The 41980-nt window shown below is 50.6% G+C and carries 40 protein-coding genes and 1 pseudogene; 21 read left to right on the top strand and 20 right to left on the bottom strand.

Features of this window, described 5'->3' with window-relative positions; genetic code table 11:
* A partial coding sequence (locus E3J62_09360; GenBank protein ID TET44852.1) for a tetratricopeptide repeat protein occupies positions 1-2659 on the top strand: 2659 nt, incomplete at its 5' end.
* Here the strand turns inward: E3J62_09360 and E3J62_09355 are convergent.
* The 12 genes from E3J62_09355 to E3J62_09300 form a co-directional block, all read right to left on the bottom strand.
* The gene (locus E3J62_09355; protein ID TET44851.1) at positions 2637-2882 is read right to left on the bottom strand and encodes a hypothetical protein; all 246 of its coding nucleotides are present in this window, start codon (positions 2880-2882) and stop codon (positions 2637-2639) included. The genes E3J62_09360 and E3J62_09355 overlap by 23 nt on opposite strands.
* A 26-nt stretch (positions 2883-2908) precedes the next feature.
* Positions 2909-3253: a hypothetical protein gene (locus tag E3J62_09350; GenBank protein ID TET44850.1), complete on the bottom strand. Its 345-nt coding sequence runs from the start codon at positions 3251-3253 to the stop codon at positions 2909-2911.
* Positions 3254-3561: 308 nt separating this feature from the next.
* On the bottom strand, positions 3562-4158 hold the full coding sequence (locus E3J62_09345; protein TET44854.1) for a V-type ATP synthase subunit D: 597 nt from the start codon (positions 4156-4158) through the stop codon (positions 3562-3564).
* Positions 4159-4174: 16 nt separating this feature from the next.
* Positions 4175-5581 carry a V-type ATP synthase subunit B gene (locus tag E3J62_09340; GenBank protein ID TET44849.1) on the bottom strand — a complete coding sequence of 469 codons (1407 nt, stop codon included), beginning with the start codon at positions 5579-5581 and terminating at the stop codon, positions 4175-4177.
* Positions 5582-5592: 11 nt separating this feature from the next.
* Positions 5593-7356, bottom strand: coding sequence for a V-type ATP synthase subunit A (locus tag E3J62_09335; protein ID TET44848.1), 1764 nt, complete (start codon positions 7354-7356; stop codon positions 5593-5595).
* A gap of 17 nt (positions 7357-7373) precedes the next feature.
* Positions 7374-7709, bottom strand: coding sequence for a V-type ATP synthase subunit F (locus E3J62_09330; protein ID TET44847.1), 336 nt, complete (start codon positions 7707-7709; stop codon positions 7374-7376).
* A gap of 17 nt (positions 7710-7726) precedes the next feature.
* Positions 7727-8752 (bottom strand): V-type ATP synthase subunit C, encoded by a 1026-nt coding sequence (locus tag E3J62_09325; GenBank protein ID TET44846.1) that lies wholly within the window; start codon positions 8750-8752, stop codon positions 7727-7729.
* A 6-nt stretch (positions 8753-8758) separates the two neighbouring features.
* On the bottom strand, positions 8759-9346 hold the full coding sequence (locus E3J62_09320; GenBank protein TET44845.1) for a V-type ATP synthase subunit E: 588 nt from the start codon (positions 9344-9346) through the stop codon (positions 8759-8761).
* A gap of 8 nt (positions 9347-9354) precedes the next feature.
* Positions 9355-9837, bottom strand: coding sequence for a V-type ATP synthase subunit K (locus E3J62_09315; GenBank protein ID TET44844.1), 483 nt, complete (start codon positions 9835-9837; stop codon positions 9355-9357).
* Positions 9837-11861, bottom strand: coding sequence for a V-type ATP synthase subunit I (locus E3J62_09310; GenBank protein ID TET44843.1), 2025 nt, complete (start codon positions 11859-11861; stop codon positions 9837-9839). The genes E3J62_09315 and E3J62_09310 overlap by 1 nt, the downstream gene beginning before the upstream one ends.
* Entirely contained in the window at positions 11848-12171 is a 324-nt protein-coding gene (locus E3J62_09305; GenBank protein TET44842.1) for a hypothetical protein, read from the bottom strand. The genes E3J62_09310 and E3J62_09305 overlap by 14 nt, the downstream gene beginning before the upstream one ends.
* 655 nt (positions 12172-12826) lie before the next feature.
* Positions 12827-14086, bottom strand: coding sequence for a T9SS type A sorting domain-containing protein (locus E3J62_09300; protein ID TET44841.1), 1260 nt, complete (start codon positions 14084-14086; stop codon positions 12827-12829).
* Between the two features lie 515 nt (positions 14087-14601).
* Here E3J62_09300 and E3J62_09295 point away from each other — a divergent pair.
* From E3J62_09295 to E3J62_09275, 5 genes are all read left to right on the top strand, one after another.
* Positions 14602-17457, top strand: a complete 2856-nt coding sequence (locus E3J62_09295) for a T9SS type A sorting domain-containing protein (protein TET44840.1) — start codon at positions 14602-14604, stop codon at positions 17455-17457.
* Between the two features lie 56 nt (positions 17458-17513).
* A complete protein-coding gene (locus E3J62_09290; protein ID TET44839.1) occupies positions 17514-19556 on the top strand; it encodes a T9SS type A sorting domain-containing protein in 2043 nt (680 codons plus the stop codon).
* Between the two features lie 280 nt (positions 19557-19836).
* On the top strand, positions 19837-20394 hold the full coding sequence (locus E3J62_09285) for a manganese efflux pump (GenBank protein ID TET44838.1): 558 nt from the start codon (positions 19837-19839) through the stop codon (positions 20392-20394).
* An 81-nt stretch (positions 20395-20475) separates the two neighbouring features.
* Positions 20476-20835, top strand: a complete 360-nt coding sequence (locus E3J62_09280) for an MGMT family protein (GenBank protein TET44837.1) — start codon at positions 20476-20478, stop codon at positions 20833-20835.
* A gap of 501 nt (positions 20836-21336) precedes the next feature.
* Positions 21337-22044, top strand: a complete 708-nt coding sequence (locus E3J62_09275; GenBank protein ID TET44836.1) for a TetR/AcrR family transcriptional regulator — start codon at positions 21337-21339, stop codon at positions 22042-22044.
* A 696-nt stretch (positions 22045-22740) separates the two neighbouring features.
* Here the strand turns inward: E3J62_09275 and E3J62_09270 are convergent.
* The 8 genes from E3J62_09270 to E3J62_09235 form a co-directional block, all read right to left on the bottom strand.
* Complete coding sequence (locus E3J62_09270; protein ID TET44835.1) at positions 22741-23319, bottom strand: class I SAM-dependent methyltransferase; 579 nt, start codon at positions 23317-23319, stop codon at positions 22741-22743.
* Positions 23320-23335: 16 nt separating this feature from the next.
* Positions 23336-23989: a class I SAM-dependent methyltransferase gene (locus E3J62_09265; GenBank protein TET44834.1), complete on the bottom strand. Its 654-nt coding sequence runs from the start codon at positions 23987-23989 to the stop codon at positions 23336-23338.
* Positions 23990-24139: 150 nt separating this feature from the next.
* On the bottom strand, positions 24140-24358 hold the full coding sequence (locus tag E3J62_09260; protein ID TET44833.1) for a type II toxin-antitoxin system HicA family toxin: 219 nt from the start codon (positions 24356-24358) through the stop codon (positions 24140-24142).
* Positions 24355-24561 carry a type II toxin-antitoxin system HicB family antitoxin gene (locus E3J62_09255; protein TET44832.1) on the bottom strand — a complete coding sequence of 69 codons (207 nt, stop codon included), beginning with the start codon at positions 24559-24561 and terminating at the stop codon, positions 24355-24357. The genes E3J62_09260 and E3J62_09255 overlap by 4 nt, the downstream gene beginning before the upstream one ends.
* 375 nt (positions 24562-24936) lie before the next feature.
* Positions 24937-26604: a T9SS type A sorting domain-containing protein gene (locus tag E3J62_09250; GenBank protein TET44831.1), complete on the bottom strand. Its 1668-nt coding sequence runs from the start codon at positions 26602-26604 to the stop codon at positions 24937-24939.
* 392 nt (positions 26605-26996) lie between these two features.
* Positions 26997-27869 (bottom strand): hypothetical protein, encoded by an 873-nt coding sequence (locus E3J62_09245; GenBank protein ID TET44830.1) that lies wholly within the window; start codon positions 27867-27869, stop codon positions 26997-26999.
* A gap of 557 nt (positions 27870-28426) precedes the next feature.
* Positions 28427-29533: an addiction module antidote protein, HigA family gene (higA, locus tag E3J62_09240; protein TET44829.1), complete on the bottom strand. Its 1107-nt coding sequence runs from the start codon at positions 29531-29533 to the stop codon at positions 28427-28429.
* Entirely contained in the window at positions 29533-29868 is a 336-nt protein-coding gene (locus tag E3J62_09235; protein ID TET44828.1) for a killer suppression protein, read from the bottom strand. Before E3J62_09235 ends, higA begins: the two co-directional genes overlap by 1 nt.
* Before the next feature lie 542 nt (positions 29869-30410).
* On the opposite strand from E3J62_09235, the gene E3J62_09230 reads away from it, so the two are divergent.
* The 15 genes and pseudogenes from E3J62_09230 (at position 30411) to E3J62_09160 (ending at position 41879) form a co-directional block, all read left to right on the top strand.
* Positions 30411-31235 carry a hypothetical protein gene (locus E3J62_09230; GenBank protein ID TET44827.1) on the top strand — a complete coding sequence of 275 codons (825 nt, stop codon included), beginning with the start codon at positions 30411-30413 and terminating at the stop codon, positions 31233-31235.
* 49 nt (positions 31236-31284) lie between these two features.
* Positions 31285-31470 (top strand): annotated as a pseudogene (locus tag E3J62_09225) (hypothetical protein).
* A 32-nt stretch (positions 31471-31502) separates the two neighbouring features.
* Positions 31503-32492: a hypothetical protein gene (locus E3J62_09220; protein TET44826.1), complete on the top strand. Its 990-nt coding sequence runs from the start codon at positions 31503-31505 to the stop codon at positions 32490-32492.
* A 406-nt stretch (positions 32493-32898) separates the two neighbouring features.
* Positions 32899-33408 carry a hypothetical protein gene (locus E3J62_09215; protein TET44825.1) on the top strand — a complete coding sequence of 170 codons (510 nt, stop codon included), beginning with the start codon at positions 32899-32901 and terminating at the stop codon, positions 33406-33408.
* A gap of 53 nt (positions 33409-33461) precedes the next feature.
* Positions 33462-33941, top strand: coding sequence for a ParA family protein (locus tag E3J62_09210; protein TET44824.1), 480 nt, complete (start codon positions 33462-33464; stop codon positions 33939-33941).
* Positions 33942-33959: 18 nt separating this feature from the next.
* Positions 33960-34205 (top strand): hypothetical protein, encoded by a 246-nt coding sequence (locus E3J62_09205; GenBank protein ID TET44823.1) that lies wholly within the window; start codon positions 33960-33962, stop codon positions 34203-34205.
* A gap of 5 nt (positions 34206-34210) precedes the next feature.
* Complete coding sequence (yidD, locus tag E3J62_09200; protein ID TET44822.1) at positions 34211-34429, top strand: membrane protein insertion efficiency factor YidD; 219 nt, start codon at positions 34211-34213, stop codon at positions 34427-34429.
* Positions 34430-35020: 591 nt separating this feature from the next.
* On the top strand, positions 35021-35371 hold the full coding sequence (locus E3J62_09195; GenBank protein TET44853.1) for a site-specific integrase: 351 nt from the start codon (positions 35021-35023) through the stop codon (positions 35369-35371).
* Positions 35372-35614: 243 nt separating this feature from the next.
* A complete protein-coding gene (locus E3J62_09190) occupies positions 35615-36313 on the top strand; it encodes a TIGR02391 family protein (protein ID TET44821.1) in 699 nt (232 codons plus the stop codon).
* A 119-nt stretch (positions 36314-36432) separates the two neighbouring features.
* Complete coding sequence (locus tag E3J62_09185) at positions 36433-37068, top strand: hypothetical protein (GenBank protein ID TET44820.1); 636 nt, start codon at positions 36433-36435, stop codon at positions 37066-37068.
* Positions 37069-37419: 351 nt separating this feature from the next.
* Entirely contained in the window at positions 37420-38925 is a 1506-nt protein-coding gene (locus E3J62_09180; protein ID TET44819.1) for a T9SS type A sorting domain-containing protein, read from the top strand.
* A 127-nt stretch (positions 38926-39052) separates the two neighbouring features.
* Positions 39053-39676 carry a hypothetical protein gene (locus tag E3J62_09175; protein ID TET44818.1) on the top strand — a complete coding sequence of 208 codons (624 nt, stop codon included), beginning with the start codon at positions 39053-39055 and terminating at the stop codon, positions 39674-39676.
* Positions 39677-39867: 191 nt separating this feature from the next.
* Positions 39868-40086 carry a hypothetical protein gene (locus tag E3J62_09170; protein ID TET44817.1) on the top strand — a complete coding sequence of 73 codons (219 nt, stop codon included), beginning with the start codon at positions 39868-39870 and terminating at the stop codon, positions 40084-40086.
* 157 nt (positions 40087-40243) lie between these two features.
* Positions 40244-41497 carry a trypsin-like serine protease gene (locus E3J62_09165; protein ID TET44816.1) on the top strand — a complete coding sequence of 418 codons (1254 nt, stop codon included), beginning with the start codon at positions 40244-40246 and terminating at the stop codon, positions 41495-41497.
* Between the two features lie 61 nt (positions 41498-41558).
* Positions 41559-41879 carry a hypothetical protein gene (locus E3J62_09160; protein TET44815.1) on the top strand — a complete coding sequence of 107 codons (321 nt, stop codon included), beginning with the start codon at positions 41559-41561 and terminating at the stop codon, positions 41877-41879.
* Positions 41880-41980: the final 101 nt, after the last annotated feature.

Below are 41980 nucleotides of genomic sequence, written 5' to 3'. Positions count from 1 at the left end.
CCATCTCCGGTTCAATATGGTTCAACCCGTCCAGGTACCAAAAACATGCTTGCCCTCCGTAGCCACGACGGGCGAAGGAGGGTCATTGCGAGCGCCCGAAGGGGGCGAAGCAATCTCAGTGTGGAGAGCATTTCCAATTTCGCAATTTCGAAGGTTGGGCAGGGATGAGGTGGGAATTTCGAATGTGAGTGGAAGGGTTGTGTGGAATTTCGAAGGTGAGGGGAAGGGGGGAAGGGAATTTCGGGGGTGCGGTGTGGTGCTGGGGCGGGGGAGGCAGTGTGTTTTAGGTTTGACAAAGACGCACCGGTTGTCTATATTGTGCTTCGTGCAGCGGTTGGTGATGATAGGATGGGCCACAGCCATTATGTTCCTACCTGTGACAGGGAGCGGCCAGAACATGGTTGGTCCCTTTTTCTCCCCCATAAGCTCTGATTCACTAACCGAAGGCGACTATGTTCTAGCCTTTCGCGACTACCAGAAAGCCTCGGAGTTGAATCCAGCAGATGTTGACGCCAGGATAGATCTGGCCAGGCTCTATATCGTAATGAGAGAATATGGAAAGGCCATTACAGAACTCGAGGCTGCGCGCGGCCTCGTGGGTGATGAGAAGGCCTTGTCTGAACTGGAGCTGTTCATGGGCGAGCTCTACCTCAAACTCGGCGCGTATGATAAGGCTCTAGAGCACCTGACCGGAAACGGAGGGAACGACTTCCTGATGGGTTACTGTCATGAAAAACTGGACGACTGGGAGTCGGCCCTCGAGTATTTCAACATACTCCATTCAACTGGTGATGAATTCGATGAGTATTCATCATATCACAGAGCCAAGTGTCTCTATCAGCTCGAAAGATACGAAGAAGCACTGACCGGATTTAGGAGCTTCATCGACGACTTCCCTTTATCTATCTACGTTGCTTTTGCTAAAGATATGATTCCTTCGTGTTATGAGGGTCTGGGAAAATACAACAAGGCCATACACCTTCGAAATGACATGATGAGAAGAAATCCCCGCCTGACCGCTGCTATGATGTACTCCATAGGTCGAGACTACGAAAGACTGAAGGACCGGGTGAAGGCAAGAGAACAATACATGAAGGTTATGACCAAGCATTCCAGGAGCCGTTACGCCCTTCTTTCGCTCAATGCCCTCAAAGGCATTTCCAAGATAAAGGGAAGAACACTATATCACGCCGGCAGAATATGCTACTATCAGGGTGACTATCAACGAGCAGTGAGATACCTCAGTTCCTACACCAAAACCTATCCCAGAGGTAAGTATGTTAAGGAAGGCCGATACATGCTTGGGAAATGCTATCTGAGACTTCGCATGCATTCGGCAGCGGAACTGAGTTTCAAAAAGCTCGCAAGGAGTGTCGCTTCCGAAAAGGAACGTGCTCGCTACCTCTTTGGACTGGCCAAGGCCCAGGACAGGTTGGGAGAAGATAAAAAAGCAAAGAGCACTTTCGAGAAAGTGGCAAAGATCAGGGTCTCCTCTTTGTGGGACGATGCCATCTACAGAAGGGGGCTCATCCAGGAGGAAAGTGACAGTCTGGAGCAGGCTGTGAAAACCTATATGCAGGTTAGTCATGGGGATTATGCGGACAACGCCCTTTACCGCGCCGGTATGGCAGCGATCGCACTTGGCAGGCCCGACGTTGCCAATCAGGCTCTGCACAAACTTGTTTATCTTTATCCTTATTCTGGATTTAGATCCGCAGCTAGATACTGGCTTGCCAGGGTCCTCGAGCAGGCTGACAGCCTTGAACTCTCTCTGACGCATTGGGGTTCGGTAGCCAAGTCCAGTCCTTTTAGCTATTATGGATTCCTTTCACGGAGCAAGCTGAGGGATAATGGTGCGGAGGGTCATGTGTTGCTGCTCACGAACTCAAAAGTAGAAACGTGGATCTCCTCCTGGGCTGGCGAGTGTTCACCTCTCTCCGAGTACGAAAGATTGAGACTTGAACGCGGTCTCAAGCTCCTTGACGCAGGTTTGAATGATGTGGGAGAGGGAGAACTGGGAAAGATCGACACGCACAATCCGCTCAAGACCTATGTTGTGGCAAGGGCTTATGCTGGCTCAGGGCTCGACCACAAGGCAATTCCTCTGGCAAAGAGAATACTAACCATGGCCAGAGATGCTGGTGCGGGGGAAGTACCTGATGAGCTGGTTCGCATAGCATATCCTTTGAGCTTTCTTCCCTCTGCGCTTCAAGCCCTGGGTACAGAAGACGTGGATCCACTTTTCATTCTTGCCATGATCAGAGAGGAGAGTACATTCTTGCCTGAGGCAGTCTCTCCTGTTGGCGCCATGGGCCTCATGCAGATAATGCCCACTACGGGCAAAGTGATAGCAAGACATTCGGGCAGAAATAACTTCCAGGTTGATGATCTGTTCGAGCCCGGTACGTCGGTTTCTTTTGGCTGTCACTACATTCTCCAACAGACAAAACAATTTGGCAGTCCTGAACTGGCTTTGGCTGCGTATAACGCAGGTCCTGATGTCGTGAGGCAGTGGATGAAAAGGAGGGATACCTCGCCCATGGATCAGTTCATTGAATCGATACCCTATCCCGAGACGAGGGTATATGTCAAGAACGTCCTGGCCAGCTGGTGGGTCTACGAGAGAATATGGGGTTCTACTGCGTCTCTTGGGCCTTGAGTTTCTCTTCCAGCTCCTTCACCTTCTTAGAAAGAGCCTCTTTCTCTCCCTCCTTGTGAAGTATCACAATCCTGGAGAGGAGTCCTAGAGCCACAAGCAAAAGAAGGATGTCCCATATCACTTGTACACGGATGTCGTACGTGAAACCGGTCAACCAACCCACTATGTGCATGACGAATGAGACTGTAGCGATGACACATATTACAAAGACCCATCCTAACATGTGAGGATGTCTCCTTTCCTAAGCCATCAGAACATATCTATGAGAACTGCAAGTATGGTCAAGATTCCTACAGGAACCTGGAATAAGGCAAGGATATTAGAGATTTTGTCCACGGACCCCTCAGCCGTAGGTACCAGTTTAAGCAGGTTGAAGAGGAGAAACACGCCGGCTACCAATCCCATCAGGCCGGCGAAAAGGAATCTTTCTCCATATGGCCCGTGCCCAGCCAGAAGAGACAATCCGACGATGAAGACGACTATACCTATGGGAATCTGCAGGCCCGCAAGCGCCTTATTGGCTTGCTTCATCGCCTTGACTTTGTTGAGAAGCGACATTATGAGGATCATTCCTCCGAGCAGTAGGAACTCCATGGACAGCCTCCTTTTTTTCGACGTGCCCGATCCATATTTTAGTGGGAAAGCTTGCAGTAGTCAAGTATTAAGCATGGAGCCTGAATACAAATACGAAATCCTACTATCTAGATTGGTCAATTTGTAAGACGTAGGACATAAGACTGGTAACAGGTAACAAGTGTAGGGGCGGGGTCTCCCCGCCCTACTTGGTCTGATTCAAATCCAAGATCCTAATATCGAAATCCAAAACAGATTCCGTTTTGAGTTTGGGATTCGGGTCATTGGACGTTGTCTAAAGATTAAGATTTCGGATTTAGGATTCGGGTTTAGGATTTTTGTCTTAGGATTTCCTTGACTCGCATGAGACGGACCAGATCACCGCGTTCCATTTCTGATAGCTTCATTGTAATGTGTCTTATAGTCTCATCGAGGTTGGGTATCAGGATGTATTCTAAGGCATTCACCCTTCTGCGGGTCTTATTAACCTCTGTGGCCAGCATGAAGAGGGTTTTCTCTTTTTCGGCCAGGCTGAGCAGCTCGGCAATGACCTTGTCAAGAGAGACGAGGGAAGCGTCCAACTCGCCTGATGTGGCCGCGAATCCATAACAGTGTATCTTGCCAGACACAGTCTCTTCGAATACGGGCACCCTCACGCCCATCAGATTTCTTTTCTTGACCGCGACAGAAAGCTTCTTGCTCGGGACGAGCATCGCCTGCTCAACAGATTCGGGGTCCATGGTGGCTCTGGCCAGAAGGAACCTCTGGGAGGTCTCTTGCAGCAGTTTTTCCACGGTCTTTCTCAAGTCTGTCACCAACTTCACCAGGTCCATGAGCTGGCGGAGAAGCTCATCCTGCTTGTCTTTCAGGAGCTTGTGGCCCCTTCGGGCGAGCACCACCCTCTTGCGGAGCCTCAAAAGCTCCATCCTGGTGGAGTTCACATCAAGCTTCAACCTTCAGCTCCTCGCTCTTTTTCCTGAACTTCGGCATATACTTCTCCAGGAACTCTTCTCTTATTCTCTTCAACTCGGCATCGGGGAAGATTGATAGGAGTTTCCATCCCAGATCGAGAGTCTCCTCTATGCTTCTGTTGTCATAGTTCCCCTGCGATATGTACTCCTCTTCAAAGCTTCTGGAGAAGACGAGGTACAGCTTGTCCATGTCGGATAGAGCAGCTTCTCCGAGGATTACTGTCAGCTCCTCTGCTTCTTTGCCTCTGGCGTACGATCCAAGCAGCTGGTTGAACAGGTCGGAATGGTCTTCTCGGGTCTTGCCAGCTCCTATCCCCTTGTCCTTCAGCCTGGAGAGAGACTGCATTATGTCAACGGGTGGACCAACTTTCTTCTTATAGAGAGGCCTGGACAAAATTATCTGCCCCTCGGTAATGTATCCTGTGAGGTCTGGTATTGGATGGGTCTTATCATCCTCAGGCATGGTGAGTATAGGTATGAGCGTGATGGAACCTGGTTTGTCCTTAACCCTTCCTGCTCGCTCATAGATGGTAGCCAAGTCGGTGTAAAGATAGCCTGGATACCCTCTTCTTCCCGGTATCTCTTTTCTGGCAGCAGATATCTCTCTCAGAGCTTCACAGTAATTGGTCATGTCAGTGAGGATAACCAGGACGTGGGCGCCAAGGGTGAAGGCATAGTACTCGGCAGCAGTGAAGACGACGCGTGGAGTTGCTATCCTTTCTATTGCCGGGTTGTCTGCCAGGTTGAGAAAAAGGATTGCCCTCTCCATCGCCCCTGTCTCTTTCAGGTCTTTGATGAAGAACTGGGCCTCTTCAAAAGTGATGCCCATTGCACCGAAGACGACTGCAAATGACTCTTCTTTGCCGAGGACCTTCGCCTGGCGCGCTATTTGTGCGGCCATCGTGTTGTGAGGGAGGCCGGAGCCTGAGAATATAGGGAGCTTCTGCCCTCTGACCAGAGTGTTAAGACCGTCAATTGATGAAATGCCTGTCTGAATGAACTCATTCGGATAGTTTCTTGCATATGGATTGAGTGGTGCGCCGGCAATGTCTCTCCTTTCTTCCGGGATTATCTTTGGTCCTCCATCGATGGGTCTTCCCAGGCCGTCGAAGACCCTGCCCAGCATGTCCTTGGACAGAGAGAGCTCTATGCCTCTGGCTAGAAACCTTATCTTTGACCCGGGGACGTCTATTCCTCTTGTCCCTTCGAATATCTGGACCAAGGCCCTATCCCTGTCTACTTCAAGAACTCTCCCCCTCCTCGTCTCACCTGAGGCGAGCTCAACCTCGACCAGTTCCTCGTATTTGACACCTTCGACCCCCTCCACAAGGATGAGTGGGCCGGATACCTCCGTTATTGTCTTGTACTCCTTGAGCATTATGAATCCCCCTAAGCTACTGACTTGGTAATGAGACCGTCGATCTGCTTGTCTATTTCTTCGCCCAGCTTTGTGATATCTTCCACGTTATCTTCAGAAAGATATTTCGCTCTCGCCACCCTTTCCATGACCGGTATTGAGGATATGTCCTCGATAGATATTCCTTTCTTCACTGCTTCCTTCGCCTTTTGATGGTAGCGCAGGATGGTGTGCAGGATGGCCCTCTGCTTTTCCATGGATGTGTATGTGTCAATCTCGTGAAAAGCATTTTGATGGAGAAAATCTTCTCTGATGGAGCGTGCAACTTCTAAAACAAGCCTGTCGTCAGCCGAAAGGGCATCAATACCCACAAGCCGGACTATCTCTTCAAGTTCAGATTCCTGTTCTAAGAGTTTCATCGCTTCTGCTTGTAAGTCAGGCAAATCTTCAGCAAGCTCTTTCTTGATGTAGTCCTTGAGGCTTTCCGTGTAGAGAGAATAACTGTTCAGCCACGAGATGGCAGGGAAGTGCCTTCTGTAAGCCAGTTTGTCTTCGAGGCTCCAGAAGACCTTCACGACTCTCAGTGTGGCCTGAACCACAGGGTCAGATAGGTCGCCGCCCGGCGGCGAGACTGCTCCTATTGCAGAAAGAGCTCCTTTTCTCTCTCCGCTGCCCAGGCAGATCACGGTTCCGGCCCTCTCATAGAATGCAGCTATCCTGGCAGACAGGTAAGCGGGATATCCTTCTTCGCCAGGCATCTCTTCAAGTCGCCCGGAGATTTCTCTCATCGCCTCGGCCCACCTCGATGTTGAGTCTGCCATAAGGGCGACAGAGTATCCCATGTCCCTGTAATATTCGGCGATGGTCATCCCCGTATATACAGATGCTTCACGCGCAGCGACCGGCATGTTTGAAGTGTTTGCAATAAGGACCGTCCGCTTCATCAAGGGCTCTCCGGTGCGAGGATCTTTCAATTCGGGGAACTCAATCAGCACATCGGTCATCTCGTTACCCCGCTCTCCGCACCCAACGAAGAGGATTATGTCTGCGTCCACCCATTTCGCAAGCTGATGCTGGATCACAGTCTTGCCAGAGCCGAACGGACCAGGGCAGCACGCCGTGCCTCCCTTGCCGATGGGGAAGAACATGTCTATGACTCGCTGCCCGGTAGAAAGCATCTCCTGGGGAGCCATTTTCTCCTTGTATGGCCTTGGTATCCTCACAGGCCACCGCTGCAACATGGACAGCTCTTTTCTCTTGCCGTCCTTCTTCAGGATCGCGACCGTTTCTTCGACAGTAAAATCGCCCTCTTTTATCGCCACGACCTCGCCTTCGACATTCGGGGGAACCATCACGAAATGGTCTACAAGGATTGTCTCTTTTACCTTACCAAGAAAGTCTCCTGCTTGAACTTTCTGCCCCTTGGTGGCAACAGGCTCAAAGTGCCATTTCTTCTTCCTGTCCAAACCAGGTACGTCTAATCCCCTTGTGATGTTCTCGCCCACCATGTCTCTTATGATATCCAGTGGACGCTGGACCCCATCATAGATCGATTCCACAAGTCCTGGTCCGAGTTCAACCGATAGAGGTTTCCCGGTCGAATATACCGGTTCACCGGGGCCGATGCCGCCAGTTTCCTCATAGACCTGGATGGAAGCGAGATCGCCCTTTAGTTCAATTATTTCACCGACAAGCTTTTTTTCGCTCACTCTTACAACGTCGTACATTCGTGCGCCGCTCATCCCTTCCGCAACCACCAGAGGTCCAGAAACCTTTATGATTTTTCCTTCCTGCATATTGAGTCTCCTGTTGTTTATTTCTTCTCAGCTAGAATGTCTGTTCCTACCGCCTTCTTTATGGCGTTCCTCAATCTGCTCATGGCAAAACCTGCTGAACCAGCAATTGAGGGTATGGGTAGAATGGTCGGCACAGGCTGACCCTGGTACGCTATCATAACCTCGTGCATCTCAGCTGCAAGGTCTTCAGTGACCATGATTATGCTATAATCCTCCTTCGCCAGTTTCCGTGCGATAGAACTTGCCTCTTGCGGACTACCAGTGGGAAAGATGTCTACACCCACAGCCTTTAGAGGCAGAATCAGATCTCTCTCGCCGATTGCAGCTATCTTGCCTTCTATTCTTGGTTCCATCTTCTACATTACCTATGTTAGAACATAATGGGCAGTCTCTCTCTTATCATCTGCCCGGGGATTCCATATAGTTTTCCTACCATCACCATACGTATCGATTTTACCTCGTTCTCTTTCACGAGCAAGTATGTATAGAGAGGCTCGATGCCGAATGTGACCATCTTCGTGAGCCTCAGATATCCCATCAAATAATCGTCGGCGGCCTTCTCCAGCTTGGAGAAAGAGCCGTTAGCGACGACGTCTGAGCCGCCAGCCTCAATTATCTCTATGTAGGGGGTGACTGCGAACCTGGCAGGCATTCCTTCCCAGGGTTCCTGGAAGGCGTGCCTCAGTCTCTCTTTTTCCAAAAATCCGCCCGAGAGAGTTGCAGTCTCGAAAAGTCTGAAATCTTCACCAAGCCACTTTGTCCTGTACAATGTCAAGATGTTATGGATGTCGGCCTTGAGCCTTAGGAGGCCTATGAGAAAATCGTTTGACAACTGATAGGCCAGATTCAGCCTGTACTCATGCTCTAAATCGTCCACCGCGATATCCAGAAGTCTGGGGCTGTCTGATGACTGGAAGGCTTCCATTCCTTGTAGAGCTGCCTCGCCCAGATGCTGGGGGAGTTTCTCAAAACTCTCCTCGCTGAAGATATCCATCATCTCTGAGTGGTCGAATTCACCTTGTGATGAGAGGAGGCCGCTGAAATCCTGCTCCGTCGCTCTCGCTTTCAACAGGACTTTTATGTTGTGGAAGTCAAATCTGGAGAAATACATCGAGCGTGCAGGTTTATCCAGGCAAAGCTTTTCGAATAGGTCGAACGCAACTCTCCGCTCAGCAGCAAGGACTCTCTCATATTCTGAGGCACCTTTGAGCTCACCCATGTGGACTCCATAATCTGTATCCTGAAGCACATGCAAGGCCTCATCCGCAGACTGAGCGTCCAGCATCCTGTCAAACCGCTGTCTATCCAGCAGTTTCGTTTCAAGCGCTCTTATTCGGCCGACTGCATAAGCGTATCGTGCGTCTTCGGCAGCGAATCCAGGATACTTCGTGTACATCGTCTCCTACTCTTCAAAAAGTATCTTTGCCACTTCGGTCTCAAGACCTTCTCTGGCCAGCTCTATCAGTCCATCAAAAGAGAGGTTCGTATCGATCTTGCCTCTTCTTAGAATGAAGCCACCCGCCATTGAACCAAAAGTCTTTGAGAGGGTCAGGTTTCCTTTTCTCCCCAGTTTCTTGTTCACCGCAGATATCACCTTCGAGTCGATGATATCCTTGTCAGCAGTGCCCACTATCACGTCCTCTGTTCCTGTCTCCACTGATTTTAGAAGAAGTTCCTTTATGAGGTCGACATATTCTTTCTTGTTCTTCTGTCTCAGCCGGGTTATTGCCTTCTGGAAGGCCTCATCCATCAGTTCCTGCTTCTTCTCGAGCATAGCCTTCCGAATGTCCAGATTTGCTGAAGACAGAACTCTCTGTTTCTCCTCACTGGCTCTTTTCGCCGAGGCTTCCTTCGCCTGTTGAGCGATTCTGGCAGACTCATGAGAGGCCTGCTTGGCAATTCTCTCAGCCTGTGTTCTCGCGGAGGCTACTAGTTCCTTTGCCTTCGCATCCGCCTCGTTGATTATTTTCGAAACGACCTTTTCAGCCATGTCAAACCTCAACCGAACTTGATGCCCATGAGAAGCAGAATGGTGATTAGAAGGCCAAGAACCGCGTATGTCTCGACCATGACGCCATAGATGACGCCTTTCATCGCCTGATCACCTCTTTTGGCAGTAAGGTTCACACCAGCCGAGCAGACCAGACCCTGATGTATGGCAGAGACGAGACCTGCAAAGCCCACGGGCGCGCAGGCCAGCATTACCTGCAACCCCTGCAACGTCGTGATGGCGGGGATGTCACCTGAGATGACGCCGAGCCTCATCATTACGAGAAATGCGCCCAGAAATCCATAGAACCCCTGGGTTCCGGGCAGCACAACTAGGATCAAGAGCGAGCCGAATTTCTCAGGCTGTTCGGCCAGGACTCCGCACGCTGTACGACCGACTGTACCAATACCTTTGGCAGACCCTACGCCTCCTAAAACGACCGCGAGAGCTGCACCGGCTATTGCCAGTGTCAGTCCAAGGGGATCAAACATCAATCACCTCCAGTTTGTGGTACCTGTTTTACGAGCGTATTCTTGAAGTTCTTGGCGAAGGGTCTAAATGGCTCCCCGCCTCCTGTGTAGAACTTCTGGAAAAACTCAACGTACTGCAGTCTGAGAGTATGGACATATCCTCCCAGAACATTTATGAAGACGCCCAGCATGAGAGTCATGGGGATCCAGATCAGCACACCAAGAAACTTGGGGATAGGGAGCGCCTTCAGGCATATTGCGTTTATCGCCATCGCGATGCCACCAGTGGTCATGCCCAAGGCCATGAGCCTTAGATACGAGAGAAAATCGCCTAGAAATGAGAAGATTCCCCCAAGAACTGTCAGGCGCATGACACCCATGAGCCCCTTCATGATGAAGGTCTCCTCTTTCCTTCCTGCCAGAAGCATGATCAGCACAGACGCTACACCAGTTGCTATCATTCCAGGCCGGGCCATCCACGCAGGAAGCAGTACACGGTTAGAGAGGGCAAGCTTCACTACCTGGTCGGTTGAGAAAAGTAACATGATAACACCAATCCACCAGACCAACCAGAGGAATTGGTCGGCGAAAGCGTCCAGATAGGCCCGGTGTTTTATGTCCTGGTATATCCTTATACCGAGGCCAAAAAAGACGTGGATGACGCCTAATCCAAGAGCAAGTCTGAAGAAGACTATGGGGCTCTCCATGGGATCAAAGAGCTGCACGGCATGACGGAACTTCAGAAGAGCAGGGACATTGGTGTAATCGGCGAGGTCGCCGAACCAGGAACCTGTTAGGGCGCCAACGAGTATAGTAGTGACGCCTGCTGTGAACAGTAGCCAGAGTATTCTTTTGTTTCCCTGGACTCTGGGCATCATGATGAGGGCAATGGCTGCCAGAATCAGTCCGTACCCAGCGTCTGTCAGGCACAGCGCGAAAAAGAGAGCAAACCAGATAGCAAGCAAGGGAGTCGGATCAAGTTCGAAGTGCCTGGGCATCGAATAGAGCTCGGTAACGGTTTCGAAGGGCCTGAAGGCCCTTGAGTTGATAAGTTCTACCGGTGGATCTTCTCCTTTGTCCGGCTCTGCTTCGCTTAGGGACACAGACTCGAAGCTGTCCGCGATAGAATTGAGTTTCTTCTTATCCGTGCGTCTTATCCATCCTGTCAAGGCAAAGGCGTTCTTGGTGTCAAGCGAGAATCTTTCGGCCTGCTTCGTCTCCATGAGGCTGTTGTAGTGATCGTATAGAAGCAGCAGCTTCTTTCTCTCGGCTTCAAGTTCTTTTGAGTCATCTGCCAGGTCCTGCTTCCTCTTGTAGACAGAGAGGAATTCCTTGTGTGCGTCGTCGATGATCCGTTTTGGCGTCCCCTTCAGGCCGGTCAGATCGACTGTCTCAGAGTCGAATCCTTTGAGGAAATCTCTTGACTCAATCTCGTCATCCTTAGCGTAGGCGAGTATGCAATTCACTTTTCCGGTTTCAGCATGTACGATTTCCATGTCAACCGGTGATGAACTGAACTCAACCTCCAGTTCTTCACGAGTCAGTTTTGTGTGGATAGTTGTTGGCATTATTGCCACTCTCTTAGTGCTTCTTACATCCTCGAGGTCAACATCCAGCCCAGTCCAGTTGGATAGGAGGCCTATGTGCGCGTTGAGTGAATTTTCTTTTGTATTCAAGGCTTCTCTTTCCTTCAACATCTTATTGCACTTGGAGATGGTTTCCGACGCGTCGTAGGATTCTATTATCTCGTTGCTCTCTTCCTGGCTGAACTCAAGTTTGCTGGGAATGATCCCTTCCATGAGGCTTGCCGGCTTTGCATAGATGGAAAGGTAGTTGATGGAACCGTTCAGGTCGCTCACCAGAGATTCGAGTTCTTTTCCCGGAATGGCTTCACCGGGCACAAGGTCCGGTATCTCCTTCGCGAGTTCTTCTTCGTTGAGGCTTGAGAGGTGGAGTATACCTGCTTCCTGGAGTGTTCTAAGCAACTGTTCCTTCTCCGACTTATGGCCGAGAAGGAGGACTTTCTGCATCTTAACCAGACTCACGGCCCACTATCTCCATTGCGACCCTCTCAGCCGCCTTATCCAGGTTCTTCCTTGCTTTCTTTTCAAGCTGCTGTATGTCTTTTTTCGCCTTTTCCCAGAGAGACTTAGCTTCTTTTTCCCCTTCTGCCCTGGCTGCTGCGACTGCCTTTTCTATAGTCTCCTTCGCAGTCTTGTGCGCAACATCCACCGTCTCCTGGCTCTTTTTTTCAGCTTCGGCGACGATTTTCGCACCCTCTTCTTTGGCCTGTTTGATTCTCTCATCAGCTTTTGCTTCAGCTTCTTTTATCTTTTTTATCAGTTGTACGGGCATTTTTCTGCTCCTGTTTGTGGCATATTATGCTAAGCCTCACGGTGATGTCAAGCAGTTTGTGAGTCTTTTCACAAAGTCAGAAACCCCGTATGAGGACAGGCATAAACTTATGGCTCTTCTCCGAAAAAGTTGATGACAGGGAGGAGTTGGGGAACATACGGAGAACCCTTGCTTGTGGCGCCGAGCCCCGTCGGACAGGGCAGGCAAGCTCCCTCCGGCTACGCGAAGGACAGGCGGCTACTCCTGAATGTATGGAGTAGCGCCGCTTGCGGCGCGCTAGGTTAGCGCCCATTTCCAGGAAAACGGCGCAGGTATCACATGGAGGAAGAGAAAAGTCAGACGCAACATCAGAACAGATGCAGAAAAGAGTGCGGTAGACCAATCCCAATGGCAAACAAAAACATAGCACCCCATTGCCAAGCACTACCGCCAACTAAATTGGAGAAGAGCCAAACTTATAAACTTTTGGTCTCTGGGAATTACGTGATTTCGAAGGTGCATGGAGGTTTGGGTCTGTTTTCGGGGGTTGGGGGAAGGGTTGAGGGGAATTTCGAGGGCGGGGAGCGAGTGATGGGAATTTCGAAGGTTATGGTCGTGAGTGGGGAGAGGCGTGCTACTGACATGCCTCTCTTGAGGCAGATTCTTTGAATCTGTACTATCTTACTACAAGCATCTTCCTGGTCAGGGAGTGTCCGCTCCAGCCGAGTCTGTAGAAGTAAATTCCTGAAGCGTCACTTTCGCCATCCCAAGTGGCGGAACTCGGGCCTACCTCTATTTCTTCATCGAGAAGAGTCGTGATGAGCCGTCCGCATATGTCGTAGATGCTTAGCGTTGCGTGACCTGACACAGGGAGATTGAAGGATATAGTGGTGGTTTGCGCAAAAGGATTCGGTCTGTTCTGAGAAAGCAGAAAGGCGACAGGTCTCTCGTCCTTATGCACATCGGCAACCCCGGTCTCGGGGGGCTGGAGGACAACAACATGGTCAGGATTGCCCTGGTCCAGGTATAGGATGGCTGGCTTCCCCGTTCCCTCCCAATCATCGGTGAAATCGATTCCGCCGGCGATTCCGGGGAGAGACTGGTAACCTGCCACCGTGCCATTCCTTCTCCTGGCTTCCAGACGGTTCCCTCCCGGCCCAGTCTGATACGAGATCCAGAGAACCCAGGGCTCCCCGGTAGTTCCTGACTGATCAATGGCGATTCCATACCTAACACCGCGATCCATGTTGCTCATTAGAGTGCCCAGGTGTTCGAATGTGCAGGATGGGCGACTGACAGCGTAGCCAACGAAGTCGGTTGCCCAGTAGTGGGACCACACAGTGTCGGGACCGCCGTCGACTTCATGATGGGCAGTTCCGTAGTGATTGGGTAGCTGGGGGAGATTGACATCGCACTTGTCACGGCAGTTGTCCAGGAATATCTGGCGCCTATAAACTTGATGTCCCCCGCCGTGGAACTCGTCTCTGCTCTCGTCGTACGCCAGGTCCCTCAACCCCCAGCCAGCGGAGTTCTGCTGGTCGCAGGTGCGGGTTTGTTCTCCATCTTTGTCGTAGAACCGGAACATGGGTCGCGGGTCAATCCCGGTCGACACTATGTAGCGCAGGTCTTCATCGGCGTTTTTGTTGTAAGCCACGCCCACGGCGTAGAGGCTTTGAATAATGGGGAACCTGAAGACCTCAACCCATGGCTCATATTGGGGGGCAAAGAGAGGCTTTTCCTCTCCTGGCTCCGGGTAAAGGAAATCTTCCACCGTTGCGCCCGGGAAAACATTAGCGGTCTCAAATGCCTTCTCGAGATATGCCCTCCTGCTGGCGGTGTCATCCTCGGATGCGATGGCAGAGTCAAGCGTCGCGAGAAAACCTATCACCGCAATGCTTGCCACTGTCAGCAGCAAAAAGAGAACTGGCTTTCTCATTTCACACCTCGCAATGTCCGCCTCTTCAGAGAGGACGGATTGCTTTTTTGCTTCTTCTTCCAACCCAAACCAGGAGAAAAACGCAAACGCTACTCGGATTCATCTCGTTAATTATAGGGAGTTTCAGCCCGATTCACCACCTCCTTGCGCCAGGAGGCTGAATTGATTCTCGCAAAAGCTTGTGTAGTAACCTTGCGCTTGAATTATTGCTTTTATCCGCACCCCTGTCAACCCAAGAATTGACTGCTTGAAGACAAACTGCAAACTGTGAATTGCCGAGGCGTGGGGAGTTTGCCAATTTCGTGTGTGTGGTCCGGGGGATGGGTGCAAGAAATACCCATTTTGCCCTTGACAGTACCCTATCTTCATCCCTATGATAAAGGTCCAAAAACGGCGCAGACGGGCGAACGATGACTTCTTCCGATACCTGAAATCGCATAGCTAAGACATTTCTAGAAGGTCCCCGATACTGCTGTGTTCTGACATGGGGTATATGACAAAAAAGGAGGAATCTGATGAAGGCCAAATGGGTCAGATTGATACTTGGCGCAGCCATGGTCTTTGCCATCTGCGTGTCTCCGGCGTCATCTTCGGCTCGTGCCGGCAGGGTGAATCCAGGCAGACAAATCCTGATTTACGACCTCCAATATCAGGAGACCAACAGAATATCAATTCCCCTGACCAACTTCGGTCAATTCGGTCAGAACATGGCGGGCAGTGCAGGTGATGACTGGCCGAAGGGGTCCGGTAACCCGTACACTTTCGGCGCCGGCATATGGGTTGCTGCAATTCTTGACGGCGACACCATTGTAATCAATGGCTACAACACCGTTGGTTCAGGCCAGGAGTTTATGCCAGGGCCTCATTATGATCCGAATCGACCAGAGGACAAGGTCTACTTGAGTTGGGATCCTGACGACCTTGCAAACTGGCCGGATAGGGATTCACTGGGTGAACCCATAATCATGGGAGATGAGGACACTTGGGCCGAATTCAACGGCCACGACCCTAGTGTACAGGGACCCGGAGAAGAACCTCTCCCCATAACTGTGACCAGGCACAGTGTCGCCTGGCGTGAGTCTCTCCGAGCGGATATGATCTTCTTTGTGTATACCCTCAAGAACGACACCACTTTTCCTATCACAAACATGTATGTGGGGATTGGTTCTGACCTGGATGTGGGAGATGCAGACAATGACCTGGTGGGCCTTGACCGGAGACGGAGCCTGGGTTACACATTTACACCTGTTCAGGAGGTGGGCTGGGACGCTCCACCTCCTTATTATGTTGCCCACGTGTTCCTTGGGGGACCCAAGGCTTCCGACACCGTGTATGTAGGTCAGGACCCGGCCAACCCGGATACAATAATCTACCCCGGTGAACATCTGGTTCTTACTGCGTTCAAGGAATTCAACAGGAATGTTGATGCAAACAATGACATCCAGAGATTTCTTGTTATGGCCGGCTACGACTTCAACTATGTCTATGGGCCGTTCTCAGACAGCATTGACACTGAGCCTGAAGATGAGAGAATGGTCGTCTCTGCTGGTCCGTTTGTCCTCGAGCCCGGTGAGGTGGACACCTTTGCAGTGGCTGTCATGTACTCCAACGGGAATACAGGAGGGCTCTGGTATCTGCAAAATGAAGCGGATCGTGCCAAGATCATCTGGGACAACGGCCTGAACCTCCACGGGGTGAAGGTCATCTCTCCAAACGGGGGAGAGGTCTGGTCGGGTGTTCATGATGTTCAATGGTGCACATCTCGCTCCTCAGGCAATCCTCTTGTCATTGACATTGTAGTGAGCCCGGATGGCGGGCTCTCCCTGGACACTATTGCTGTTGGGGAGGTCGATGACAGCAGTTACACCTGGAACACAAGCACTGTGCCAGATGGTTTCTACTTCTTGCAGGTCGCTGCTTGCAATGAAGTGGGATGTGGATACGACTGGTCGAACGGCGAGTTCCTGATAGACAACCCGGGCAATGGCCCTCCATATGTTGGTTTGACATCTCCAAATGGTGGCGAGGTGTGGAATGGAGTACAGCAGATCACCTGGTGGGCGAGAGATCCTGATGGTGACACTTTATACATCGACCTTCACTGCAGTAACGATAATGGGCTTACCTGGATGGAAATCGCTTCCGGTGAACCGAATGACAGTGTCTATGAATGGGATACTTCAAGATTTCCAAACGGTTTGAACAGTTGTCTGGTGAAGGTTATTGCCTCTGACATGACATTGACAGATATCGACATTTCAGCAGGGTCTTTCACAGTCAACAACTCACATTCACCAGGTGGGCAGGTCGATCACACTGCTGGCTCCTGTAATACCATTACCATAACGCCAAGAGTGGTTCGTCCTGAGGATGTTACTGGACATCTCTATGAAGTTCGGTTCGGGACCATCTATCCCGACTCAACAGATCCTGGTAGTGCAATTTACACATACGATGTCTGGAACCTTACAACCAGTAGTCAGCTTCTCGATGACTACCCATTACCGGTTCCCCTTGATTCGACTCCAGTGGTGAGGTACTCCCCTTACTTTGATGGGGTCTGCCTCGAGATTGATGCCGTTATCAATTCCGCGAGCTTCACTGCTGACAGCATCACGGTCACCGTTGATCCCGGCGTTCCTTATCCCGAGGGTAATCTCTCAGTTGAGGGGATAGTCCCTGAAAAGATATGGGCCTTCCACGGGGCGACGTCTTTTGAGATAAGATGGGAATACTACAACGGAAGCCCGGATACTCTGACAGCTCAGTTCCATGATATGGGGAATGATTCGGGAGTATCCTACGATAGCCTGTGGGGGGATTCCTGGTCGTTTGGCCCCCGCTCTCTGGTGCCTCCTCTTGTGTATGAGGGATACATGACAGCAGACATGGGGATTCCTCGGACCATGATTTATGTGTGCGGGGTGAGGTATTATACAAATAACGGCTTCCCTATGAACTGGTCGGTCAGGCCTGAGCCTGGAGAGGTATGGACAGTGTATGAGAGTGGAGACTGTCCTCCTTGTCGGGGTAACATATACCAGTTCATCACCACTGGAATTAGCGAGCATTCAAATGCACCACGTCTGTCTATCTTCCATCTTTCCCAAAATCATCCTAATCCTTTCTCTGCTGCCACGACCATCCGCTACTCCGTAGTTTCGGCTGAAACAAAGGTCAGCCTCAAGGTTTATGACGTCGCCGGTAGATTGGTGAGTACCGTTGTTGATAGAAAACAGAAGCCGGGCTACTACACTCTGACCTGGGATGGAAGAGATGAGAAAGGTCAGTCAGTATCGAGTGGCATCTACTTCTACAGGCTGAGCAGCGGAGGGCAGGTCGCTACAAGGAAGATGGTGCTGATGAAGTAAACATATCCTGCAATGACTTTACTTTTGGATTCAAGATCAACAACAGGAGGGAAAAGATGAGCAAAAGGCTGTTCATAGTGCTATCACTCAGTCTTGCAGCAATCCTGGCGGCCGGGATCACCTTGGGAGCATCTAACAAGGTTTTCCTGTCCCCAAAGCCCTTGGCAGGCCCGAGCGATGCTATCCCGATTAAAGGCGGTGAATCCCATTTCCCCAATACACTCGGCGCTGACTACTGGATTTACTACGACACCGGTGCCGAGGCCAATTATCTGGGAGGGTTGCATTTAGGAGACACCATGCTGGTTTGGTTTGAGTCTCCGGCAAGGTGTACTTTGCTGGAGGTTCACTTCTTAATGCACACCGCCGGTGACTTCGATATGTTTGCGGCAGATGCTCCGGACACAATCGACTTTCTCAATGATTACGAGGAGTACCATGGTGGATCCAACCCAGGTCCGAGACCCATTGATGTGCTCTTCGAGGACTCTGTGGGCCTGTACAATGACGGTCACAATTGGCAGGTCCTTGAAATGGGCTCACCACCCGACGTGGGCACGGACATATTTGTGGGCGGCTATGTACTGTTGAGTGATGGAGCTCCTCTACCAATCATTGATGCAGGTATTGATCCGCCCTACCATACTCTCATGGAAAGACCTGTGGGTGGGGGGCCGCGAGGTTGGTATTCAAGCTGGCATCACGTCTACATCAGAGCTCTCGTGAGCATTTATGAGAATGCCTACCCAACAATTGAATCTCATACGAAACTTCCTGATACATATTCTCTGAATGCGAGATATGTGACCGCCCATATCACAGATATCGGAGTCCCTGCTGAGTCGGTCGGGGTAGATGAGGCCAGAATACTGTATGGCGTTAACGGTGGCCCCGAAGACACCCTCTCCATGTTCCTTGTTAGCGGCACAATCGAAGATGGCACTTGGGCAGGATTTCTGCCGTCAGCGACAGCAAATGATACCGTAGAGTATTCCATCAGTGCTGTTGACCTTCAGGGCGCAGAGAGTGTGACCGCTCCCTGGACTTATGTGATACGCGTGGGCCGGTCCACAGCCGAACTCCTCTTCGTAAACGACGATTATTACGGTTTCAATGGCCACGATCCTGTAGATGCTGTTGTTCCAGATTCAGTGTATGATTTCTGGGAAGCTGACCAGTACGGCCTTCCTGACTCCTCTGTTATTCATTTCGGATATAAGGCAATATTGTGGAACACCTGGGATGGCTCAGGCGATTACAGTTTTGTGGCTGATACGCTGCGCGTTGCCGAGTTTCTGAACGATGGAGGGTATTTGTGGGTCAGCTCACAGGATTTGCCAGCCGGCGGTTTCGGGTACAGTTGGGGCAGTTATGCTACACAGCCCGGTGAGTTCTGTCACGATTATCTCCACCTGATGGGCGGGGTGGATGACTATGCAGTGGATACAATCTCAACGTATTACGGGGTGCCCGGAGACCCCATAAGTGGTGCTTTTGCCGGTTGGCCCATAATCAGCTATCCATACAGTTGGGTCGGTCCCGGTTACAATTACGCAGGCTCTTGTGAGATTGACTCGACCGACCTGAATGCCAGTGGTATATTCTACGATCTGTCCAGTGAAATGTCGGGATACAAATATAGCCTGCCAGGGGGCCACAAGATAGTCTTTCTATACTGGCCTTTCAATGACCTGGTGAATCTCGATGGAACAGTAGATACGACCTCGCAGGACGTGCTGGTAGCCAGGATTTTGGCCTGGTTCGGCATTGGCAGTGTGGGCGTGGAAGAGAGGCTGAAGGAGCGGTTGTCTTCAGAGTCAAAGATGTATTTGTTGTGGCAGAACTGGCCGAATCCTGCTAGGGGCCAAACAGCGATTTCGTTCAATGTTCCTGAGCCTACGCACGCAACTGTGTCAATATATGATGTAGCCGGAAGAATGGTCAGCACACTTCTGGACGATCATGTCAGTGCTGGCAGGCACAGCGTTAACTGGGACGGTCGCGACCAATCTGGAAAAGAAGTTCCTTCGGGAATCTACATCTACAGACTCACTGCCGGCAACCACAACCTGGCAAGAAAACTGGTTTTGGTACGGTAATACACCTGTCCTCTGAACCACCCATCAACCGGATCCCCTGAGACAGCGCAGGCAGACTTGGACCTTCGGCCATTCTGCCTTTGGTCGAGCAATGAGGAATTTGTAGGGGCGTATTGCAATACGCCCCTACCGGGCATGTAAGCACACCACCCTTCGGTAAACTCCAAAACAAAAGCTCTCCCCTGTTGACACCAGAATGAGATAAAGGAAAAGATGGCACGAGTCCTTGCTTGATGCTATGCTTCATCAAGGGTATAGGACATTACCGGGATAGCTGCATATGGACCTTGTTAGCATCATATTTATAGCATTTGGGTTGGCGATGGATGCCTTTGCGGTGGCCGTGGCAAGTGGCGCGGCAATAAGAGAGCTCAGGGTAAAGCATGCTTTTCGAATAGCGCTGTCCTTCGGAGTATTCCAGGCAATCATGCCGGTGGTGGGGTGGTTATCAGGGCTGACTGTAAGGGGATTCATTGCCGGAATAGATCATTGGATTGCATTTTCACTTCTCAGTCTTATAGGCGTCAAGATGATATATGAATCGACCAAGATGAAGCCAGATGACAGCAAGAATGAATATTTGAGTATTCGTGTTCTTTTGATGCTCTCGGTTGCCACAAGTATTGATGCACTTGCAGTGGGTTTTGGATTTGCCCTGCTGGATGTGTCAATTGTTGCACCCGTATTGATAATTGGAATGGTCACATTCCTACTGTCCTTTACGGGAGCTTATCTTGGCCGCAGATTGGGACATATCTTCGAGAACAAGATCGAAATCGTTGGTGGGTTGATTCTTATTGGAATCGGGATTAAGATATTGATCGAACACCTGACCTGAGAATGGAGAGCGTACGGAAGATGTTGTAGGGGCGTGGTTTCCACGCCCACGGCCAGCTGATTTCGGCTTGGCAGACAGCTGATGGTTTGTTCAGGATGTCTGGTCTGCCAGGGAGGCAATGTGAAAGAGTCTTTCTATGATAGAACGGTGAATCTGATAAGAAGCATTCCGGAGGGGAAAGTGGCGACCTACGGGCAGATTGCGGGCTATGCCGGCAATCGCCGGGCGGCTCGCCAGGTAGCCTACGTACTGCATTCATCTTCGGAGAAGCATGACCTTCCCTGGCACCGGGTAGTAAACAGCAAAGGTGGCATATCTCTGAAACCGGGGCACGGGCGTGAGCTTCAGAAGAAGCTCCTGGCAGAAGAAGGAATAGTCTTCAAGGAAGATGACAGCGTCGACCTGAAACGCCACCTCTGGAAACCCACCCTCACGTTCTGACTGCCCCTGCGGGGCAAACGGCCAGGGATGACGAAATTCCCAGCCCCCTTTCTCCGCCCCTTCGAAATTACGAAATTCCTTTCATCCCTCAACCCAACCTTCGAAATTGGAAAACCCAAGCAACCGCAAACTGGCGAAGCCCGTCGCGAAGTCCCACGTAGCTCGGCAGAGCGAAGTGGGGAAGCTCAACCAGGTTGAGCGTAGACGGGTCATTGCGATGCTCGCGAAGCGGGCAGAAGCAATCTCGATGTAGATGGCATTTCCGCTTTCGTACTCCAGGGGGCCCCGGATCACAGCGTGTTCAAAACGCAACAATGCGGTGCCTGCTCCCATGCAAGTGCGAGTACCGCTTATACTTAGCTCGGAGCTCTCACCTTTTTGTTCCTAAAGACATTTTTCTTGGTGTTGCCCCTTGACAAATCCAGGATCTGGGACTATATTATTGAACGAACGATTGATTGAAACAAACGTTTGATTGAGAACTGAATAAACGAGGAAAAGATGGCAAAGAAAGAGAAGAGAGAAGCAAAGGAGAGAATCTTTGAAGCTGCTACTTCACTCTTTGCCAGAAAGGGCTACGCGGCTGTGGGTACCAGGGAGATTGCGAAGGAAGCCGATGTGAATGTTTCTATGATCAATTACTACTACGAGGGAAAGCTGGGGATACTGAAGGAGATCATCAATGAGTGCTATGACAAATACTTCCGGGCGATCAGAGACGCCGATAACAAGGATGCACCTCCGGAGGGGCGAGTGCGACTAATAGCCAGAGGCCTTGTTGACTTCTTCAAGGGGAACACGGAGCTGGCGATGGCTGGGTTCAGTGTGTTCCCCATTGACGAGCCTGAAATCGTGGATTTGAAGGTGAAGTGGGCGACGGACAACCGGAAGGTGACCGCGGGGCTCTTTGAACAACTTGGCGTGGACATGGAGGACACGGTGCAGTCAAACGTCGTCCGTGGCTTGCTGACCGGAATAATCCAGTCACATTTCCGGTTCAAGTATGCTTGGAAGCACATGGTGGAGGCCGCCGCCAGGTCAGGACAGACCTGGGAACGGATTACGGAAGAACCTTCAGAGGAATTGGACGATGCTTTCTACGAGAAATACTCAGACATGCTTGCTGATTTGTATTTGCATGGGCTGAACAGCATCACTTCAAGAAAACAGCTAGCAAAGGGAGATAATAATGGAACGAAGAATCTTTAAGGGTTCGACTACAATTAGCCTAGAAATACACCTGGATTCGTTGTCGATGCTATTGGAAATCAACAGAAACAAGTAGAAATCACAAAAAACAAGCAAATATGACCAAGATGGAGGTGTGGCATGGTCAGGATAAGAAGAGACGATGAAACGGCGAGCAGCACAGGGAGCGAGATTCTGGACACACTCAAGAGTCTTCTTCAGACCACTATATACAGATAGGAGAGAATCACCTTTTGGCAATGACTGGCAATACGTTTCGATCTCCTCCCTTGATGAGGGGAGAGCCTGCCCGGGTCGTTCCACGACCTCCCGAGCGAAGTCGAGGGAGATTAAGGAGAGGGTGACTGACTGAAGGAATGGGGACAGGCGTAGATTTTTTTGACTTTTGAAGCTCGATGTGTCGGCAGAAACGCACATATTGAAGTTTGACCACGGTCTCCTACTTTCTTCATTTGACCGTCAGTAAATCGGGGGGCTGTCCCCGGATTCACAGCCTTTCAACATCTTTCAGTTTCATGGGTGCGTCCGTTCAGGGTCTAAGTTTCTCAGCTACAAGGACTATCTTTTCTGATGAGTCAGGATCGAAGTGCGAGCCAGTTAGATCGCCATAAGTATCTCTGACCACAAGACCAGAATTTCCAGCCAACTCTGACAGTTCTTCAACGGAATACAGTCTTTGATATCTCTCATACGTCATTACACTCTCTCCGTCCTGAAGCGTAGCACTTCTCTCATGCCCGGAGGTCGGGACAGAAGTTCCCGATTGATTTCGATGCTCAGACTTCCTCTTTTTTCTCTATCGACAGTGCGAAAGCTGTTGATAATTCGCTGCCCATTGACAACAACGAGCACCAGCCGCGCGTCAGGTTTCAAGGCTTTCGAGATTTGCCCAATGACTTCCTGGTTCTCGGAATCATCTTCGAAAAAGCCGAATGCATCTACAAGTGTAGCGCCGTCGAAGTCGTTCTCAAAAGGGATTCTTCTCACGTCCCCAACAATCCACTCTACAGATAGCGCCATCTCATGTGCAAGACGGCTCGCTTCTGAAAGAAGCACGTCAGACGCGTCCAAGGCGGTAACCCTTATGCCGCTTTTTGCGAAGGCGAGACTATAGCGGCCCCGTCCACAGCCAACATCAAGCAGAGTGTCCCCTTCCCCAATCCTGAGTTCTTGGAGCAGAAACCTGGCGTTTTTGAGGATTGCTTCATCAGGTTGACCAAGAGGCCACCTTCTCAAATAGGCTTCGTCATAGTATCTCTTAGTCCATCCATTCATTTATATCTTTCCCTTTTCACAAGGTCTCCTCACCAACTAGAGGTTTCTGTGGTTTTCGAGCAAGCATACAGGCACGGCCGGTGCGGTCTTGGTGCAGATCGACTATGTCAAATTGTGAAAACTCGCTAAGCAACTCTTCTTTGTCAAAATAATGATGAGGCACACCCTTCTCGCGTCCGGAGAGCAAGACATAGGTATTGGGCTCCACTTCAACACCGTTTCTGAAAGGACCTGAAGGCCTGGACGTGCTGACAGTCAAGAAGAGCCATCCTCCAGGCCGTAGAGCGCGGAAGACTTCTTTAATTGCGCTCCGAATTCCCTCAACACGATGATGGTTGATGACCTTCACACAGATTACCGCATCGAAGAAATCTTCGGCCCAGTGTATCTTGGTCATGTCACCGCAAACTAGATCGGCGGATAGCCCTTCCTCAGCCAGCCATTCTTCAGCTAAATTTATGGCTGTTGGGGCAATGTCCATACCGCACATCTCATACCCTTGCCTGGCGAAATAAACCAGATGGCGTCCGTTTCCACATCCTAGGTCCAGAATCCGATGGACATGGTACTTCTGGAAGAGGTGATTGAGGTATTCAGCGTCCTCGTACGGTTCACGCATGCGATATTCACCCCTTCTGTAAGTCGCTTCCCAGCCAATATCTTTATTCACCGTATTCAGCCCCTCTTCATTTGCACAGTCCGAGGAAAACCGCGGGACAAGGCATGCACTTTTGCGCTTTTGGCCGAAAATTGCTATTAGCCCTAAAGGACCGAAGGGAGTACGTCGGGGGTAGCATTGTCAAAGTACGAAGTCGAAGGGTCACAAGAGCTTCACAAACTCGTCTACTCCGAGACCGACCTGTCGAATAATCGCACGTAAGGTACCTCTGTCAAGCTCCTTATGGTCAGGGACAACAACCTGAATAAACGGATCATCTCGACGTAGGATAACGTGGCTGCCTTCCTGTCGCTTGAAATAGAAGCCTGCTTCCTGCAATGCCTTGACACAGTCGCGGCCGGAAATCCTTGGCAATCTCATATTGCTACCACGAGCGTTTCGAACTTTTCCTCAGGGACAGGGAGATTGTCCTCTTTCAGAGCCTTGATGTATCCCTGAATTGCCTCCTTGATATTAACGATAGTTTCTTCTTTTGTCTTGCCTTGGCTTATGCAACCGGGCAAACTAGGACATTCGGCGACCCAGTAGCCATCCTCGCCTGGATAGATGATTACTTGTCTCATTGTTTCACCCCCATTCAGAATACTAGAACTGGCTTGCTCGACATTGTATTTGCACTGAATTCCTACGGTCCCCAAGGATTCTACGCAACAGACTACTACGTGTCAAACAGCAATTTCTTGAAAGACCCCGTTGGGTAGAGCCTAGCACCAGAAAATAAGAGCTTGCGTCAGGTCTGTTTTTGTAAGGTATTTGAGTGACCCTGCAAAAATATATCTTTCTTTTCCTGGATTAGTTCCGTCAGAGAGGAACACCGGGAACTGTCTCAGTTCTGCCCGCAGGCACTCGGCCGCACCCTCAAAGGTCTCCCGCCCGTCCTCGACCGCTGAAGTGATCAGTTTTCATCTAATGAGGAAGAAGCCTATGGATCTCCGGTTCTACCTTAGCAGATGCATGGCCTTTGTCACTGTGTGGTCGCCTGATTGGAGTCGGTAGAAATAGATGCCGCTCCCCAGTTTCTTGCCAGTCTTGTCGCAGCCATCCCAGACAATGGTATAACTGCCTGCGTTCTTGTTCTCGTCTACGAGAGTTGAAACTAGTCGTCCTGACAGGTCATAGACGACAATCTTCACATCAGAAGCGTTCGGGAGTCCATATTCAATTTGTGTTGACACTTTGAACGGATTGGGGCGGTTCTGAGACACAAAGAGCCCCAGCGGTCTGGGTACATTGACTTCCTCTACGGCTGTTTCACTTCCATTCAGTGCGTATAGCGTAAAATCGCCGGAACCAAAGACGACCTCAAGGTATCCGTCGGCATCAATATCTCCGAGTGCTGGGGAACCATCAACAAACATACCCGATGTGTATGCGGACGACCACAGGAGAATACCATTTTCAGCATTCACGGCATAGACCGTATCGCTCCGGGAGCTGAAAACCACTTCGAGGTTTCCATCCCCGTCTATGTCACCGAGCGCTGGGGAAGAACCAACCGCCGTACCTGTTGCATACGACCAGAAAATGGAGCCATCTTCACCGTTCAGGGCACATATTCCTTCACCATAAGATCCAACCACAACTTCGAGTGTGTCATCTCCGTCTATGTCACCAAGCGCTGGCGAAGAAGCGACCCAGCCGTCCGTCAGATATGACCAAAGGAGGCTGCCATTCTCACCATTTAGGGCATATACCGTATGATCAAAAGAGCCAAAAACTACCTCTAGGTTCCCGTCGCCATCTATGTCACCAAGCGCCGGCGAAGAGTAAACGAATCTACCCGTCGAGTATGACCAGAGGAAACTACCATCTTCACCATTCAGGGCGTATACTTTATTATCCCAGGAGCCAATGACAACCTCGAGTTTCCCATCCGCGTCTATGTCCCCAAGCGCCGGTGAGGAATCGATGATAGAATCCGTAGCATATGACCAGAGAAGGGTACCGTTTTCACCATTCAGGGCGTATATTAGGAAATCATGAGACCCGGCGACTACTTCAAGAGTCCCATTCCCATCCACATCGCCAATCGCTGGTGAAGAATAGACGGAGCCGCCTGTTGCATACGACCAGAGAAGGGAGCCGTCTTGGCCGTTCAGTGCATATATTATGCCGTCACCGGAGCCAACAACCACTTCAACGTCTCCATTTCCGTCTATGTCTCCAAGCGCTGGGGAACCATTGACATAGAAACCTGTTGCATATGACCAGAGCAGGGAACCATCCTCACCATTCAAAGCATACACCTTAGAATCAAATGATCCGAAAACCACCTCAAGGTCGCCATTCCCATCTATGTCGCCAATCGCGGGTGAACAAGTCACATAACTCCCTGTTGAACATGACCAGAAGAAGTAGCAGGTATCCATGTCCCCGGTGAGTGGTGACAATCCAGTATTATGCAGATCATGATGAAACATTGGCCAGGTTGAGTCGGCCGGTAGCTGGCATGTGCGTGTCTCTGCGAAGGAGTTTGACCCGCCAAAGCCAATCAGTATCGCAAGGAGAATTGTCTTTTTTAACATCTTTCTTCCCCCCATGTCCGTGGGCGAAATCTTGGTTTTGTGATAACGAAGTTGGAAGTCGCTGCTCTGTGCCTTGGTCACATGAATCGTACTAAATCTCGCCCGAGTTCGTGCTTCTGTTGCCCGTATAGACTACCACCTGCAGGCCAGCTTGTCAAGCTGGGTCGAGAAATGCAGAAGCAGATTCTTCATCGTCCTTCGACAAGCTCCCTTCGGATTCCCTCAGGACAGGCAGGACTTCTCCCCGTAGAACGGGGGGCCGTGAGACGCCCGCTCGTAAGACGAGCCGGGCAGGCAGGCCCCGTGTCTCCCGCTTCGCGAGAAACGGGGCAGGCAGAATGATACTGTGTTGGTAGCGTTTTCCGAATTTCAAAGGGGTGGGGGAGACGTGATGGGAATTTCCCAATTTCGGATGTTGGGCAGTGCAGGGGAGGGAGTTTCGTGTTTACTAGCCAGAGCTGACAGCTATCCGTTCAGGGGGCACGGATGGTGACGTTTCCGTTGACAGCGGTCATGCTTATGATGGCACTGCCCGGACCAGTGCCGATCGTTCCGGCCTTGTGGTTAGTTTCGTTTATTGTGTAGGTTACCCAGGGAAACCCCGTAACCGCGACAGTACCGTTCGTAGTCTGTGCCTCAAAGTTGGCTGAAACATCAGACGGCAGGGATAGCTGGAGACTACCGTTTGTTGTCACCAGGACTGCCGACTCGCCCGCGGCGAGCACGGCATAATCACAATTCGCATTCCCATTCGTGATAAGACCATTGATGCTGCCGCGAAGGTTCTGGGTTGAGATGTTGCCGTTGGTTACGAGGAGGTTTGCTCCCGCAATGGTGTTGCTGAGTGAAAGATTGCCATTTACAGTGACAAGGTCAAGATAGATGGACTCCGGTGCGAATATCTCGAAGCTGGCGGCGTAGTTTCGCCCGTTGCTGGGCATATCAGCAGTTATGATTAGCTGGCCGACGGTAATGCTGTCCTCGACTACCACGTTGTCTATGTAGTTCTCGGCATCGGCCCTGTTTTTGCCATAGCAGCGTCTGGTGATCACAGCCGTGATCATAGTGTCCTGGCTGGCGCTGACATCAATGTTGCCGTTCTCGGTGGATGCGGTAATCTGGGTGATGTTGGATACTGGCCAGGTGCGTGTCTCGGTCACCTCGAGCTTGTAGTCATAGTCGTTACCATTGTGATAGGCACATCCCGCCGCCAGAGCTACACTGAGGAAAAGCAGAATGACGGGATAAACTCTAACTGAAGGAGATCCTTGCCTTGCCATGAGATCCTTCCTTTCTCCGGTGTTTTCAACGACAAAAACCCAAGTACTCTTCGCAGAGCCTAACATCCCCAAGGTGGGTTGTCAAGCAGACCTGGAACCACAGGACCCTGACAGACGAAAATCGAAATTCGAAGATCGACCCGACTACGCTGTTCCTAGCTTCGTCGGGCTGACGCGTCGGGCTTCGCGGCAGACAAGCATGATCTTTTCGATTGGCCTTTGTAGGGGCGCGGTTTCCGCGCCCTCTTGGTTTGGGCAGGGAGACCCTGCCCCCACAAAGTCTCAAAGCATGGGGTCAGACATAAACTTATGGCTCAGAATGCAAAAAATGACGAAGATCCTTCGAGTATTCGGAAGATAAAGCCAGGCACCAAGAATAGAAAGTGTAGGGGCGCGGTTTCCGCGCCCTCTTGGTTTGGGCAGGGAGACCCTGCCCCCACAAAGTCTCAAACCATCGGGCCAAGCATGCACTTCTGCACTTATGAAGAACAATACGGCATCGGAAATGTCAGAATGTTGAAAATCCTTCGAGTATTCGAAGGGTCAAGCACCGTCCCCAAGTCATTGTGTATCGGGAATGAATCTGTGGGTTGGCGGCGCGAGCGAGGCGGTGATTGTTCCGGTTATTCCGTGGTCTCAACCAACCTAAGCCCGCGTTTCAGATCGTTGTGCCACCAATGTGGGATCTTCCCATCATGCTGAAGTCTTCCCACTACTATCCCTGGCGCAATGCCGATCCTCTTGGCAAATATCATAATACTGTTCTTGCTGAAGCGTTCCTGTGAAACGAAAGCCAAGTAGTCACGCTCAGGAATGAGTGCGTTGGCCGCGAAGCTATCTGCCTTACTCTCCATACCACCTTGCATTCTTTTTGTTTCATCAAGGAAGACCTTCTTCTTGCCATGAAGAAGGACATGTGCTGCCTCATGGTAGAAACTGAACCACAGGTGGTCATCGCGCTTATGACGAAGGCTCAACAATATGAGCGCCTTGTCCTTATTCAACCAACACGTAGCTCCGCTTAGATGCGTCCCAGGGAATTCAGAAACAAATACGAGGGCGACCCCTGCCTGACGGCACAGCTCCTTCATTTTCGGGCCGAAAACCTTTGCCGGCTGGGAAGTCACTGTCCTTATTTCTTCCAGAGCGCTCTTGAACTTGGCTTTGCTGTAGGGGCGGGCGTCAATACGCGCGGCGCGAATTATCCCAACCCTCAGCCAGACGGCCACGGATTCTGGAGCGCTCTCAAATGAAGGTGAATGCCTATAAGCAACCGACGCCTCCACAAGTTGCTGTTGTCGTTCTTGCCATGCATCAACAGAGCCTACGCCGAGGAAATTGAGCAATTTCTCGACAGCATCAACCGCGTTAGTTGGTTTCTCAATTATCCCTCTTCTAACGAGTTCCGTAAGCGGAAAACTCTTTGCCCATCTCACCTGTTTTTCGAGCCTTTTCCGTGCGGATACTCGAGCCATATGGAGGTCGTAAAAGGTGTTAAGGTTGCTCCACACTGCCGCCGACACACCAAGCACCCGCTCAAACTGTATGGCCGTCTCTGGGGTAACAGGGGCTTTGCCGCTTATTATCTGGCTTACGGTTTTTGCCGAAAGGCCGCACCGCACCGCAAAGGAGGTCTTCTTCATCCCCCGCGCCTCGAGTGTCTCCTCGAGGATTTCGCCCGGATGGACCGCATAGTCGGGGTCGAACTGATCCACAATTGTGCCCGCCATCAGTGATAGTCCTCCACGCCTAAAATGGTTATTGCAGTGACTTTTTTGAAATCGATGCCCTTATCTTTCTTTCGGGGTATCGGATGGTGCGCTGGTCTAAAAACAAGCCTCTTCGGATGCTGTAGGTCTACTGCGAAAGTTCCCTTTCTTCTGCCCACGAGCTCATGCCTTCTTTCTGGTGGAAGATGACATACATCTTCCAGATTTGGTGCAGCATTTAGAATCATCATACGCCTTTTTATGACCTGCGCCATGTGTTTACCGTAATTCTTCTGCAATTTCTCTCGGGAATTGAATATCTTTCTCAGCTTCTGATTCTTAAAGTCTATATGCATAATATAATATCTTTACCTAATAAGTAAAGACTTTTTTCTGGGCAATTTGATTTTCTTTGACATACAGCCATGTTCATTGAAACGCAGCTCTTCTTGTCTAGTTGGCCCCATTCCTTCGGTGCCGTTCGTGTTCCGCGTCTCGGCGGGTTCTGTATCTATGTTGCAGTTTCGTATCCCACTGTCCCGGTTCTGCTTGAAGCAACACATGGGTGCTCGCTTGGTAAGTCAATTTGCGTGGAACATAGACACGCACTTCCAGCACGCAGTTAGAAGAATAGCAGCTGGTTGTTGTGATGTCAATGTCTGATCGCCGTTGCCTCGGACAATCTGTCGCCGTCACGCCTGGATTTCACATGAATCTGCCAATAGCGCCCTCTGGCGCCCGTTGTAAGCACTATATTCCTTCTTCCCTTCTCTTCTGTCGAGGCTTTTCCGGTTGACAGGGGCTTATTTGGGGGAGATAATGGCCATAGTATGTGACCACTAGAAGAGGAGGGCGCGTTGGGGCGTGTTGTCAACCGATTAAAAGGAAGGAGTCTCATATGCCTCGTGCAAAGGTAGATAAAGAAGTTCGCCGTTCTATCCTTGACGCTCGACGCACGATTCAGCAAGCGGAAAAAGCAGACTGTAACGAAGCTGAAACTCGTCGACGTATCGAACGGGTGCTGGAGTCTCTGATGGGATACGATGCCTTCAAGCATATCTCACGGGAACGCGCAATAAGAGGTGCTGGTGAAACTGAACACGTTGATTTCACATTACAAGTTGAAGAAGGCGAGGAAGCGAAACCCGTAATAATGCTTGAAATCAAACGGGTGAATGTTGATCTGAGCCGAAAGCATCTTCGGCAGGTCTCATCCTACGCAATAGACGCAGGGTGTGAATGGATACTATTGACCAATGGCAAAGAATGGCAACTTCACCACGTATCTTTTGGGCAACCTCCGGTAACCAAGCTCATTCATTCTTGGAACCTTGCTGTGGATGATGTCTCAGGTCTTGCGCGACGTTTCGAGCTAATATCACACAGAAGCGTGAAGAAAGGCAAGCTCGATCAGGTCTGGCAGAAGACAAACGTGTTAAATCCTCGTAATCTACTAGAAGCAATGTTATCTGAGAATTCGCTCAGACTATTGAGACGAGAGCTACGAAAGGACTCAGGAATTCTCCTTTCCCCAGAGGACATTGTGTCTGGTGTCCGGCGGATGCTGAACGAGGCGGCATTGGGAGAACTGGAAAATGTGCGGGTAGCTCTGCCTAGCGGGAAGCCACGAAAGAGGAAGAGAAAACCCAAGAAATCTTCTCCGGACGCAACAGCTCCTGAAGAGTCGGCTGTTGAGGAGACTGAGTCCCCGGGAGAGGCCTAGCGAGGCGATACCATCAAAAATGTAAGAACGCAAGGTCTAAACCCGGGCGGCCGGCGTAAACCTCCGTGCCGTTCAGGAGTTACTCGGGCATAAGGATATCAAAATGACAATGCGCTACTCACATCTCTCACGCCAGCATCTTCAAGAGGCAGTGGGGATGTTGAGCCTGAGCCTCACAGGAGAGATGGAAAAGCAGATAGACTCCGTTAGGTTACATTCGGAGCCTTGGGTGTAGTCGCAGTTGACGATCATATCCAGGACACTATTATGAAAAACAACGAACCAGGACTCGAGCAGTATTTGGTTGCCGGACAGACCTATAACACCATGAGGCCGTACTATGAGAGGGCGGCTGCCAAAGTCGCAGACGAGCTACGGAACTACTTCAGAGATATCAAGGCCACGTACATCCGTTACATCAACACGCGCGTCAAGGACTGGAACAGCGCAGTGGACAAGATGAGACAGAAAGGGTACTCCTCCCTAGAGGAGGTAGAGGACATGGCAGGTGTGAGAATCGTCTGTCATAATGAAGTGCATGCTCAAGAGGTTATTACGTTTCTCACGGTACATCCCGATTTCAGAAATGTAGCCTCTGAGGATATAGACAGAGAAGACGGCTATCGAGCGACTCACGCAGAATTGGAGACAACTGTGACCGTGATGGGGCAGGCCTTGAGTGTCAAAGTGGAAGTCCAAATTCGGACGCTTGCTCAGGACACTTGGGCAACGTTGTCACATAGGGACGCCTACAAGACAGACGTACATCTTCCCGATAGCTGGTTGGAGAAAATGAGGAAGCTCGGAGATCAACTAGAGGAGGTTGACAAAGTCGCTCAGAAGTTATGTGACGAGAGGGTGGATGTGGCTATCGGTGGTCAGGGATCCCAGGAGCAAATCAGCGTTCAGGCTGTTGCCCGGATGCTTGAAGACCTTTATGGTAGGCCCATACCTCCTGGAGAGGCGCAGGACTGTCTCGTCGTAGCCATAAACCAAGGGCTAGATACGGTAAGCAAGCTAAAGAAGTTTCTCCAAGACAAGGAAGTGCGGAAGGCGCTGGGGGACCTATCGAGGTCACTAATGGGAATGCCGTTGAGTCCTTACATGCACATCTATCTGGGTGGCGGTTTCGGCTGGTTGGGGATTAAGGACGGGATTGCCATCGCTGAGGAGCAGATCAAGGCCCTCCCAGTGTTTCCGCGGATACAGGAGCTACTGGAGAAGGCCCGAAGCCAGACGGAGCAAAGGGGAGATTGAGTGCTTTCTTACGCTGAGATTCAATGCCGAACGAACGTTTCACAGCCATTTGTCGTACGGATTCTGGCACAAATATGGCACAAGGGGAATTTGAGTTCGCGTAAGTTATTGGTACGCCGATGTAGCTCAGTGGTAGAGTTTCCGATTATCAATCTTCGGGAAATGAATCCTGAGCCTGCCGAAGGGCAACGCACCCTTCGACTATCGCTCAGGGCAGGTTCGTAATGCCATTCAGGGCGATTTTCGCAAATTCATGCGCAGCGGAAAGTTAGGCTAACTGCCTTCCATCTCTGGTAGCTTCACGAATTACACTATTACATTACTCACACCATTTGCTACTATGTTTGACAGCAAGTTGGCCCAAATATGGCACAAGGGGGGCAGAAGAATGAGCAAGGAGGGCGCGATGAAGTGGTTAGTTTGTCTGATGGTGATAGTATTGATTGGCTGTGCTACCAGTAGCCTACGGGTGACAGTCAAACCCAATACCGAGTTTGGTCGCAATAGTGCGATTACGATTAGACCTATGGGACTTGATTGGCTTGATGCTGGGCCGGCATTTGCTGATGCGCTGACTGCGGCAGGTTTTAATGTGATTTCGGCGGCAGTTGCCAGCCACAAAGAAGAATACAAAGGAAGGGTCAACCCAGGCTACGATGGTCGAAAACTGTATCTAAGCAAGGAGCGTGTGGCTGGATACAAATCTAAGTACCTGCTACAATATGGATATTCCTCCGGCGAGGCAGACGCCACATCCTATCAATCTCTAAATAAATTTTGGGGAGATGTGGTTGACCTAACGACGGGTGAAATTGTTGTCTTTATGAGATACAAAAGTGGACATATAGGCCGTTCCCCATCAAGCGTAGTTGATGAGTTTATTGAAAAGATGATTGAGGCACTACCCAACCCCTAATCCCCTTGTGCCATATTCTTGTCACAAAGGGGCCTAAACAGAAGGACTAACCTATGAGAACCATAGCCTTGCTGAATCAGAAAGGTGGGACTGGCAAGACCACCAGCACGGTCAACGTTGGTGCAGGGTTGACCGAGTTAGGCCGTAAGGTTCTCCTGATAGATTTGGATCCTCAATCGGCCCTGACCTATGCAAGAGAAGTGTTTATCCCCTTGCAGACAGAATACCTGGCCTTACAGGGACTAGCACGGTTGACAGAGACGATTGAGACGGTGAGAAAGAGACTCAACCCGGACCTGGTGATCTCCGGGATAATCGCCACAAGGTTTGACGGTCGGAAGGTACTCAACAGAGAGGTACTAGCCAAGATTCAGGAACACTTTGGGGCCAAGGTGTTCAAGACTGCTATCAGGGAAAACATATCACTGGCCGAGGCCCCGTCCTTTGGCAAGACCATATTTGAGTACAGGCCGGGGAGTCACGGGGCAGAGGACTATGAGAGCCTATGCAGGGAGATCCTGAGAAGAGGATGAAAGGGGGGAAGAGACACAGTGGCCAAGACAATCAAAGAAACCAAAAGCACTTGCAAAGCTTGCGGGAATGTGTGGTTCTATGGCAGGGAGGATGTTGCACAGCAGAGGGCGGGCGCCTTGCACAACGCGAGCAAGGCCATGATGTGTTGCGGCGGTTGTTTGCCTGCAGCGCTGATCCCCGAAAAGAAAGTAGTTGACCTGAATAAGTGTCCGAAGTGCGGTTCGAAGGCCGTAGTTTCTGAGGAGATTACCCACGAGGTGTAGAGGCCATGTTAGTATCTTGGCTCATCGCGTGTATTCGGCTTTACCAACGCTGTATCTCTCCAGTCATATCGCGCTGGATCCAATGCAGGTATTATCCTACGTGTTCCGAGTATGCAGTCCTCGCCATCAGGAAGTATGGCCTACGGAGAGGGGTTCGGAAGACCTGGCAGCGTCTGAGAAGGTGTTCACCCTACAGCTTGGACTCATGCCTTGATTTGCCGTAGTCGAGTTTCAGCCTGCGCCATGTATGCGCAGAAAAGTATGGGGGTTTCTGTTGCACCAAAGGGGGAATGTCTATCTTGCCCCGCTCCGTTGTCTTATCCTGACTATCTTGGTTTTGAGACGAAAACCCGAAAAGATAACGGCCTCACCCCGGACAGAATAAGGATTAGCGACGGTGCATGACCCTCCGAACACACGAAGGATTTTCAACTTTCTGACAAAGGCGCTCTTTTTTGGTTGCGAGGGACGGGATCGAGACCTCGTGAACTTTTGAAGAACGATACGACAGCGAAAATGTCAAGATGTCACGTACTGTCCCCAGACAGTACTCAAGAAAAAGAGGACAAAATGAGGGGCTTGCGATTCCATGAGCGTATTTTGGTGGGACTTGCAGCACTCCTTTTGATATTCATATCCGTCTTGGTTGTTTTGAAATTTCGTCTAGGTCTTGCTCCAATATTGGGCGTGTTTTGGAGGCTGATTCATTGAGACTTTTGTGAAGCCCGATCTGCGCCAGGGTAGCAAACCAAGACAAGGAAGGGGTAACAACTATGGCACAGAAAGCAAGCTCAGGTGCAGAGCCCCTGAGCTGAATCGGAGAGATTTCTCAAAGAGATTCAATTGAGGGGGTGTCCCGATTCTCCTTAAGAATCAAGGTTATCACCCTAGAGAGGTCCAAGAACAATGAGCGGAGGTTTATCCCGATCAATGAACGCCTCTCCAGGGAACTCAACAAACTGTCTTTACATGCTCGGAGCGGTTTCGTATACTGTGGCGACGATGGCAGGCCCTATGGGAGCGTTCAAAAAAGATTCAGGGCTGCCTGTAGAAGAGCGGGGATAAGGGATTTCAGATTCCATGACCTCCGCCACACATTCGCCTCGCATCTTGTTATGGCGGGAGTCAATCTACGTGCCATTCAAGAATTGCTGGGGCACACATAGATCTAAGAACGCAGAACTGATATCGAAGACCTTGCCACAAGACGAAAGCGAAATGGGGTGGAGATGGCTGTGTCAGATACTGATAGCCTAGATTCCTGCAACGAGATCCTAGATTTCAGATCGTAGATCTACGATACAATTGCGTCAGCATCTTCAAGAGGCCGTGGGGATGTTGACCCTAAGTCTGACGGGTGAAATGCGTAGACAGATGCGGCCAGTCGGCGGGGAGGCCATGCACTCGCATTGAACTTAAGGCATGAGAGGAGTGAAGTGGCTCTGTCAAAGGAGATAAAGCGCCAGATTCTCGGTATGTTCAAGGAGTACACGGACCGCGGTAGAAGTCTCCGCTTCGAGACGATCCTTAAGGGAGCCGTTAAGAAGATTGATGCTCCGGAGAGGGAAGTACTACAGTTTCTGCACAAACTCGAGAAGGATCACATGATATTTCCCCCAGATACGGTCAATGATGATTTCTTTCAGTTGACGGAAGAAGGGGAGACGTATGCGAAAGAGCTTGAACTGGGCATATCTCAGGTTCCATTCGATCTTGAGGCGGTAGTTATACACGAGGATTTACTACAGGATGTAATGCCTTCTTTCGAAGCAGAGAGATACGGGACTGCGATCTTCGAGGCCCTTAAGCACATTGAGAAGAAACTCCGAGCGAAGATAGATGCAGACGCAGAGCTTCTTGGAACAAAGCTGGTTGACAAAGCGTTCAGCCCCGACAAGGGATGCCTGACACATCCTTTGTGCGAGACGGGTGGCGAGCGACAGGGGATACACCAGCTTTTCAGGGGAGGAGTTCAACTCATGAAGAGCCCGGAAGACCATAGAGACTTCGGTTGGGATGACAGACGTGTGGCCGGGCAGGCAATCGTATTTGCGGACCTTCTGCTGGGATTGCTGGAGCAAGCTGAACCACGACGAGAACACACATGAGACCAAATCAATCGAGCGCATTTCTGCTTTGAGTGTTGCATAGATTTTGTGCAATGAGAGTTTGAGTCCGCGTAGGTCGTTGGAGGTGCAGAAGCAGATGGATTCTGTCGGAGGCAAGATTGTCTCTCGCTGATACAACTGCTGTGGTCGTTGCGGCTGTGGGTGATTCGTCGGTGGTTGCCAATGCTAGCTCTGGAGGGTTTACGATTTTGGGGACGGTGCCTGTAATAGTCCTAACCGTACTTGTTGGCGTGGTGACGTGCTCGGTTGCTATAATAGCCGCTGTGATAGCTGTTTTGCAGTGGCGATACTCCGTAGACGCACTGAGGAAAAGATTGAAGAAGGCTCAGACGGACGCCATCGCGGAGCTGGAAGACCGGCTCAGACTATTAGAGGCTCGGACTCTCTTGGACTTGGGACACGACTTGGGGGTCTGGCGTGTCGATGATACCGATATCAAGGACCCAGATCGGGCTCTTGAGCATTTCTTGAAGGGATTGGGTATGCTGAGGTGGGGTACTACGGTTGAAAACGAATACATAACGACCGCGATCAAGGGGCTGGGAGAATACATCCGCGTGGGGAGAGGCGGAACCATCAAGGACGTCGAAGGGAAGCGGAGACTATTCGCATATGCAGTTTTCACTATAGGTTGTATAGACGATAGTAGTGTTAGGTTGGCCATTGGCGGAATCGAAAGGGAATTCGAGAAGCTCTTGAGAGAAGACAAGAAAGGCAAGACGAAGAGCTCCTGAAAATGGCACAAATATGGCACAACTAATCTAAGATCGACGATCTAGGATCGAAGATCTTGTTGGCAAGCTGGACATATGCAGCATAGGAGACTGACGATGAACATGGGGCAGGCATGAACCTTTGGACTTCTGAGCAAGAACGTGAAAATGTCAGGTCCGACCCCGGGTTCCGTACGTCGGTTGCGTCGTTCAGTCAGAATCCCCAAACCTCACAGCACTCTCGTAGGCGCCTAGGGAAAGAATGCCATTCCTTCTTCTCCTCGTGTCGCCAACTTGCGTATCTGGCTTGACCTACGAAGCCTTCTCTGCTAGACTTGCTTTGGTCGAAGTGAACTAGCTGGAGGGCGCTGCATGCGCGGATTCAAATATGCAAAAGTGGAGGGTAGAATGAGGGGACTGATCGCTCATGTCTTGGTGTTGACACTAATCGTCTTTCTCTGGCTGCTACAGCTAGGTCAGCCAGCCTGTGCACAAATCACATTTGAAAGGACTTACGGCGGGCCTGACTTTGACTGGGGCTATTCCATACAGCAGACCTCAGACGGGGGGTATGTCATTAGTGGGCACACCAAGTCATTCGGATCAGGAGGCACTGATGTCTACTTGGTCAGAACTGACTCATTGGGGAACACGCTCTGGGACTCGGCATACGGCGCAGCCAGCGAACACAACCAGGCTTACTGCGTCCAGCAGACTGTGGATGGCGGATTCATCACCGCCGGAAGTCAAGGATGGGGCGAAGATATGTACTTGGTCAGGGTTGACCCTTCGGGTAGCGAACTCTGGAAAAGGACCTACGGCGGCATTTGGCATGATGGAGGACGTTATGTCCAACAGACATCGGATGGGGGATTCGTCGCAGTAGGCTGGGCCACGTTTTTTGGCTGGGATTATGATGTCTACCTCGTCAAGATAGATTCCGCAGGCAACATGTTATGGGACGAGCTCTTGGGCGGGGACCGCGACGACTACGGATACTCATTGGAGCTGACGACAGATGGTGGATATATCGTAGTAGGTAACACGCATTCGTTCATTGCGGAATCCTCGAATGTCTATCTAGCCAAGACCGACTCGCTGGGGAAGATGATATGGCAGAAATGGTATGGCGGAAGCGGCTCAGACTACGGGACCTCCGTTCAACAGACACAAGACGGTGGATATATCGTCGTTGGACACACAAATTCTTACCATAGCCCCTCTGCCGATATCTACCTGATTAGGACGGACTCATTGGGTGAGTCGATCTGGCAGAGATACTATGGAGGCCAGATGGCGGACTCAGGCTGGTCTGTCCTGGAGACGAGCGACGGCGGGTTCATGATCGCAGGAGAAACAGAATCATACGGTCACGGTTCAGCTGATATCTGGATCCTCAAAACCGACATGCTCGGAAACTTGTTGTGGACTAGAACCTATGGAGGTACTTGGGGCGACCACGCCTACTGCCTTAGGCAGACTTCGGACGGGGGGTACATAGTCGCGGGATGGACACGCTCGTTTGGGGCTGGCTACTATGATGTCTACGTCATTAAGACAGACGAGGATGGGAATGTCGCCGTTGAGGAGCAACTGCAGTCGCCAGCAATCGATGGCAACGCGCTAAACCTTGAAGTCTATCCCAATCCCTGCATCGGGACGGCAAGTATCCAGTATCAATTACCAGCCTCAGGTGCGATCAATCTCGGCATATACGACATTTCTGGTAGACTGGTGCATACTGTAGTAGAGGACCAGAAAGGTGCAGGATCCTATGTACAGGTATGGGAGACTGACAATCTTTCATCTGGCATCTACTTCTGTAGGTTGCAGGCCGGAGACTTCACGGATATGAAGAAGATGATACTACTCCGCTGATCTCAGGTGTCGGACTCATGTCTTGTGTGGTCAACGTGTTCTGCTTTGATTTGTGACAGCAAGTTGGCACAGATTTGGCACAGGGCGAACCAGGCTATATAGCCATAAAGGCGCACCTTAACAGAATATGCTAGCTGCCATCTTCGAACTATCTGACTGGCTCAGCCTTCACTTCGGGATGTTCTTCATTCTGTCTGCCGTTGCCGTGTTCTACTTAGGTTCCGTGCTCTACAGAGTGCTTTTCCTCAAGGAGCTGGAGGATATACGGAAGTGGGAAAAAGCCTTGGTGGTTCCAGCTTCCGTTGTTACCTTCCTTTTCATTCTGATGCTGATACTTGACCCGCCCAAAGACTTAGGGCCAGAGAAGACAGCTCTTTTATTCGGCGAGTATCTCTGTGCAGGTTCCCCTGAGGCTGCAGCAAACTTCGTAGAGCCTAATTACCGGGGTGCGTCATATGCGGACTGGATCGAAGACCATGATGAATGGCGCGGTATACGGAGCCCGCATCCTGATGAGCCGTTTATGCCAAGCATCTCTCCCTGGCTATACCGAGGCTGCGAGAAAGCGACAGACGCAATTGTCAGGTGCACAGTTGTACTGGCTTCGACCAAGTTCGATGATGAAGGTGAGCTGATCGACGTGCGTTTTTACATTCACCTATCGAAAGTACCTATACCTGCACGGTTTCTGGAAGATAGGCCGTGCTGGCGCGTAAGCAGTTTTGCTTACACTGAAGAAGAGGCTGACTAAAGGGAGTGTTATTGGGACACGTGTTGCATCATTGCGTTTTGACCACACGGGCCTGTCAGAACACAGGTACAGAGCACCTGTCCCCATTGTGTCCGCGATATGAGAAACTTGCGGTCAATTTCGGGGGAAATTCCCAGGTTATCCCCTTCTGTTTGCATGGGAGGTAACACCTGAAGATCTGGATCAAGGTCTTGAAAGGCTTCGGGTATGTCTGGCTCACCTTGGCATGCATATTCATCTTCATCGGAATCATAGGCGTGTGGATGAAGAGCGGATTCTCTGGGGTCCAGGAACTGCTCAGCCCGTTCAACTTCGCGAACTGGCTGGTAACGCTAATCACTTTAGCGCCAGGTTTCGGTGCTCTAATTTGGGCGCAGAAACTCCAGACAAAGGTAAACAGGTCAGATTGAGCGGAGTTAGCCTAACTGTATATGATTCCGGATGCTTTCAGGAATTACACCATTTACACCACACAGACCATTTGCTACTATGTTTGACAGCAAGTTGGCACAAATATGGCACAAGGGTTGAGTGATACCAAGACAGCCTTGACGTCCCGTGCTGTTCATGGGGAACGAAGTGATGAACGAACAAGATTCTGAGAGTAGAATTGCTGTTTTTTGTCCTCGTTGCGGTCAAAAGCTGGCAATACCGTACACAAAAGGTACACTCAAAGTGACCTGCCCCAACTGTGGTACTCAATTTGCGTATCCACCACGAGCCACACGAAAGAGGGAAGCTCTGTGGACCACCAAGAAGGCAAGAGGCCATCCTTTGTTTCTTGGTATCGTACTGACCTTATGGTTCTCATCGGTGGCTTGGGTGTACGGATTGGGCGCAGTTCCCCCAGGCGTTGTTCTGCTCACAACCATTGCGTGGGTTGCCTTTTGGTTTTTGGGCGTGTGGATCATGGACAAATCCAAAGAAAGGGAATCAAGATACTACAAGAGATGGTTTGTGATTCTGATCCTCTTCATTTTTCCCCTTGTTGGAATTACTTTGTTGTGGATTGCGTCAAGATTTAAGATGGCAACGAAAATTATACTAACTACCATTTTTGGCCTCATGCTGGTCCTCGTCTGGATACCAGCCAGTCGTGAGGTGTCCTATTATTCACCCAAGATGGAAATCGAAAGGTCGTTCAGGAGTGTAAAGGAGGACATCTTCCTGGAGTCTGCAAGCCGCTCTTCAAGGAGAATCTTCACAGCCGACATTCTCAGGCCAAGAACTCCAGCAGCGAGAACGATGACAGCGCAAGAGATTGACAAGAAATGGGGTGCTTGTATCGTGTTGATTGAGGCGACCGATCAAAATGACTATCCGCTAGGCCAAGGTAGCGGGTTTGTCGTCAGTAAGGATGGAGCAGTTGTGACCAACTATCACGTGGTTGAATTGGCCGGCAGCGTTTCAATCACATTTACGGACGGAAGATCCTACGACACAATTTCGCGGATTGCTGGATTCCCTTCGCGGGATATTGCCATACTCCAGATAGAGGTTGAGGGAGTACAGTTTTCCCCAGTGGTCCTTGGCAATTCCGAGGAGCTGGAAAAGGGTGAAGCAGTTTTGGCTATAGGGAATCCGTTAGGTTTGCAGAGCACAGTGACAAACGGGATAATCAGCGGTAAGCCTGAAATAGGTGGTGTCAAGCTTCTCCAGATAAATGCTGCGATTTCTCCCGGGAGCAGCGGTGGCGCACTGTTTAGCATGAGAGGAGAAGTAATTGGCATAACCACTCTGGCGTCCACAGGGAGAGCACAGAATCTGAATTTTGCAGTCCCTATTGACCTGGTGAAATCTCTGATTAGGGAACGACTCTGAATCAAAGTGGGGCAAGCTCAATCTGCAAACTGATGCGACAGAGGGGAGGGTTTTTAGAAAGATGGAAGAAGGTTTTCACCCGCTACAGTTCTTGCTTGTTTTGTTTCTCGCTCACAATCTGAGGGTTCTCGCGGCGCTCTGGGTATATGATGATGCCAGGAAGAGGTTTCTTCGGCCCATCTGGGCTGCGCTATGGGCGGTAGCCACCTATCCTGCTGTTGTCATTGTTTTTTTCTTCTACAGAATACTGAGACCGCCGGTACTTTTTGAGGACGCCCCGGCGTTGTCAATAGGGAAAAAGCTGGCAATATACTTTGCTTCATATCCTCTCGGATTTCTGATGGCGGTCCTGATTATTTTCATGGCGATTACTAGCACGTGATCAGGCCCTGGTTGGTAAGGTATCTGGGAAGTCAGTTAGATGAAGAAAGGAATCAGAGTCACTTGGCGTGTCATACTTGGGATCGTGATGATTCCGGTAGT

The sequence above is a fragment of the candidate division TA06 bacterium genome, from assembly GCA_004376575.1.
Taxonomy (GTDB): domain Bacteria; phylum Hydrothermota; class DG-26; order E44-bin18; family E44-bin18; genus E44-bin18.
This window is presented reverse-complemented; position numbering and strand designations above follow the sequence as displayed.

Bases quoted from the DNA above. Each gene is read 5' to 3' on its own strand.
- E3J62_09165 (TET44816.1), top strand. From the start codon at position 40,244: ATGGGGAACGAAGTGATGAACGAACAAGATTCTGAGAGTAGAATTGCT.
- E3J62_09275 (TET44836.1), top strand. From the start codon at position 21,337: ATGGCAAAGAAAGAGAAGAGAGAAGCAAAGGAGAGAATCTTTGAAGCT.
- E3J62_09300 (TET44841.1), bottom strand. From the start codon at position 14,086: ATGAGAAAGCCAGTTCTCTTTTTGCTGCTGACAGTGGCAAGCATTGCG.
- E3J62_09285 (TET44838.1), top strand. From the start codon at position 19,837: ATGGACCTTGTTAGCATCATATTTATAGCATTTGGGTTGGCGATGGAT.
- E3J62_09230 (TET44827.1), top strand. From the start codon at position 30,411: ATGCCTCGTGCAAAGGTAGATAAAGAAGTTCGCCGTTCTATCCTTGAC.
- E3J62_09335 (TET44848.1), bottom strand. From the start codon at position 7,356: ATGCAGGAAGGAAAAATCATAAAGGTTTCTGGACCTCTGGTGGTTGCG.
- E3J62_09215 (TET44825.1), top strand. From the start codon at position 32,899: ATGAAGTGGTTAGTTTGTCTGATGGTGATAGTATTGATTGGCTGTGCT.
- E3J62_09295 (TET44840.1), top strand. From the start codon at position 14,602: ATGAAGGCCAAATGGGTCAGATTGATACTTGGCGCAGCCATGGTCTTT.
- E3J62_09220 (TET44826.1), top strand. From the start codon at position 31,503: ATGAAAAACAACGAACCAGGACTCGAGCAGTATTTGGTTGCCGGACAG.
- E3J62_09235 (TET44828.1), bottom strand. From the start codon at position 29,868: ATGCATATAGACTTTAAGAATCAGAAGCTGAGAAAGATATTCAATTCC.
- E3J62_09260 (TET44833.1), bottom strand. From the start codon at position 24,358: ATGAGATTGCCAAGGATTTCCGGCCGCGACTGTGTCAAGGCATTGCAG.
- E3J62_09175 (TET44818.1), top strand. From the start codon at position 39,053: ATGCTAGCTGCCATCTTCGAACTATCTGACTGGCTCAGCCTTCACTTC.
- E3J62_09290 (TET44839.1), top strand. From the start codon at position 17,514: ATGAGCAAAAGGCTGTTCATAGTGCTATCACTCAGTCTTGCAGCAATC.
- E3J62_09350 (TET44850.1), bottom strand. From the start codon at position 3,253: ATGGAGTTCCTACTGCTCGGAGGAATGATCCTCATAATGTCGCTTCTC.
- E3J62_09255 (TET44832.1), bottom strand. From the start codon at position 24,561: ATGAGACAAGTAATCATCTATCCAGGCGAGGATGGCTACTGGGTCGCC.
- E3J62_09340 (TET44849.1), bottom strand. From the start codon at position 5,581: ATGCTCAAGGAGTACAAGACAATAACGGAGGTATCCGGCCCACTCATC.
- higA (TET44829.1), bottom strand. From the start codon at position 29,533: ATGGCGGGCACAATTGTGGATCAGTTCGACCCCGACTATGCGGTCCAT.
- E3J62_09315 (TET44844.1), bottom strand. From the start codon at position 9,837: ATGTTTGATCCCCTTGGACTGACACTGGCAATAGCCGGTGCAGCTCTC.
- E3J62_09325 (TET44846.1), bottom strand. From the start codon at position 8,752: ATGTACACGAAGTATCCTGGATTCGCTGCCGAAGACGCACGATACGCT.
- E3J62_09180 (TET44819.1), top strand. From the start codon at position 37,420: ATGCGCGGATTCAAATATGCAAAAGTGGAGGGTAGAATGAGGGGACTG.
- E3J62_09330 (TET44847.1), bottom strand. From the start codon at position 7,709: ATGGAACCAAGAATAGAAGGCAAGATAGCTGCAATCGGCGAGAGAGAT.
- E3J62_09160 (TET44815.1), top strand. From the start codon at position 41,559: ATGGAAGAAGGTTTTCACCCGCTACAGTTCTTGCTTGTTTTGTTTCTC.
- E3J62_09270 (TET44835.1), bottom strand. From the start codon at position 23,319: ATGAATGGATGGACTAAGAGATACTATGACGAAGCCTATTTGAGAAGG.
- E3J62_09305 (TET44842.1), bottom strand. From the start codon at position 12,171: ATGCCCGTACAACTGATAAAAAAGATAAAAGAAGCTGAAGCAAAAGCT.
- E3J62_09345 (TET44854.1), bottom strand. From the start codon at position 4,158: ATGGAGCTTTTGAGGCTCCGCAAGAGGGTGGTGCTCGCCCGAAGGGGC.
- E3J62_09210 (TET44824.1), top strand. From the start codon at position 33,462: ATGAGAACCATAGCCTTGCTGAATCAGAAAGGTGGGACTGGCAAGACC.
- yidD (TET44822.1), top strand. From the start codon at position 34,211: ATGTTAGTATCTTGGCTCATCGCGTGTATTCGGCTTTACCAACGCTGT.
- E3J62_09320 (TET44845.1), bottom strand. From the start codon at position 9,346: ATGGCTGAAAAGGTCGTTTCGAAAATAATCAACGAGGCGGATGCGAAG.
- E3J62_09245 (TET44830.1), bottom strand. From the start codon at position 27,869: ATGTTAGGCTCTGCGAAGAGTACTTGGGTTTTTGTCGTTGAAAACACC.
- E3J62_09355 (TET44851.1), bottom strand. From the start codon at position 2,882: ATGTTAGGATGGGTCTTTGTAATATGTGTCATCGCTACAGTCTCATTC.
- E3J62_09280 (TET44837.1), top strand. From the start codon at position 20,476: ATGGTTTGTTCAGGATGTCTGGTCTGCCAGGGAGGCAATGTGAAAGAG.